The following is a 57,671-nucleotide window of genomic DNA, read 5'->3' as shown; positions in this document are numbered from 1 at the left end:
ACCCGTTCAGCCGCAAGCAGGGCATGCACACGCCGACGCCGAGCGACATCCCGCGTCCGCATCCGATGGCGCGTCCGACCGTCAACAACAACGAGAACCGTCGTGGCGGGCGTCCCGGCCAGCGTGGCGGCTTCCGTGGCCGTCCCGGCCAGGGCAACGGCGCACGCCCGGGCCAGTGGGGCCAGCACCGTCAGGGACAGGGTTCCGGCGGCAGCGGCGGCGCACGTCCGGGCGGCAACCGCTTCGGCGGCAACGGCGGCGGCTTCCAGAACAATGGTCCGAGCAATGGGCCGTCGCGTGGCGGCGGCCGTGGCCGCGGCGGCGCCGCGGGCGCGTTCGGCCGTCAGGGCGGCAAGTCGTCGAAGGCGCGCAAGAACCGTCTTGCGAAGCGCCATGAGTACGAAGAGCTGAAAGCACCGGTCATCGGCGGTGTGCGCATCCCGAAGGGCAACGGACAGACGATCCGTCTGCGTCAGGGCGCATCGCTCGCCGACCTCGCGGAGAAGATCAACGTCAACCCGGCGGCGCTCGTGACCGTGCTCTTCCACCTCGGTGAGATGGCGACGGCCACACAGTCGCTCGACGAGGCGACGTTCCAGATCCTCGGTGAGGAGATCGGCTGGAACATCAAGATCGTCTCCGCGGAGGAAGAGGACAAGGAGCTGCTCCAGCAGTTCGACATCGACCTCGAATCCGAGGAGCTCCAGGAGGACGAGGATTTGAAGCCGCGTCCGCCGGTCGTGACCGTCATGGGCCACGTCGACCACGGCAAGACGCGCCTGCTCGACACGATCCGCCGCACGAACGTCGTGTCGCGCGAGGCGGGCGGCATCACGCAGCGCATCGGCGCCTACCAGGTGACCGTCGACCTCGACGGTGAGGAACGCAAGATCACGTTCCTCGACACCCCGGGCCACGAGGCGTTCACGGCGATGCGTGCGCGCGGCGCCGAACTCACCGACGTCGCGATCCTCGTCGTCGCCGCCGATGACGGCGTCATGCCGCAGACCGTCGAGGCGATCAACCACGCCCAGTCGGCGCATGTGCCGATCGTCGTCGCCGTCAACAAGATCGACGTCGAAGGCGCGAACCCGGAGAAGGTGCGCGGCCAGCTCACCGAATTCGGTCTCATCCCGGAGGAATACGGCGGCAACACGATGTTCGTCGACATCTCCGCGAAGCAGGGCACGAACGTCGACAAGCTGCTCGAAGCCGTCCTGCTCACGGCCGACGCGGAACTCGACCTGCGCGCGAACCCGGACATGGACGCGCGTGGCGCGACCGTCGAAGCTCGACTCGACAAGGGCCGCGGCGCCGTCGCGACCGTCCTTGTGCAGTCCGGCACGCTCCACATCGGCGATTCGATCGTCGCGGGCACATCCTACGGCCGCGTCCGTGCGATGCTCGACGAGAACGGCAAGAACATGGAAGCCGCAGGCCCGTCGACGCCGGTCCAGGTGCTCGGCCTGACGTCGGTCCCGACGGCGGGCGACCTGTTCCTCGTCGCACCCGACGACCGCGCCGCACGCCAGATCGCCGAGAAGCGGCAGGCGACGGAACGCGCCGCACAGCTCGCGAAGCGCCGCAAGGTCGTCTCGCTCGAGGACTTCAAGAAGAAGCTCGCCGAATCCGAGATCGACATGCTCAACATCGTCATCAAGGGCGATTCGTCCGGCTCCGTCGAGGCGCTTGAGGATTCGCTCATGAAGATCGAGGTCTCCGACGAGGTCGGCATCCAGGTCATCCACCGCGGTGTCGGCGCGATCACGCAGAACGACGTCAACCTCGCGAGCGTCGACAAGGCCGTCATCATCGGCTTCAATGTGCGCCCGAACCGTCAGGTCGCGGACCTCGCCGAACGCGAAGGCGTCGAGATCAAGTACTACTCGGTCATCTACAAGGCGATCGAGGACATCGAGGCGTCGCTCAAGGGCATGCTCAAGCCGGAATACGAAGAGGTCACGACCTCGCATTCGGAGATCCGCGAGATCTTCCGTTCGTCGAAGTTCGGCAACATCGCGGGCGTCATGGTCCTCGACGGCGAAGTCAAGCGCGGCACGAAGGCACGCATCCTGCGCGACGGCGTCGCGACCGTCAACGACCTCGAGATCAGCTCGCTGCGTCGCTTCAAGGACGACGTCAAGTCGGTCACGGAAGGCTACGAAGCCGGCATCAACCTCGGTTCGTTCAACGACATCGAGATCGGCGACATCATCGAGACCTTCGAGATGCGCGAAATCGAACGCAAGTAACGCACGACGCGCGCACGACGAATGCGCGACGTGTATGCAAACGCCCATGGCCTTCGGCTGTGGGCGTTTGCATTGCGCGCCGCGCGAGCACCGCGCACACGCGCGATGTTTCGGGTACGCTGTTGCGGTAGAGGACACCGCCCCCGCACATGCCAATTTCAACCTAAGGAACACCCATGCAGTCAACGAATCCGCGCGCCGCGCGCATCGCGGCGCTCATCCAGCGCGTCATCGCGTCGAACATGGAATCGACGTTGCACGACAAACGACTCAAGAACGTGACGATCACCGACGTCCATGTCACGAACGACCTGCAGAACGCGAAGATCTATTGGACGACGCTTTCGCATACCGGCAACGACGAAGGCGAACGCAAACGCGCGCGCACCGCGCTCAACCAGGCGAAAGGGCGTCTGCGTTCGCTCGTCGGCGCGAAGGCCGGCCTGAGGCTCACGCCGCAGCTCGAGTTCGTCTTCGACGAAGTGCCCGGCGAGGCGCACGAGATCGAGGACATCCTCGTCACCGCGCGCAAACGAGACGAGGAGCTCGCGAAAATGCGCGCGAACGCGCAGTACGCGGGCGAAGCAGATCCGTACAGACACAACGATGAAGACGACGATATCGAGGAGGAGGACCTCGACGCGCCCAGTGGTCCCGATACCGACGAAACCGAACGTGAGCTCGACGACGAGGAGCATGAGGACAAGGACGACTACACCGAATACAACGGTGACGTCGTCGAGGTCGAGGAACTTGAGGACTTCGACGACGACGAGGACGATGTGCCGTCCGATGCCGCGCAGGAGCACGCCGACGTGCGCGCCGCGTCGACGGTCGTCGAAACGCAGGACTGAGTGCGCGTGGGTGCGGGCAATTGCGGCGTGCAGCCGCTCAACGGACTGTTCATCGTCGACAAACCGCAGGGTGTGACGAGCCATGACATCGTCGGCGCCGTGCGCGCGGCCGTGCATATGCGGCGCGTCGGGCATGCGGGCACGCTCGACCCGATGGCGACGGGTGTGCTCGTCGTCGGCGTCGGCCATGCGACGCGTCTGCTCAACGTCATCGTCGACCATACGAAGACCTATGCGGCGACGGTGCGTTTCGGGCAGCGTACGACGACCGACGACGCCGATGGCGCATTCGTCAGTTCCGGTCGTGCGGCGGCCGCGCTTCCGGATATCGACAACGTCCGCGATGTTGTTTCACGCGAGTTCCACGGTACGGTCATGCAGGTGCCGAACGCGTATTCGGCGATCAAAGTGCACGGCAAACGCGCGTACGACCTCGCACGCGCGGGCGAGGACGTCACGCTCGACGCGCGCGAAGTGACGATCAGCCGTTTCGATGTGCTCGACGCGCGCGACGTGACCGCTGAAGACGGCACACACGTACGCGACGTCGACATCGTCGTGACCTGTTCGGCCGGTACCTACATCCGCGCGATCGCACGCGACCTCGGCGAGCGGTTCGGCTGCGGCGCGCATCTGACACGGTTGCGCAGGCTCGCGGTCGGTGATGTTCGCGCCGACGACGCGCGCGTCGTGACCGCGCACGTCGAAACGCGTGAGTTCGCGAACCGCGAAGGCGAACAGGTGACGCGCAACCGCGCCGTGCTCGACGTCTCATCCGAGGACATGCCCGCGCATCTCATCGAGATGGCCGACGCGGTGCGCGAGGCGATGCCGACGATCGCCGTGAGCGCAGCCGACGCGCGCGATTTGCGGTACGGACGGCGGATCCCCGGACACGTCGACGGCAGGACGGCGGCGATCGTCGAGGACGATGCGGACGTCGTCGCCATCGTCGAACAGGCGGACGCGACGACGATCAAACCGACGGTCGTGTTCCCCGCGGAACACGATGCATGAGGACGCGTGTCACGGCACATATGTGGTGGACAACCAATGAGGAGTGAACATGAACATCATCCGGCTCGAGCCTGACGAAGGCGGCACCGTCGCATGGCCGACATTGAGCACATCAAGGAAATCGGTCGTCACGGTCGGCGTGTTCGACGGCGTGCACCGCGGCCACCAAGCCGTCATCGGACGGACCGTCGAACTCGCACGCGCGCAGGACTGCTTCGCCGTCGTCATCATGTTCGACCCACGGCCCGCGTTCGTGCACACGTATGCGAAGACCCACGCGGGCATCGCCGTGCCTGAAGGCCTGCATGACGCGCAGGCGCTCACCGGCGCCGACGAACGATTGCGCATGATGGACGAGCTCGGCGTCGACTACGTGCTCATCGTGCACTACGACCTCGCGTTCGCGGCGAAATCCTACCGGTTCTTCCTCGGACAGCTCGTCGGCAAGCTCGGCATGCGCACGCTCGTGCTCGGCGCCGACGCGCGCATGGGCGCGAACCGTGAAGGCGACATCGCGCACATCGACCGCCTCGCGCAGGCGACGGGCATGTTCGAACTCGACGTCGTCGACGACAACGGCGGCATGACGCGCGTGCCCGCCACATATTCGCCGACGGCGCCGCAACACGCGGGCGAACCCGTCGACCCGCTTGCGGCGATGAACAAGGCGCAGCGGCGCGCGTGGAGCAAACGCACGAACGCACGCGAAGTGCGCGAACTGAGCTCGACGAACATACGCTGGCTGCTGAGCCAAGGACGCATTGGCGACGCGAACCGCATCCTCGGGCACATGCACGGTGTCGAAGGCACCGTCGTCCATGGCGAGGAACGCGGACGGACGATCGGGTTCCCGACCGCGAACGTCGAAGAACCCATCGACGGCTATCTGCCCGTTGACGGCGTCTACGCGGGCTGGCTCATCGACCTCGGCGGCGATGAGGCATACGAGCAATCGCAACGCCCGTTCGGCGACGAACAGGACGGCGGTGTCGAATCGATCTCGCAACCCTACACGTCGGGCGGCGTCGAAAGCAGACTCGCCGCGCATTCCCCATACCGTTGGCCGGCGGCGATCTCAATCGGCACGAAACCGACGTTCAACGAGCAGACCGGACGTGACGAACGCGTGCTCGAAGCGTACGCGATCACCGACGGCTGGCTCGAACTGTACGGGCACCGTGTGCGCGTCGAATTCGCACGCTTCCTGCGCCCGCAGATCAAATTCGATTCGGCACAGGAACTCGTCGACGAACTCACACGCAACGCCGACGAGACCCTCACCATCGTCGGGGAATGAGCCCCGACCGGCGTCACTCAGCCACGTCGGCGTTCTGTGCGCGTGAACGCCCCGAGCCACGTTTCGTCAACGTGAGCGCGTCGAGCGCGTCACGCAGCGAACGCACCTCGACGATACGCAACCCCGGAATCGTAAGCGGCGCGCGCAACGGCGGCACAACAGCCGTCGTGAACCCAAGGCGCGCCGCCTCACGCAGACGGTGTTCGAGGCGCGGCACCGGCCGCACCTGCCCCGTGAGCGAAATCTCACCGATCGCGCACGTCGAACGCGCGATAGGCGTGTTCGTCGCGGCGCTCGCAAGCGCGGCGACGATCGCGAGGTCACAGCTCGGCTCCTTTGCGACACCGCCCGCGATCGTCGAGATATACAGGTCCTGGTTGAGCAATGCGAGGCCACCGTGGCGGTAGAGGACGGCGACGAGCATCGCGATACGGTTCGCGTCGACGCCATTGACGGCGCGACGCGGCGTCGGCAGGACCGAATTCGTCACAAGCGCCTGCACTTCCACCGGGAGCGACCGGTGTCCGTCGAGCGTGAACGTGACACACGTGCCGTCGACGGCCGTCTCACCCGACGAAAGGAACAGTCCGGCCGGATCGGCGACCTCCTCGATGCCGACACCACTCATATCAAAACAGCCGACCTCGTCGGTCGGTCCGAAGCGGTTCTTCACGGCGCGCAGCAGCCGCAGCGCCGTCTGCGGTTCGCCTTCGAACTGGCAGACGACGTCGACGAGATGCTCAAGCGTGCGCGGACCGGCGATCGAACCGTCCTTCGTGACATGGCCGACGAGCAGCACGGGCACGTCAAGCGTCTTCGCCGTGTCGATGAGCGCGCTCGCGACCTCACGCACCTGCGTCGAGCCTCCCGAGATGCCATCGACGTCCTGCGAGACGATCGTCTGCGCCGAATCGACGATCGCGAGCGCCGGTTTGTGCTGTTCGATGAGGCCGAGCGCCGTCGCGAGGTCGGTCGTCGACGCGAGCAGCAGGTTCCCCTCGACCGCGTGGATGCGTGACGCGCGCAACCGCACCTGCGCCTGCGACTCCTCACCGGAGATGTACAGGACGGTGCCCGATGGGGTGTCGCGTGCGATGTTGCCTGCGGTTTCGAGGAGCAACGTCGATTTGCCGATGCCTGGTTCGCCCGCGATGAGCACGACGGAGCCGGGCACGATGCCGCCGCCGAGGACGCGGTCGAATTCGCCGAATCCCGTCGTCACACGCGAGACCGACGCCGTGTCCACTTCGGTGATCGGTTGGGCGGCGCTCGCGGCGACGACCGTCGGCACCGTGCGCGATGTGCGCCCGGGCGCGGCCGTACGCTGCGCCGACGCACTCGGCCGCGCTTCGTGGAACTCCTCGATTGTGCCCCACTGGCCGCATTCGGGGCACCGTCCGAACCATTTCGCACCCGTCCAGCCGCATTCGGTGCACATATAACTGACATTGCTTTTCGCCATACCAGCAACCTAGCGGTCTTCGTGCGCGCGTGCAAGACCGCGCGCGGTTCCTGTGGGATTGGCCGCACGACGGTACGCTGAGGAGGCCGTGAGCGTACCGCCCTGCGGTCACAAGGATGTGCCAAGATGGCAGCTATGGCACTCAGTTCCGGGAAGACGTCGAACCAGCGGGCGCAGGCCGCGCAGACCTCGTCGACGGCGCGCAAGGCTCGCGTCGTCGTGTTCGTGGCCGCCGCCGTCATCGTGCTCGCGATCATCAGTGCGTTCGCATGGCCGGGATGGGCCGTGCGCACCGTGCCGCAGCCGATGGAGGTGCCGACGTCGGTCGCGTCGGCATCGCCGACGATCGACGCGAAGGCGCTGCCTGCGGACGCGTCGGAACTGCTCAAGGCGATGCCCGACGACGTGTCGAATTTCGCGCGCACGGACGCGCAGGCGACCGACACATGGGACGCCGCGTCGCCGCTCGAAGCGTACGCGCTCACCTATTCGACCGGTGACGCGAAGCGCGACGTGCACGTCACCGTCGGACAGTGGTCGAGCGAAGAGGAGGCGCTCACGCAATACAATGCGCTCACGAAGCACCTCGACGGCCATGAGCTCGCGTCAGGCAACGTCAAGGTCAACGGTGCGAACGCGGGCGCCTACGTCGTCGTCGACGATGCGGACGACGGCGGCGCGACGGCCGTATGGAGGAACGACACCGTGTGCGCGCGGATGACCGGTCCGAAGGCGTCCGTCGAGACGGTGTTCAAGCTGTTCCCGCTGTGAGCGGCACATGCGAATCGCAAAAGTCGGATGAACAGTGTAATGTTAGGCAAGTTGCAAACTTTCAAGTAAGGAACGGAGGCTGACGATGGGCTCGGTCATCAAGAAGCGCCGCAAGCGGATGAGCAAGAAGAAGCACCGCAAACTGCTGCGTAAGACTCGCCACCAGCGCAAGTAGTCTTACCGACGCATACACGCGTTTGTTCACGACCCGCGGCCACGCACATCAGTGCGGACCGCGGGTCTTCCTTTTGCGTGCGTTGCTATGCGCGCACGGGCATTGGCGACGGCCGTGCGCTACATTGGAGACCATGACGATCACAGTTTCGACAGACGGTTCCGCACTCGGCAACCCCAACGGTCCGATGGGATGGGCATGGGCGGACCATCCGACGCAAGGGACGCGCGGACATGCGCATACGGGCGACTGCGACGCGGGCGGCGCGACGAACGGCACGAACCAGATCGGTGAATTGTGCGCTGTGCTCGAAGCGTTGCGCGCGCATCCGGGAAACGAACCGCTCGTCATCGAAACGGATTCGCAATACGCGATCAACTGTTCGACGAAATGGGTGCACGGTTGGAAGAAGAACGGTTGGAAGAACTCGAAGAAGGAACCTGTCAAGAACGCGGAGCTCATCCGCGCCATCGACGACGAGATACGGCGGCGCGACGGTTCCGTCACATTCGTCTGGGTCAAAGGACACGCAGGCAACGCCGGCAATGAGCGAGTCGACGAGCTCGCGCGCACGTACGCGGGCGACTGCCGCGCGTCGGTGCGCGACGGGTATCTGCCGAAGGAGGGGTGGCAGTCGCTCCTCGCATCGGCGTACGCGGAAGGCGCCGATGTGCCGCTCGACGCGCGCATGCTCCTCGATGGCAAACTGTCCGCGCAGGACTACCGACGCGCGCGTTGCATCGGCGGACCGGAGGATGAGGATGGTCCGATCGCGCTCGCCGACGACACGCCGCATACGGCGATCGACGAGGACGGTGTCATCGATGACGGTCGTGTCGTCGATGACAGCGGCGACGTGCGCGACGACGGTGCACGCGGGGATACGGAATCGACGATGGCCACCGCGGATACAAACGATACGACCGATACGACGGATGCGGCGGCGACGCGCGCACCGCAGCCGATCCTGCGGCACAGCGGGCTCCATGTGCACGGCAACGTCACGTTCACGCCGCCGCCGGCGTCGAGCCCCCAGTACGACGGCCGTCCGCGCGCGGTGCGCGGGTACATCGAAATCGAAGGCGTCGTCAACGCAGACGGGACACTCACGATCGACGGGGCGCCGTTCCTCGTCTACCGTCCGCAATGACGGAACGCACGGCACAGCGCGCGTTCTCACGATGCGATTACACTGGGGTGCAGGCCGGGGCGACATCCCCGGAAGGACGAATACAGCTGAACGAACAAAGGAGCGCCATGGACAAGGCACAGCAGGACGCAATGAAGAAGGAAGCCGGCATCGAAGCCGCGAAGCTCGTCGAGAACGGCATGATCGTCGGACTCGGCACGGGGTCGACCGTCCGCTTCCTCGTCGACGAACTCGGCCGCCGCAAGCAGGAGGAGGGGCTCGAATTCACCGGCGTGACGACGTCGCGCCGCACGCAGGAGCAGGCGGAAGGCTACGGCATCAAGATCGTCAACATCGACGACGTCGACCACATCGACGTGTGCATCGACGGCGCGGACGAAGTGGACAAGAACTTCAACGGCATCAAGGGCGGCGGCGCCGCACTGCTGTGGGAGAAGATCGTCGCGATCAACTCGGACAAGATCGTCTGGATCGTCGACGCCTCGAAGCTCGTCGACGTCATCGGCAAGTTCCCGCTGCCGGTCGAGGTCATCCCGTTCGGCGCGATGCACGTCATCGAACGCATGAAGGAGCGCGGCTACAATCCGACGCTGCGCCTCGACGCCGAAGGCAAGCCGGTGCGCACCGATGAGAACAACTACGTCGTCGATTTGCATATGGAACGCATCGACGACCCGGCGGGCCTCAACGAGGACCTCATCAACATGGTCGGCGTCGTCGAGGACGGCCTGTTCCTCGACATGGTCAACGAAGTGGTCGTCGGCGACCCGGAAGGCCCGCGCACGCTCATCAACCCGAACAAGGCGTGAGTGCGGCGGCGCGGCCCCCGTCCACGGATGGCGCGCCGTTGACACCAACCGGATGCGGATATGGCGAAGGCCCCACGGCATCGTGCCGTGGGGCCTTCGCCATATCCGCAAGGGCGCGGCGGCCGTCAGGGCCGGCGGATCATTCGCCGAGCGCCTTGTCGACGACCTGCGTGGCCTCGTCGAGGACCGAGTCGAGCGTCTCGGGGGAGACGAAGGACTCCGCGTACACCTTGTAGATGTTCTCGGTGCCGGACGGGCGCGCCGCAAACCAGTTGTCCTCGGTGACGACCTTGATGCCGCCGATTGGCGCGTCGTTGCCGGGGGCCTTCGTCAGGATCGCGGTGATGTCCTCGCCGCCGAGCGTCGTCGCGGTCACGTCCTTCGCGTCGAGGTTCGCGAACTTCTGCTTCTGTTCGAGTGTCGTCGGCGTGTCGATGCGGCTGTACCAGCTTTCGCCGAAGCGCTCGACCTGCTCCTGGTGGAGCTGCGCCGGGTTCTTGCCGGTCTTCGCGGTGATCTCGGCCGCGAGCAGGTCGGGGATGAGGCCGTCCTTGTCGGTCGTCCAGACACGGCCGTTGAAGCGCAGGAAGCTCATGCCGGAGCTTTCCTCGCCGCCGAACGCGACCTCACCGGTGAAGAGCGGATCGACGAACCACTTGAAGCCGACCGGCACCTCGACGACATGCGCGTCGATCGCGGCCGCGACGCGGTCGATGAGCGACGACGAGACGAGCGTCTTGCCGACGCCGGCGCCCGCCGGCCAATCCGGACGGTTGCCGCCGAACAGGTATTCGACGCACACGGCGAGGTAGTGGTTCGGGTTCATGACGCCCCAGTTCGGGCAGACGATGCCGTGGCGGTCAGCGTCCGGGTCGGTGCCGCCGACGAGGTCGTACTTGTCCCACGCACCGGCGTTGAGCTCGTCGACGAGGCCCTTCATCGCGTACTGCGACGACGGGTCCATGCGGATCTTGCCGTCATGGTCGATCGTCATGAAGCGCCATGTCGGATCGACTTCCGGACGGATGACGCCGATGTTGAGGCCGTACTTCTCGTTGATGAGCGGCCAGTAGTTGACGGACGCGCCGCCGAGCGGATCGATGCCGAGGCGCACGCCGGATTCGCGGATGGCGTCGAAGTCGATGACGTTCTTGAGGTCGTCGACGTAATGCTCACGGAAATCGAAGCGTTCGACGAGGTCGGACTTGATCGCCTGCTCGAACGGGATGCGCTTGACGTTTCTGAAGTCGCCGAGCAGTTCGTTCGCGCGGTTCGCGATCGCGTTCGTCACTTCGGACGGCGCCGGGCCGCCGGTGACCGGATCGTACTTGAAGCCGCCATCGGTCGGCGGGTTGTGCGAAGGCGTCACGACGATGCCGTCGGCGAGGCCTTCGCCTTCGAAGCGCTGCGTGCCGTCGGTCGCGCGGTTGTGGGTGAGGATCGCCTGGGAGACGACGGGCGTCGGCGTGAAGTCGTCACGGGAGTCGACGCGCACGTGCACGCCGTTCGCGACGAGCACCTCGATTGCGGTCTTCCATGCCGGAAGGCTCAGCGCGTGCGTGTCACGGCCGATGTAGAGCGGACCGGTGACGCCGGCGGCCTTGCGGTATTCGGCGATCGCCTGCGTGATCGCGACGATGTGCGCCTCGTTGAACGAGGTCTTGAGCGATGAACCGCGGTGTCCGGACGTGCCGAAGATGACACGCTCCTCGGGGACCGACGGGTCGGGGACGACGTCGTAGTACTTGCCGATGACTTCGTCGACGTCGATGAGATCTGCTGGGGTGGCGGGCATGCCCGCGTTAGGTGCAACCATACTTCCTTCATTCTGCTGGGACAACAGTTACTGCTCCAGCCTACAGGGCGTGACCGCCTTGCAGACGTTGTCATAGTTTAGCCGGTGGCGAAGAGATGAAATCGATTGCATCGGTGGCATCGTTGGTATTCCGGACAAAATCGACGAAAAACCTCGTGCAGACACCGTCTGGACAAGTGTGAACGGCGGTATTCCAACCGTCGCGCGCGTTAAAATTTGAACGATTCGCCGGGACGGCAATGTTCGGCATATGGACGGGCGTGGGACGCCGCGCACGGCATGCGGGGAGCATGTGGCCGATGCGGTTCGGACGGGCGCGCGCCTATGTTCGCCGTCCGCACGCACCGTTGCGTGAGGGCGCCCGAGGCGCGGACAGGAAAGGAAACGCCCGTGTCGCGCCGCCGGACATATCGTGCGGGGAATCGACGAGGACAAGGAACAATGTGGGAATCCGAGGAGACCTCCCACGTGTTATGAGGAAAGGATGAACGATGGCTGACTCAACTGCCTCGCAGATCATCATTGCGATCGGTGGCCCGGACAACGTCAAAAGCCTGACGCACTGCGCCACCCGTCTTCGTTTCGAACTGGTCGACGCCGGCAAGGTGAACCAGAACGAACTCCAGCATATGAAGGGCGTCCTGGGCGCGGTGCCGCAAAGCGGCGACCGGTACCAGGTCGTCATCGGCGGCGGTGTCGCCGACATGTACCAGAAGATCATGGCGCTGCCCGAGATGCAGCGAGTCGCCGCGGGAGGCGCCGCGCCGGCCCAGTCCGGCGGCGGCGAAATGTCGAACGCCGACGTCAAGGCCGCGGCACGTTCGAAGGCGCGCGGCAAGGTCGCGTGGCTCGACTCGTTCTTCGAGTACCTTTCCGATTCGTTCCGCCCGATCCTCGGCGTCCTGCTTGGCGCGTCGCTCATCATCGCGATCGTCAATGTGTGCATCGCGTGCGGATGGATCCCGAACGACACCGCGAGCCCGTCATGGGTCTTCGTACAGGCGCTGTGGAAGGGCGTCTTCTACTTCCTGCCGATCATGATCGCCTACAACGCGTCGAAGAAGCTCGGCGTCGACCCGTGGCTCGGCGGCGCGATCATGGCCGCGCTCATGACGCCGTCGTTCATGAGCCTCATGGACACGAAGTGGGCGGAGACACATTGCGGCGAAAGCGCCGTCGGCACCCAGATGTGCACGACGACGGTCTTTGGCATGCCGATGCAGCTGAGCGATTACAGCGGCAACGTCTTCGTGCCGCTCCTGATGGCCGCCTTGCTCGCACTCGTCTACAAGGGGCTCAAGAAGATCATCCCGGATTCCGTCCAGCTCGTCTTCGTGCCGTTCCTGTGCATGATCATCGTCGGCGCGCTCACCGCGTTCCTCGTCGGCCCGCTTGGTGTGTGGGTCGGCAACGGCCTCGGCATCGGACTGGCATGGCTCAACAACCATGCGCCGTTCATCTTCGCGATCCTCATCCCGATGCTGTACCCGTTCCTCGTGCCGCTCGGCCTGCACTGGCCGCTCAACGCGCTCATGCTCATCAACATCCAGACGCTCGGCTACGACTTCATCCAAGGCCCGATGGGCACATGGAACTTCGCATGCTTCGGCGCGACCGCCGGTGTGCTCATCCTCGCGCTGCGCGACAAGGATTCCGAGATGCGCCAGACGGCGACGGGCGCGCTCGCCGCGGGCCTGCTCGGCGGCGTCTCCGAACCGTCGCTCTACGGCATCCATCTGCGGTTCAAGAAGCTCTACAGCCGCATGCTCGTCGGCTGCGCCGCCGGCGGCGTGACAATCGCCGTCCTCGGCTGGCTCTTCCCGTCCGTGACCCCTGACGGCCAGAGCGTCCACGGTGTCATCACGACCGCGTTCGCGTTCACATCGCTGCTGACAATCCCGGTGTTCAACCAGATGTGGGTCTACGCCGTCTCGATCGCCGTCGCGTTCTTCTCCGCGATGTTCATGATCATCGCGTTCGACTACCGCACGCCCGAGGAGAAGGCCGAAGTGCTCGCGCGCGTCCAAGCGGCGAACGCCTCCGAGGCGACCGAGACGCCGGCGACACGTGCAGCCGTCGTCAACGCCGAGAACCATGAGGACGACAACCTGCTGCCGGCCGACAAGACGTCCGCGGCGGCCGCCGCCGATGTCGCGACCGATGCGGCCCCGACGCCGACCGACCACGTGTTCGCGCCGCTCGCAGGCCATGTCATCCCGCTCGACGACACCGGCGACCCGGTCTTCGCGAGCCGCGCGCTCGGCGAAGGCGTCGGCATCCAGCCCGCCGCGTCCGACGTGTTCGCGCCGGTCTCCGGTGTGCTGAGCACCGTCGCCGAAACCGGCCACGCGTTCGGTATCAAGACCGATGACGGCGTCGAGATCCTCGTGCACGTCGGCATCGACACCGTCAAGATGAACGGTGATGGCTTCACCGTCGCCGTCAGGAAGGACCAGCGGGTGCAGGCGGGCGACAAGCTCGTGACCGTCGACTTCGACAAGGTCAAGGCGGCCGGCTACAGCACGACGACGCTCATGACCGTGCTCAACACGTCAGCGCTCAAGAAGGTCACCGTGCACACCGGCATCGACGTCAAGCCGGGCGACGTCGTCATCGATGTCGACCGCTGACGTTGCCGCGTCGATAGATGCAGGAAGGCCGTGTACATCCTCCGTCGAGGATGTACACGGCCTTCCTGTATCTATCGTGATCTCTTTTGTGCGGTCGCCTTATGCGGTCGCGTCCGTGATCGGCGCCTTGATCGGAGGGATCTGCGTCGTCGCGCTGATGTTCTCGTTCTCAAGCGGCACACGCACGATGAGCGCCTCGCGGTCGACGGTGAACAGGATGTGCTGCGTCTCGGGGAGCATATCGCCATCGACCTGCGCGGGGACCGGCTTGTCGAGCTTGACCTCGGCCTGGACACCCTGCATCTGGTCGATGTGTGAATGCGTCGAAAGCGGGCTCTGCGCGGCCTTGCCGGTGATCGTCTGATGGACGACGTCACCGAAGAGGTTCGCCCAACCGATGAGGCCACCGTTCGTGTCGATCATCTCGAAATCGAGCAGTCCATCGTTGAACGACGCGTCCGGCATGAGCGAGAACACCGGTATCTGCCCGCAATTGCCCGCCATGAACGTGCGGAATTCGGTGTCCTCATGCGTGAGCAGGTCACCGTCGGCGTCCTCGATCGTGATCGATGCGCGGTACTTCGGCGTGAACAGATGTTTTGCGCCCGAAATGAAATACGCGAGCCAACTGACGTTCTTCTTGAGCTTCGGGTCGGTATCGTCGATCATGACGGCGTCGAAGCCGACGCCCGCGATGATGAGGAACGCGTGCGCATGGTCCTCGGAAGGGACGTCGAGGATCCGCAGACGGCCGACGTCGACGCGGTGCGAACCATGGGAGACCGCGATCGTGAGCGCAGCCTCGATGTCGTCGATCGGGATGCCCATGTTGCGCGCGAACAGATTGCCGGTACCGATCGGGATGATGCCCATCGCATGCCCGCTGCCGCCGAGCGCCGACGCGACCGTGCGCACCGTGCCGTCGCCACCGACCGCGATGACGACGTCCGCGCCCTTGTCGAGCGCCTCCTGCGCGCATGCGCGGCCGTCCTTGTCCAGTTGGGTGTCGATGAACATGACCTCGGTGAGGCCTTTGCGCGCGCAATACTCCTTGATTTTGCCGCGCGTCGTCTCCGCTGTCGGCTTCGAGGGATTGATGATGAACGCGTAATGGACCTGGTCGTCGCGACGCTGCTCAAGTTTCTGCACACGTTTGCGGTGCATCGAGATGCGTATCGCGGCGATGACGGCGATGATCGCCGCGATGAGCGCGACCATCACCGCCAGTATGATCAGGGTCTGTTGGTTCATCGGTCGCCTCGCTTGTTCCTCGCATTGCACGGGCTGAGCCGCCGTCCGCGGCGCCCGTCCTGTTACCGGTTTCCCATCTTAGCAAGCCATCGGTTGCATCATGCGGCCCGTCTTGCCGGAACGGCGCCGATATGGTATCGGAAGGGACTGCAAACGATGCGGAAAAACAGTGCGCGGCCTGTCGGCTTCGCGCATTACGCTTAAGACCATGCTCGATATTCAATTCATCCGTGAACACCCTGAAATCGTCAAGGAATCCCAACGCAAGCGCGGCGAATCGGTCGAACTCGTCGACGAGGTCCTACGCAGCGACGAAGTGCGCCGCACGTCGCTCAAGCAGTTCGAGGAAGCGCGCGCGAAGCAGAAAGAAATCGGCAAGCAGGTCGCGAAGGCACCGGCCGACGAGAAGGCGGCGCTCATCGCGCAGACGAAGGAACTGGCCGAACAGGTCTCCGCATACAAAGCGGACGCGGACGCGGCGAACGAACAGTACACGACGGCGATGTGGCAGCTGTCGAACATCGTCGAACCCGAAGCGCCCGAAGGCGGCGAGGACGATTACGTCGTCGTCAAGAAGGTCGGCACGATCCGCGACTTCGCAGCCGAAGGATTCGAACCGAAAGACCACCTCACGCTCGGCGAAGGCGTCGCCGGCATCGACATGAAGCGTGGCGTCAAGGTCTCCGGATCGCGCTTCTACTTCCTGCGCGGCGACATCGCGCGCATGCAGATCGCGATGCTCACGATGGCCGTCGACCAGGCGCAGGAGCATGATTTCGTGCTCGCGATCACGCCGACGCTCGTGCGCCCCGAAGTGATGCGCGGCACCGGCTTCCTCAACTCGCACGCCGACGAGATCTACCGTCTGCGCGAACCGGACGAGGACTACCTCGTCGGCACGTCCGAAGTCGCGCTCGCGGGCATGCACGAGGACGAGATCCTCGACCTGAGCGACGGGCCGCTGCGCTACTGCGGCTGGAGCTCGTGCTACCGCCGTGAGGCGGGCGCCGCCGGCAAGGACACGAGTGGCATCATCCGCGTCCATCAGTTCGACAAGGTCGAGATGTTCGTGTACTGCAAGCCCGAGGATTCCTATGAGCAGCACAAGCACCTGCTCGCGATGGAAGAGGAGATGCTCGGCAAGGTCGAGGTGCCGTACCGCGTCATCGACACGGCCGCCGGCGACCTCGGCTCGTCGGCCGCGCGCAAGTTCGATTGCGAGGCATGGGTGCCGACGCAAGGACGCTACCGCGAGCTCACGTCGACGTCCAACTGCACGCAGTACCAGGCGCGCCGCCTCAACATCCGCGAACGCGTCGAGCACGGAACCGAGCCGGTCGCGACGCTCAACGGCACGCTCGCGACGACGCGTTGGCTCGTCGCGATCATGGAGAACCACCAGCAGCAGGACGGTTCGATCGTCGTGCCGAAGGCGATGCGTCCGTACATGGGTGGCAAGGAAGTCATCGAGCCGACGGCATGGGAGGCGTGACGCCTTCCGCGTCCGACGCTTCGCGCGGGCACGGCGGTCGCTGTGGATGTGGCCTGTCAGGGCACACGCCATGCTATACTGTTCGTTCGTGCACCGCGTGCACATTGGATAGGTGTCCGAGCGGTCTAAGGAGACGGTCTTGAAAACCGTTGATGGGCAACCATCCGCGAGTTCGAATCTCGCCCTATCCGCCTACAGGGTTTCCGGTTCCGGCCGGAAGCCCTTTTTTCATGCATGGCCGCCGTCAGATGCGCCGCCTGTCCGGTTCTGCAGCTGGGGTCTGCAGGTTGGGGCGCAAATAGAACTGCTGGCGTCCGGTTTGGCAGCTGGGTTACGAGCCGATGATGCCGAAGAAGTCGGCGAGTGTCAGGGCGAGCAGCACACACACGGACAGCATGCCGATGATCCATGAGTGTCCGCGCGACAGGCGGTATTCCTTGCGTGGCACGTCGGGGTCGGCGTCGCATGCGTCGATGTCGCCCGGCCCATAGAAGAAATACAGGCGCACCCATAGCCAACACAGCATGATGATCGCGATGAGCGCGGCGACGCGCAACGCGGTCCATCCTGCGTCGAGCGCGGCCGCATGGTCCTCCAGCTTGAGCGCCGCGCGTGCGACGAACACGAAGTAGGCGATGAAGCCGCATGTGATGAGTGGCGTGAGGATGATGTTGCCGATGATGAGCGTCTTCGTCTGTGGTGCGTAGCGGTGCACGAGCGTGCGGCCCTTGCGGCCGGGCGATTCGACGTCGCAACTGCCGCGCCGCGAGAACGCGATGCAGCAGCCGATGACGACGGCGAGCCACAGCAGCACGACGAGCACATCGACGATGATTATCTCAAGGAGCGAATGGACGCAGCCGGGTTTCACGTTCGCCGGGACCGCGAACTCCTGGAACGGCTGCGTGCCCGCGATCGGCGGCACCGCCCAATCCGTGGCCGTTGCGCCCGCGGCGACCGCGTTGATCCAATCCTCCAGATTGTGCGTGTAATGCTTGTCGAGTTGGAGGCCGGGAAGGGAGAGCGACGAACCGGTGCGCATCTGGTGGTTCGTCGGATAGTAGCGCACCGTCACGTTGTCGTTGCCGACGTCATGCGCGTCGTGGATGAGCTGCTGCGCGCCCTGTTCGCACGGCATCGCAGGATCCCTCGTACCGTAGTTGACGAGGAGCGGCATCGTCAGGTTGCGCCGGTAGGCGGCGGCGTCGAAGTTCGCGTATGCGGGGCCGAAGGGGGAGAAGTCGAGGCTGATGAGCTTCGGGATGATGCCGATGACGCCGCTTGGCGCGCCGATGATGTTGAGGTACTGCGTCGCCGCCATCGCCATCTGCTGGCGTGGTGCGAACACGGGGGCCGACGTCAGCACCGCGAACGCGATGTGCTTGTCCCGGTCCGCCATGAGCGTCGCGATCCATGTGCCTTCCGATTCCGCGTAGATGCCGGCTTTCGACGCGTCGACGCCGTTCCATGCGCGCAACGTGTTGAGGCCGGCGAGGTAGTCTTCGGCGTTCGATGCGTAGTCGCGCGACAGGGCCGTGTAGTTGTCGAGGCGTTTGTCCTGTACGAGCGTCGTGATGCCCGCTGACGCCATCGCGCCCGCGATGTCCCCGTAGACCTCCGAGGCTTTGCCGGTGCCCGCGCCGTGTATGAACGAGCATGCGGGGCGCCCTTCCGGTGCGCCAATCGGTTCGCGCACGATCGCGTTGACGGTCTTGCCGCCGCTTATGTTGAGGCGGATCTTCGTTTCCTTGACCTTGTAGGTGCCTTCCTGGGGTGTCGTGATGCCTTTCGCGGCGATCGCCGTGTCACTCGTCGAGACGGTGATATGCGCGCTGAGTGGCTCGATGCGCCATGGTGGCATCATCAACGCGCTCACACCGAGGAACAGTGCGAGCGTGAGCGCGGAGATGACGAGCGTCCATGCGAATTGCTTCCAGAAATGCTGCACGATTCCTCACTGTACCGTCAGCCTTGCCGATTCTTCGGCGCAAAGCGCAACGGTTCGTTCCGTCCATGGACTACCACGCCGCGCGTTCCGCTTCGTCACGTTCCGCTTCGTCGAGTGCATCGATGCCGATGAGGCGCATCGTGCACGCGACCGTCTCCTCGGCGATGTTGCCGCCGCGTCGTGCGGTGTCCTCGACGAACCGTTCGTACAGGTCGAGCGTATGCTGCCGGTACGTGCCGAGTTCGCCGCGCAGATATGTCTCGTACGATGTCTGCTCCGGTGTGTCCTGATCGGTCGTCAATACGCGCATGTTCGCGCCGATGTGGGGGTAGTGCTCCATGAATGTGCGCGCCCAGGCGACCTGCCGCGCGATGATGCGTTCCTGCTGCCTGACGCGTGCCTCGTCCAACGTCGGGATGTAGGGCGCGACGTCGCGTCCGTAGCGTTCCGGTTCGGTCGACGCCATCATGCGCGCGTATTTCTCCTCGACGAGGTTGCGTCCGTCATGTGCCGCGGCCTCAAGGTCTTGCAGATACGATGTGAGCAGCGCGTCGGGCCATGTCATGAACTGGCTTGTGCGCATGAGTGTGAACATCGGTTTGTTGCCTTGGCATGACGCACGGCCGCCTTCGTTCACCGTGTGCTGGAACATGTCCCATTCAGCCGCCACGATCTGCTCGATCGTGGCGCGTCGTGCATCGTCCATTGACTGGTCGTCCGTTGGTTGGTCGTTCATATGATGCTCCATCGTGTCCGTATCCGTGTGCTGTTGTGTGGGTGTCGATTGTCAGATGCTGTGCAGGCATTGTGCGGGATCGTGGATGTGCGATTCGATATAGGGGCGCTGCCATTCGAGGAAGTCGTCGTCCGAGTCGGTGAGTCCCTGCCGTTGGAGTTCGGTGACGATCTGCGCGCATATCGTGCCGATGAGGGATTCGGCCGCCTGCACATGTGGTGCGGCGCCGGCACCGCCTTCACCGAATCCGGCGCCGCCGAAGCATGCGGCGGACGCATGACGCAACAGTTCCTCAAGTTCGCCGCACACTTCGGTCAGCCGCATGCCCGCACGCCGGCTCAGCGCGCGCAATGCGGCGAAACGCCATTTGTAGTACGGTGCGTAGCCGACCGTCACCGGGTTGTTGAGCAGGAACACGAGCGACGAGACGGCCATCACATATTCGTCGATGCACAGCCATGCGGCGGCGCCGTCGCCGCGCGCGAGCATGCGCGGCACATTGTATTGGCCGGCTTGCGCGACCATGCCGAGCCCGCGTGAGATCCACGCGAGCCGCACATCGTCGGGCGGCGTGCGGAACGATCGGCGCGTCTTCGAGAACTCGCCGAGCGGATCTGCGAAGACGCGGCCGTTCGTCGCGTTCGCCAACGTCGCCTCGTCGAGCATCATCCACAGATGGGGCTCGTCGGCGTCGGGTGCGGTCGGATACCCGGTGAGCGACGTGAAGAACCCGTGTGTCGGGAACACGCCGTCACGTCTGCCGTCGCCTTGCGCGCGCGGTGATGTCGCGGAGCGCGAGACGCCGTCGAAATCGCGCGGGAGCGCTTCGTAGTCATGTTGCAGTGGTGCGCCGATGGCCGCATAGTCGTCGTCGGTGAGCCACAGGCAGAACCTCGCGCCGAAATCATGGTCCTCGGACGTCTCGTCGTCGAAGCCGAAGCATTCCGACCCGGGGCCGACGAGTCCCGCCGCGATACGGCCCGCATACCGCGGATAGCGTTCCTCGACCATCGGTTTGCCGTAGGCGAGCCAGAAGTCGCGCGCAAGCCGCATGCCGCTGCGGCGCTCCTTCGTGCGCGCGGTCGCTGCTGCGGCGTCCGTTGTGGTGGTGCCATCAACCGCCTCATTCGCCGTCTTCGTGCTCTTGGCCACGCCGTTCGTATGCGCATCATCCGCAGCCGCATGCCCCGCCCTGCCGAGCGCGTTGCGCGCCTCATCGAGATTGGCCGCGGTGATGCGGTAATAATCGGTGTCCTCGCCGTAGCAGATGCGGATGATGCCAAGTGCGCGTTCATAATAGTGCATGGCATCCGCGAAACGCCGCTGCGCGAACGCGACCTGTGCGGCCGCCGCGAGCGCGGACGCGTAATGGGCGCTGTCTTCGGCGTGCGCGTTCCGGTAGATCGCGAGCGCGCGTCCGGCGCATGCGGCGGCTTTGTCGAGCGTCGCGGCCGTGTCCGTATCCGCGGATTGTGCCGTGAGCAGCGCGAGCGCGAGGTTCGCGCATGTCGAGGCGATGTCGACGTCGGTTGCCGTGTCCACGCTGCCGTGTTCGAGGATCGCGAGTGCCGTGCGCAGTTCGTCGACCGCCTGTGCCGTGCGCCCCGTCTCGCTGTAGAGCATCGACAGGTTGTTGTGGAGCGCCGCGAGCCGTCGATCGTCAGGTCCGTAGACGTGTGCGGCGCATGCGAGCGCCTGCGTGTAGAGGTCTTCGGCCTGGGCGTAGTTGCCGGCCGCGCGTTGCGATGTCGCCGCGTTGATGAGCGTCGTCGCCCACGCTTCGGTGCCTTCGAATCCAAGGCGCAACGCGAGTTCGATCGCGCGTTGGATGATCCACTGGTTGTCCTGGTGCCGCGATTGCGAACGGTAGAATCCCATCGTCTCGTTGAGCACGGTGAGCAGGCCGGGTATGTCTCCGGCGTTCTCGGCGGCGTCCATCGCGTCAAGGAGGTACGGTTCCGCCTTCGTCGCCGCCTCGTGGCGCGCGAAGATGGCGTCAAGACCGTCGAGGAAACGGTCGACGTCGAATCCGTCGTCCTTGCCGTCGTCCGCGCCGTGCGCATCCGCGCCGCCGTACGCATCGTGCACGTCCGCGCCATGCATGTCCGTGCCATGCGCGTGCGCATCGGTCGCATGTCCTTGCGCGCCTGCGCTGAACATCGTCAGTTTCGCGAGCAGATCGTCCTCGTCATCGTGCGCCATCGCCGCTCCCGTCGTCCTTCGCGGGCGTCCGATGCGGCGTCCGCGTCACTGACCACCATCGTAGGGCATTCGCGCGCATACACGCCGTCCTTGCGATCGCCTTGTGCGAACAGATGTTCGAATATGCGGCGTGTCGGGCACGGAAACGGCACTGTCACACAATGTGGCGGTCGGCCGCCCACAAGGTCAGCTCGTTGCGGTTCGACAGCTGCAGTTTGCGCAGCACCGAACTCACATGGGTCTCGACCGTCTTGACCGATATGAACAGTTCGGCGGCGGCTTCCTTGTACGTATAGCCGCGCGCGATGAGCCGCATGACCTCCTGTTCGCGCGTCGACAGGCGGTCGAGTTCGTCGTCGTGCGCCTCCTCGTCCGCGCCGTTCGCGCCTGCGGGGGCGCCTTGGAACGCGGAGAGCACGAATCCCGCGAGTTTGGGGGAGAAGACCGCGTATCCGTCGGCGACCTGCTCGATCGAATGGATCAGTTCGTTGCCGGTGATCGTCTTCGTCACATACCCACGTGCGCCCGCGCGGATGACGGCGCCGACGTCCTGCGCGGAATCGGACACCGAGAGTGCGAGGAACGCCGACGATGGCGACAGCGGCTGCGATGTCGTGAGGATCTCGGCGCCGCCTCCGCCGTTGCCGCCGGGGACGTGCACGTCGAGCAGGACGACGTCCGGTTTCGTGTCCGCGATCATCATGACCGACGATTCGACGTCGGCCGCCTGCCCGACGATGTCGAAATACGGCGTGAGCGTCGCGATGACGCCCGCCCTGAACATCTCATGGTCGTCGACGACGGCGATCCTCGTGCGCGCCGTATGCTCCTCATCCTGCCCGCTCATACGCGTTCCTTTCCTGCTTCCTGTGCGTCCGTATGCGCGTTCGCGCGCGTCGCGTCCTGTGACGCGATCGGCATATGCATGCGCACTTCGGTGCCCCACTGCGGCCGCGATACGATTTCGACGCTGCCGCCGCGGCGTCTGATGCGTCCGATGATTGATTCGCGTATGCCAAGCCGTTCGGGTGGCACATCCTCCATGCGGAATCCATTGCCATGGTCGCGCACGAACACCTCGACGAGCGCATCCGACGCCTCACAGTACACCGATACGGGTTCGCCGCCATGGGTGACCGCGTTGACCATCGCCTGCGCGGCTGCGTCGAGCAACGCGTCCGTCTGCGCGCTTGGGCGCGCGTCGCCGACGGTGACGACCTCGATTGGTTTGCCGTGGCTGTCCTCGATTTGTGCGGCGATCTGCGTGAGCCCCGCGTTGACCGACCGGTCCGAGGTTTTGCGTTCCTGATACAGCCAGCTGCGCAGTTCGCGTTCCTGTGAACGCGCGAGCGTGAACACGGTCTGTGGTTCGTCCGCGTGCAGTTGGATGAGCGCGAGCGTTTGCAGCACGCCGTCGTGCAGATGTGCGGTCATGTCCGCGCGTTCCTCCTCGCGTTCCTTCAATGCGCGCTCGTTCGTGAAGCCGCGCATGAGCGCCATGATCCATGGGGTGAGGGTGCCGATGACGGCGAACACGAGGAGCAGTCCGCTGACGAGGCTGCGCGCGAGCGTGACTTCGCCGTTCGAGAACAATGGCTGTACGAGGAAGACGACGTATGCGACGAATTCGAGCGCGACGCCGATCGCCGTCGTCGCGATCTGCCCATGCGGCGCGTTGTAGCGCATCCATGCGATGCCGAGGCCGATGATCGCGAGCGCGGCGGGAAGGATGCCGCCTGCACGCGAGGATGCCATGTTGAACATGATCGCGCATGCGATGAGCGATACGCCGAGCGCCGCGAACAGTGCGGGCTTCGACGCCTCCTCGAAGAACTGTTTGAGGCTTTCGCCCGAAAGCGTGGGCGTCGATGCGTCAAGGCCCGTGTAATCGTCGATCCCGGCGATGGGCTGCGCCGTGGTGCCCGACCCCGCATTGCCTTTCGCGAGCGGCGCGTCGGCCGCATTGCGCCGTTCCGCGATGCGCTGCGCCTCGGCGACCGGGTCGCCTGCGGGTACGAGGAGCCACAGGGCCACATAGGCGGCGAGACCGACGCCGTACAGCACGCATGCCGCGATGAACGCGAGCCGCACCCAGGCCACATGGACGCCGAGATGCATGCTCACGCCGCGCGCGACGCCGGCGATCCAGCGCCCTTTGCGTGGGCGCATGAGCGGCAGCCGCGCCGGCAGCAATGGCCGTGCGGCCGTTTCGGGCATCAGTGCCCGCGGCACCGGTGTGGCCCATGTCTCGGAAACGTTCTGCATGCCTACCATTGTGCCGCCCTTCGGGGAGAAAACCGAGCCCTGACGACAAGAATCAGGGGTTTTTCAGGGTGTCCCCTGAGGTGTTTCCCGCGGACGGCCTGCTGTAATGGAGCCATGAGCAACACACAGTACAACCCGCAGTCGCCGCAGGGGCAAGACGGCGCACAGGGATATCAGGCACCGAACGCCCAGCCGCAACCGACCGGCATGAGGCCGGAGGCGAGCTTCTTCCGTTGGATCCGCGAAAGCCGCGTCGAACGCACGAACAACCGCGTCATCGCCGGTGTTTGCGGGGCGATCGCACGCGAACTCGGCTGGAACGTGACACTTGTCCGTGTCCTCATGGTCGTCGCGTTCTTCTGCGGCGGTTTCGGCGCCGTGCTCTACGGCATCAGCTGGCTGCTGCTTCCCGACGAGTTCGACCACAGGATCCTCCTTGAGGAGGCGATCGACGGACACTGGGACTGGTCGTTCGTCGGCGTCATCCTCTGCATCCTCATCGGCGGATTCAGCGGCTTCGGCTTCTTCTGGTGGGGGTCGTGGAGCGTCAACGTCGGCGCGTTCCTCTTCGCCGCGCTCGCGTTCTTCCTGCTCGTCGACAACGGCCGCAGGCGCTTCGCCGCACAGGCCGGCGCACCGGGCGGCCCAATGCCGGGCCCGGGCTCCGCGCCGATGACGCCTCCGGCGAACATGCCCTATGGCGGCGCGATGCCGGCGAACGGACCCGCACCAACGCCAGCCCCATCAGCCCCATCCACATCGCCGCAGAATGGCCATCCCTTTCCGGCCGACATGTATATGAGCGGCGGCGAACCCGTCGATACAGCGCCGGCGTACGCCGCGGCGGCTCCGCAGCCGTCCGCGCCACAGCGGCCGGTGCAGCCGTCCACGCCAGCGCCGGCGGCCGCCGTGCCGACCTACACGGCCCCGGCGCCCGCACCGCGCCCTGACCGGTTGAAGACCGCACGCCGCAAGCCTGCGGGACCGGCGCTCGTCCTGCTCGTCCTCGGGCTCATCATCGCGTCGATGTCGATCTGCTCGTTCGCCGTGCGCGGCCTGTCGTTCGCGAGCTCGCTCCAGCCGGGCGTCCTCTACGCGGGCGTCGTCTGCGCCGTGATCGGCGTCATCATCATCGTCCTCGGCTGCTCCGGACGCCGTACGGGCGGCCTGCATCCGTTCGCATGGATCGCGATGTTCGTCGCGTGCTGCATGATGGTCGTCGGCGGCGCATGGACCGCCGTGAACGTCTACAAGCACAGCATCGACCACGATTACACGCCGATAAGCCTCGCGGGCGGCAACGTCGAACTGACGTCGTCCGCCGACGACCTGCGCAAACTCGAACGCGGCATCGCCGTGACCGGCAACAGCTACCGCCACAACCAGCTCAGCGTCAACCTGTCCGAGACGAAGAAGCACACGGTGTGGCTCAACGACGGGCATCCGGGCACGAGCACCTGCCCGACGGGACGCATCCCGATGACGGTCACGAACGCGCGCGTCGTCGTGACGATCCCCGACGGATGCTCGTGGAAGATCGAAAGCGGCGGCGCGAACTACCACACCGATTCGATCGGCGGTCCGTACACGATCATGTCACGCGGCAGCCGCTTCGCCGACATCGACATCGTCGGATGGGACAACGACGACATCGTCGGCTACTCGCACGTGCGGATCCCCGGTATCGAAGTCGAAGTCGGCGGCACCGACGACGACATCGACGATGAAGACACCGACGAAGACACGAACGATGAAGACGCCGACGACGAAGACACGAACGACGACACATGGGTCGCGACCGATGACATGTACTTCACGTCGCGCAAGATGGCGGACCTGTGCACGGGCCTGAGCGTCCAGGGCGGCCACGTCGATCTCGCGTCCGACGCGAACGCGCAGATGAAGCGACTCATCGAACACGACAAATACTGGCCGTGCGCGGTGAGCGCGGACAAAGCGCCGAAGGAAGCCGAACTCATCCTCGAGCCGAACGTGCTCATCTCGGGCGGCGTGAGCGTACGGTACGCGTCGCAGCGCTGAGCGAACACCGAACGGACTCAAGAAATGGATACCGACATGAACAACGCAACAGACCGCACCCACGATGACGACACCGAAGTCATCGCACAGGTCGACGAAACGACACCGATCGACGAAACGACACAGGTCGAAGATACAGTGCTCGAACACACCGCGCAGACGACGGAGCTCGATGTGCCGTTGAGTGAACGGTTCGCGGACTTCGACGACGACGCGAACGCCATCCCCGACGACGGGGACACGCGCGAGATGCCTGCGCAGACGCGTGTGATGCCTGCGCAGACGCGCGCTGCCGACGACACGACCATCGTGATCGAACAGGTCGACGTCGCCGACGACACGCCGACTTCGGCGTTGCCGGTGAGCGACGACGCGACGCAGCCGCTCTCCGGATGGTCGTGGTCGTCGGACGCGGCGGACGACGTTACCGAAACGGTCACTGATGGGGACACAGTCGCCGAAGCGAACACGGTCGTCGATGACGATGCGACGGGCGACGGCGAAACGATGGACAGCGCGGCGCAGGATGCGGATACGCGGACCGCCGTGGACGATGCGGCCGCCTACACGGCGTCCGCGGACGTGCCGCCGACGCCGCCCGCGGACGGCGTGCCGATGTACAGCGCGCCGCAGCCGGACATCGTACCGAAGGATCCCGTCCGTCCAAGCGGACCGAGCGCGGCGACGATCGTCTTCGGCAGCATCGTCACACTCGTCGGCGTGATCACGATCGTCATCGCCGCCTGTATGAACACGAACACATTGCAGTTCGTCGATTGGCGGGAGACGATCAACTGGATCCTCATGGGACTCGGTGTGCTGCTGTCCGTCGTCGCGATCGTGTGGGGCGTCGTCGCACACGTGCGCAACCGCCGACGCGACACGGCGCCCCCACAACCGTGAACGACTTCAACCGACCTCATGGTGACGAAAGGAGACGATAGGGACACACCACTCAACCAGGACGCCGCGGGCACCTCGCTTTTCCAGTTACCCATATCGTGACCGCGGCCGACTCACACGGACGCCGTCCCCACCGCTTCGCCGCGCCACGCTCGCAGCGAAGCGATGGGGACGGCGTTCCGCTTGCTACAGTGGCACACGTGGCACGGGGACGCGAACGGCGCGGCAATCGCACCACGGAAGGAACGGTCATGGACACGGCGAAGGACACAGGACGGCATCTGTTCACGGCGCGCACGGTGACCGCCGTCATGCCGCGGCGCGGCGGCGGCGAGACGACGGTGTTCCGCGGACTCTCATTCGATGTGGACGGCGGTGAGGTCGTCGACGTGACGGGACCGTCCGGATCGGGCAAATCGACATTGCTGACCGCATTCGCGCGGCTCAACGTGCACACAAGCGGCACATTCGCGCTCGACGGCAGGGATTCGGACACGTTCACACCGCAGATGTGGCGCAGCGTCGTCGCCTACCTCCCGCAGACGCCGACGCTCATCGGGGACACGGTCGCCGACGCGATCCGGCTGCCATGGACGCTCAAAGTACGGCACAGCGAACGTGCGCACGAACCAAAGGATCTGCTCACCGACGCGCACATCCGCGCGACGCTCGACGACATGGGTTGCGCGGACATCGACCTCGACCGCGCGCCGCGCGACCTGTCCGGGGGGCAGGCGGCGCGCGTGAGCCTTGCGCGGACATTGCTGACGAAACCGCGCGTATTGCTCGCCGACGAAGTCGACGCGGGACTCGACGAGGAGAACGCCGACAAAGTCGCCGATCTGCTCAAGAAGGCGGCGGACAACGGGACCGCCGTCGTGCGCATACGGCACCGTGCGCCCGACGGACGTGCGACGCGCATGGTCGTGCTCAAGGACGGCGTATTGCGCGATGTGCCGCTGCCGACGGCCGCGCAGGTCGCGGCTGCGGCGCGCGACGACGACTTCGGCGGCGACGACGTGGCGGCTGCCGCGTCAGTGGATGGCGCTGACGGTGCGGACAGTGCTCTTCGGAAGGAACGGTGAACGGATGAACGGATATTTCGATATCGATATCTGGGGACTCGTCGCGGCCGTCGTCATGGTCCTCATCGCGGCGGGCATCTCGGCGTTGATGAAAACAGGCGTCGCGACATCGCTCGTATGGGCGACCGCGCGTTCGCTCGTGCAGCTGCTCGCGATGGGCTTCATCCTGCAGTACGTGATCCGTCAGGACAATGTGTGGCTCGTCATCGGACTCATCGCGCTCATGCTGCTCGCCGCGGTGCAGATCACGATGGGACGCGCGACGGGTGCGCCGAAAGGCCTCGTCGGCATCGTACTGCTCGCGCTCGTCGTCACGATGCTGCTCATGCTCGCGATCGTCGCGGAACTCATCGTGCGTCCGAAACCGTGGTATGCGCCGCAGCTCGTCGTGCCCCTCACCGGCATGCTCCTCGGCAACACCGTGAGCGCGCTCGCGCTTGGCCTGAGCAGGTTCTTCGAATCGATGCGCGAACGGTACGCGGAAGTGAACACGTTGCTTGCGCTCGGCGCGACGAAATGGGAGGCGGCGAAACCGTCGATGATCTCGTCGATACGCCTCGGGCTGCTTCCGTCGGTCGCGATGCTCGCGTCGAGCGGCATCGTGACGATCCCCGGCATGATGTCCGGGCAGATCATCGCGGGGAAGAGTCCCGTGAGCGCGGCGAAATACCAGTTCGTCATCCTCGCGGCCGTCGCGGCGCTTACGCTCGTCGCGGATTCGATCATCATCGCGCTCATCTACAAACGTTGTTTCATCTCGTATGACCGGTATTTCGTGCCGGAACCGGCGAAACAACTGAGCCTCAAGGACCTCATCCGGTTGCGCAAGGACGTCCATCCCGACGAAAGCGCGGCCGAACTCAAGCGTGCGGCCGCCGACGACCGGCGTATGTCGGCGCGGTAGCGGCGTGTGCGGGTGGGTTGGCAGGTCGGAACTGTGGAACGGGACGGAAATGGCCCTGTGTGCGGGTGGGTTGGCAGATGGCGTCTGCCAAGCGGGACGGAACGGGTGGGTTGGTTGGTCGGGACTGTGGAACGGGACGGAAACGGCCCCGTTTGCGGGTGGGTTGGTAGGTGGCGTCTGCCAAACGGGACGGAATGGGTGGGTTGGTTGGTCGGAACTGTGGAACGGGACGGCAACGGCCCCGTTTGCGGGTGTGTTGGTAGGTGGTGGCTGCCAAACGGGACGGAACGGTGGAGTTGTGTACCGGTCTGCGTGCTATTCCGTGGCGCGGTACGCTGACGGCTGCGTAAGCGTACCGGGGTGCGGAAACAAAAAACCTCACCCGGAGGTGAGGTTTCGTGGTCGGGCTGGCGAGATTTGAACTCGCGGCCTCTTCGTCCCGAACGAAGCGCGCTACCAAGCTGCGCCACAGCCCGATGTTGCATTTCGGCAACAGATGACAGTTTACGCATCTGTGAAGGAATTGCAACTTCGGCGTGTCGCAGATGTTGTGCAGCGGTGCCGACGCCGTACGTACGTAAGTGTGCGGTGCAGTGGTGCGATGATGTACGACGACGTGCGGCGGTGGATACAGGGGACACCATGAGGTGGCACAAGGAATCGCACATGTATCGTGAACAGGTATCTTGGGTAGTATCCAGCAACAGTATCTATCTATAGGTAGTGGCGGGTGGCTACACTGGTGCGCTATACCAAGTCCACGCCGCGGCGCCCGCACGCATACGCACGATTGGGCGATGGGGTACTCGAACCCCCGACATCCAGCGCATGCCGCGCACATGCGCACCGACGCCGCGAAGCACACGAAGAACGAGAACGAGGACATGAGCGAACACAACGTGAATACCGAGAACGAACCGACCACCGATGCGCCTGTCGACGAGACCGTCGTCGTCAAGGACGAGGAGGTCGCCGCGCCGTCGATGAGCACCGTCGAACGTGCCGAACTGCTGCTCAAGCAGGATGAGACGATCGCACGCCGCATCGACGAGGGTGCGACGCTTGACGAGGCCGTCGATCCGTCGAACAAAGAGTTCGGGCCGCTCGCGCACCCGGAGCAGGTGCAGATGCGCGTCGCGAAACGCGCGATGATGCTCAAGGACGGCCTCAACCCGTATCCGGTCTCGCTTGATGTGACGGACACGATCGAGGCGGTGCGCGCGAAATGGGACGGCAAGCTTGAGCCGGGCGCGGAGACGGGCGACACGGTCGGCATCGCGGGCCGTGTCCTGTTCATCCGCAACGCCGGCGGCCTGTGCTTCGTGCAGCTCGCGGCGGGCGACGGCACGACGATCCAGGCGATGCTTTCGAAGAAGCAGATCGGCGCCGATTCGCTCAAGCTCTTCAAGCAGCTCGTCGACCTTGGCGACCACCTGTTCGTCAAAGGCCGTGTGATCGCGTCGAAGACCGGCGAACTGTCCGTGTTCGCCGACGAATGGGCGATCGCGTCGAAGGCGCTCCAGCCGCTGCCGACATTGCACAAGGAGCTCAACGAGGACACGCGCACGCGCAAGCCGTACATCGGCATGATCGCGGACGAGAAGATCCGCAACATGGTGCGCAACCGTTCGAAGGCCGTCTCGTCGCTGCGCCACACGTTCGAGGAACACGACTTCCTCGAAGTCGAGACGCCGATGCTCCAGACGATCCACGGCGGCGCTGCCGCACGCCCGTTCACGACGCATATGAACGCGTTCGACCTCGACCTCTATCTGCGCATCGCGCCGGAACTCTTCCTCAAGCGCTGCCTTGTCGGCGGCATCGACCGCGTGTTCGAAATCAACCGCGACTTCCGCAACGAAGGCGTCGACGCGACGCACGCACCCGAGTTCACGATGGTCGAAGCCTACGAGGCGTACGGCAACTACGACACGATCGCGGCACTCGTCAAGGAACTCGTCCAGAAGACCGCGATCGACGTCTTCGGTTCGACGAAGGTCACGCTCCTCGACGGCACCGAATACGACTTCGGTGGCGAATGGAAGCAGATGAGCATGTACGATTCGCTCTCCGAAGCGCTCGGCAAGGAGATCACCCCGGACACGTCCGTCGAAGAACTCGGCAGCATAGCCGACAAACTCGGCGTCGAACGCGACGACGTCGAGAACCACGGCAAACTCGTCGAACACCTCTGGGAACACTTCTACGAGGACAAACTCTACGAGCCGACGTTCGTCCGTGATTTCCCCGTCGAGACGTCGCCGCTCGTCAAGGCGCACCGCAGCAAGCCCGGCGTCGTCGAGAAATGGGACCTCTACGTGCGCGGCTTCGAACTCGCGACCGGCTACTCCGAACTCAACGACCCGATCGTGCAGCGCGAACGCTTCGTCGCGCAGGCGAAGGACGCGTTGGCGGGCGACGAGGAGGCGTGTGACATCGACGAGGACTTCCTTGAGGCGCTCGGCGTCGGCATGCCGCCCGCGGGTGGCATGGGCATGGGCATCGACCGTCTGCTCATCGCGCTCACCGGCGCGACGATCCGCGAGACGATCACGTTCCCGCTCGTCAAACCACTCAACAGCTGACCGTCATTCCGCCGACCGTTGTCGGTGACGGTTGTCCGATCGTCCGACGCGGTCGCGCGGCGAGGTGTTCCACCCGCCGCGCGACCGCGTTCGTCGTTGTATTGCCGTCCTCAATCGTTTCGCGGTGGGGTGGAATGGCGGCATAATTGGACACCTCATGTAAAGTGAACACCGTAACCAATCTACGGATAGGAAGAAGAGGACTCATGGACCCGAATCAGCAGCCGGGCGCGCCGATGCCGCCTCAGGGCGCCCCGATGGCGCAGCCGTCAGCGCGGGGGTCGTTCACACCGCCACAGCCGCAGCGTCCGCCGCAGGTCGCACAGCCGCAGCAGGTGCCGGGTGCCCCGTATATGCCGCCTCAGGGCGCGCCGCGTCCGCAGGGTGCGGCGAACGGCGGCGACTTCATGAAGACGCTCGCGACGCGCATCCAGCTTGGCAACCTGCATATCATCTATGCCGACTTCATCACGTTCTTCGGTGCGCTTCTTGGCGTCATCGCCGTGTTCGTGCCGTTCTTCTCCTACTCGGGAGAAACTGTGGCGCTCATCGCGTCGGATTCCGGCGGTGTCTTCTTCGGTTGGCAGTTCCTCGTGCTCACCGTTGCGATTGCAGGCCTCGCGTTCATCAACAACAAGGCCGTCCCGCTCACGCTCGCAATCGTCTATGTGTTGCTCTTCATCGACAATCTCGCATGGGGCGGCTTAAAAACATACGGGGGATTGCATTACCACGTCGGCTTCTATCTGATGCTCTTCGCCGCTATCTTCATGCTTGCCGGCACGATCATTGCGATGTGGCTCGAATCGCAGCAGACGAAGCTCCTCAACGGCACCGCGCGCCCTGCACAGCCGGCGCCGACCGCCTATCCGGCGCCAACGAACGCCTATGTCAACAACGGTTGGCAGTCCGGCGTCCCGCCGCAGCAGCCCGTCGGCACGACCGACACGAGCAATTGGCAGTTCGGTGTGCCGAACCGGCCGCAGCAGGCGACCCCTGCGCCGGCCCAGCCCGCGCCGACCGGACAGTTCCCGGTCGCGCCGTCCGCCGCTCCGGCAGCCTCTGCCGCCCCGAACGCCGCCGCCGCCCCGAACGCCGCCGCCCCGAACGCCGCCGAGAGCCCACTCCCGCCGTATGCGGCCCCGCGCGGCCAGCACGCCGCGCCGAACGAGCCGCCGACGCCGGGCAATCCGCTCATCTGATCCGTCCCGGTGACGCGTCGTCGTCACCGATGCCGGTACCTCCACGAAGGCCTCCGTCACGCGCGGAGGCCTTCGCATAGGTGCGTATGTTCGCACGACCGACGATATAGTCGATGCCTTCGCTATCATATGTGCATTGATTGAGCACATCGAGCGGACAGGACAAGGCAACCCGTGACGATCGAACAATACATTTCCGGTATGCGTCTGCGTACGCTTCCGCTTGGCGTCGCACCCGTATGGATCGGCGCGGCGGCGGGCGTCGGCGTCGTGCGCGACCGCGCCGCCGCATCCGCGGCGCCGTCGTGCACGATGTTCCACGGTGGTACGTCGTGTGTGCCGGATACCGCGCGCACGGCGACCGTCATCGTATTGTGTCTGCTCGTCGCGGTGCTGCTGCAGATCGCCGCGAACTTCATCAACGATTACTCCGATGGCATGCGCGGCACCGACGCGCACCGCGACGCGCGTGTGATCAACGCGCACCTCGACGACCTTGAGACACCGATCGACCGGATCGAAGTGCCCCCAGCGCGCCTCGTCGCATCAGGCGTGCCGCCGAAGCATGTGCTCGCGGCGGCTGTCGTCAATGCGGCGCTCGCATGTGCATGCGGCGTCGGCGTCATCATCGTGACCGGCTACTGGTGGTTCGCCCTCGTAGGCCTCGCGTGCCTCGTGGCCGGATGGTCGTATGTGGGCGGCCGCCATCCTTACGGATACCGTGGATTCGGGGAACTCGCCGTCTTCGTGTTCTTCGGGCTTGTCGCGACACTCGGCACGACGTTCGCGGTCGCGGGCGCCGTGGACGCGGCCGCATGGGTCGGCGCCATCGCGATCGGCTTCGTCGCCGTGAGCGTATTGAGCACGAACAACCTGCGGGACATCGATGAGGACCGCGCCGCCGGCAAACGCACATGGGCCGTACGTCTCGGGCGTACTTGGTGCACCGTGTGCACGGTCGCGCTCATCGCGGCCGTCGCCATCGCCGCGCTCGCCGCATGGGCCGCGACGAGCATCACCGGGGAGCGGCTGCCGCATTTGTCGGTCCTCTACGTGTTCTTCGGCATCCTCGGCGCGGTGTGCGTCGCGCTCACCGGATGGTTCGCGTCCCTTGACATCATCAAACGCCACTATATGCGCGCGATGCGTTCGCTTGGGCTGCTCGCGCTCGCGGCCGCGCTCACGTTCAACGGATTCGCATTGATGTGGTGAGTGCCTCGACGATATCGACGATACAATCGACGATATCGTGGAACACTGTGTGAAACATACAGTTCCGTGGTGCGACCGTCGTCCTGACGATGTGAGCGCGCGCACCGACGCGACACCTGCGCCGCGTGCGCACGGAATTTTGGCAGCACGCACCGCTAGACTGAAACGTATGACATATAAATTGGTACTGCTCCGACATGGTCAGAGCGAATGGAACAAGACAAATCAGTTCACCGGCTGGGTTGACGTCCCGCTGACCGACAAGGGCCGCGAGGAAGCCAAGAACGGTGGCAAGCTCATGAAGGAGAAGGGTGTCCTCCCGGACATCGTCTTCACGTCGCTGCTGCGCCGCGCGATCAACACGGCGAACATCGCGCTCGACGAGGCCGACCGCCTGTGGATTCCGGTCAAGCGTGACTGGCGTCTCAACGAGCGTCACTACGGTGCGCTCCAGGGCAAGAACAAGACCGAGATCCGCGAGGAGTACGGCGACGAGAAGTTCATGCTGTGGCGCCGCTCCTATGGCACCCCGCCGCCTGAGATCGACCCGAACGACCAGTACGCGCAGAACAACGACCCGCGCTACGCCGGCGATCCGGTTCCGGAAGCCGAGTGCCTCGCCGACGTCGTCGCCCGCGTCGAGCCGTATTGGGAAGCCGAGATCATCCCGGAGCTCACGAGCGGCAAGACCGTGCTCATCGCCGCCCACGGCAATTCGCTGCGCGCGATCGTCAAGATGCTCGACGGTCTGACCGAAGAGGAGATCGCGAAGGTCAACATCCCGACCGCGATCCCGCTCGTCTACGAGCTCGACGAGAACTTCAAGCCGATCAAGAAGGGCGGCGAGTACCTCGATCCCGAAGCCGCCGCCGCCGGAGCCGCCGCCGTCGCCGCGCAGGGTCAGAAGTGATTCCCGCACTGGACGTCGTGCCGCGCTGATCAATCCTGATCAACGATGACGATGTGGCCGGTTCCATCAGCTGATGGAACCGGCCACATCGTCATTGGAGGGGAAACGCGTTCAGCGCGCCACGCACGCCGTGCGCGTATCGTAGTAGCGCGTCAGTTCCGTGTATGTCCTCGCATGTGCGCACGTCACCTCGGCCATCTCCCTGACGAACGGCTCCGGCCAGATCGCGAACGCGCCGTAGGACGCCGCGTGTTCGAGGAGCCACATGCGCATGTCCTCCTCGGCTGCGCTCAGCGTCACGATATGCCATGTGCGTGAATCGGACGAGTCGGTCGCCGGTTTGACGCGCTTGATCACATGTCCGTAGTCGTCGCGCAGCCGCCCGAGCATCGCGCCGTCGACGCGCAACCGCAGCGTATGCGCCGCTCCCATGACCATATGGGTGCGTTCGTTGATGAACGTGATCGGATCGAAGGGTGCGAGTCCCGTGTCGTCGCGCGATGCGCCGTTGATGTCCCAAGCGTCCATCGGGATGCGGATCGCGTCGTCCTTGATGCGCACGTCGCGCACATGGTCGAGTTCGTAGCAGTGCAATCCCATCAGCGGATCGTTGCCTGCGGCGCCCATCGGCATGCCGGTGTTGTGCAGATGGCCGATGAGATGGAACCGGTCGTTCTTGACGACGACCGCGTATGGGTCGACGAACCGCGTCGCCGCCGTCATCGCGTGCGTGTTGAGTTCGTCGATGTCGCTGAACTCACCGAAGATGTCGACCGTTTCGTACGTGAATGTGACCGCGCGGCCGGCGGTGATCGCCTCCGTCAGGTCGCGCACGACCGCCATCATCGAGACGTTCGCCTGTGCGACGTCGTCGGATTCGCGTTTCGTGAGCGTCGGCAGCGCGTCGTCGTCGTCGGTGAGGTTGCACAGCATGTCGAGGACTTCGCCGACGAGGCACGAGTTGAGGCGCGACGAACGCAACATTGTCGCGAGGAGTGTCGCGACGCCGCTGTCGACGATCGGGGTGATGTATGTGCCGGGACGGTAGTCGGTGACGCCCTGTGCCTTGAGTTCCTTGACGTCTATTCTGCGCGGCTGTGTGCCGAGGATGCGGTGTGTCTTGAGATAATCAAGGTAGTTGTAGATTGTGCGGATTCCGGGTTCCTTGAATGTCGGGTGGTCCGGATTGTCTTCGAATGTGCGCACGATTTCGTCGCGCATCTGCCTGACCGTCAATCCGTGGTGCGCGTCCGTGTGCTTGAGCAGCACGAGCCACAGGTCGAATGCCCCATAGTTGTGTCCGTCGTTCGATTTCTTGTGCGCCGTCATATCGATCCGTCCTTCCATATCGCGATCCATCCGTTGTGTGGTCGCGGTCCGTTCGTGTATCCGTACCGTCCATTCCACGCTACCGCCGCTATCATCAATGATGAAAAATATTGCATACGCAAGTTGTGAGTAAGTATCATGTGTGTCGCGTGCGTTGTGTGCAGGCACATGCCACGTCGCGCGCGTCCGTCGTCTATCATGGGGAACGATATGCCGCGCCGTGGTGTATCGGTCGGTTCGCCGGGAGGAAACATGGCACAGGAGTACGCGAGTGATGAGGCTGCCGCCGAAGAGGAAGCGTACCGTGTCGCCGCAGGCCTGCGCAATGGTGTATGTACCGATGCCGACGGCGGCGTCGAAGGCCTGTTCTGGGTCGATGCGGACACGACGCTCGCGCAATTGCAGCACGCGCTCGACATGTTCAGTGCGGCGGCCCCGACCGTGTTCACGTACGAAGCGGTCGAATGCCCGCAATTCACCGTCGACGACCTGCTCGACGACCACTACCATTTCCGTGACGATCCAAGTGCGTTCATCCCGAAACAGACGTATGCGGAGGATGGCGAACTCCACGTCGGCTACTATCTCGTCGCCGACGAGGGACCGTGGTTCCCGGGGCGTGCGGTCGACATCGAAGGGGACGGCCGTCTTGTGAGCGCAATCGAGACGAGCACAACGTATACCGAGGACGGTACTCCAAGTGCGCGATCGAGCATCGACTATATCAATGGTGTGTTCGATGCGGACTCCGTCGACCGCATCGTCGCATATTTCCACGATCGTCCGTCGTCGGGGGTCTTCCTCGTCAAGGAACTGCGTACAGGGCTCGCGTTCCCGGTGACGCCGCGTTCGGTGCTCGATTGGCGCACCGACCGCATCGAGGACGCGGGCGGTGCCGCGGTGCGCAAGGACTGCATCGATTGCATAAGCCACGCGCACTACATCGTCCACCATCCGCTTGGCCGCGCCGACATACACGAACACTGACATACGTGACCACTGACGCAACATATTTCCTGTCCGCTGACGATGGCCGACACTGGGGACGAACCCAAGTGCACAGCGAAGGAAAGGTACAACGATGGCCATGACGATAGGGAACAGGACATACGCGGGCGTCGACGTGACGTCGAACGCCGACGGCACACGAGTGAGCATGACGGTGCCGATGTCGCCGACGATGACGTACGGCGACGTGCGCGCGATCGTCGACGAGATCGCGCGCACGTCGCGCGGGACGATGCGGTTGCGCGTCATCAACGCACCGGACTACGACATCCCCGACCTCTACGACGATGACGGACGCCGCAAACAGCGCTACCAGCCGCCGATCCCGATGACGAACCAGTCCGGCGCACGCCAATACACCGTCTACGACACGCTCGGATTCTGGAATCCGTACGATGCGCGGCAATTCGACGCGCACGAGGGGTTCACGCCATACGTGAGCACCGTGTGCGAACGTGGCGACGACGGCCGCATCGTCTACGACGCCGACGAGTTGCGCTACAACGACGTGTTCGACAGGGCCGCGTTCGACACCCTCATCCCCGACTTCGGCGCGGGCGACGACATCGGCGTCTACATCCTCGAGGAATCCAACAGCGGCGTATGCGTGCCGCTCACCGAGGATTCGTGTGTGCTATGGAAATTCGACGACGACGGATGGAACATCGTCAACCGCCTCACCGTCATATCGGGTGCCGCGATGCGCCGCGAGCGGTGGCAGCATGCGCTCGTCAACGGCGACGCGTACGTGCATGACCTGGGCAGCGACGACACCGCGCACCGCGCACGCTACCGCGACATGTGCCTCGACGCGGAGATCGCGCGCGACGAGAACCTGCTCGCGCGCGCATTGCGTGGCGAGGACGTGCATGGCGAACTCGACGCGCTCGCGCGGCGCACGACGCCGCTCGTCGAACCGAAGTGAGCGCCGCGCACACGGATACGGATACGAATACGACTACGACTATGGATACAGACGGATACGGATACGAAAGGACGCGAGGAATCATGGGGACAGCGACATTGGTGCGGGGTATGACGGCGCACAAGACGGCGACACAGGAGACGTTCGAGACGAACGTCGCGTTCGAGGAGATCGTCGACGACCACGCATTCGACGACATCGACCTTCCACCGATCGACGATGACGACGATGGCGGCGGACGCGTCTGCGAATGGAGTGACGAGGCGTGCACGCAGACGCCGGGGTACTACGTCGTCGCGTTCTGCCAGGACCCGCAGTGCGACGCGCGTCACAGGACGTACCTGTGCAAGGAGCATTACGCGTACCGCCTCAACGATACGCTGCGCCACCTCGCCGTGTGTGGCGGCGTCGCGCATGCGGTCGGCGGTGTGGAACGTGCGCGTGCAGTCGCCGCGCACGTGTGCGGATTCGGCCGCATCGGACACGCGTGAGGTGCGGTGACGCGGCGTGACGGGTGGCGGCGGCGGACCTCACCGAACCCAAGGATGCGCGCACGAGCCCGGCCAATCCGGCATGCGCCCCACGCGTCGTTGCGATGCGCATGACGAACGGCAAGGGCCAGGGACTCCACTTCGCGCAGGACAGTGAGGGATTGAAGACGGTCTATCTTTCCGGAAGCTCGAATGGTGTGTTCCCGAACGATCCGATCCGCGCGCCGAGGGGCAGTGCGATGAAAGCCCCGGCGAAGAGTGATGCGGTCACGTTGCTTGCGTTGCCGGAGGACAAGCTTGCCGCATTTGTCGACGCATGGATCGATTTCAGTCTTGCCGCCAACGTCGAACGTGACGCGCAGGCTGTCCGGCGTGCAGATGGGGCGTCCGAGGAGTGACCATCCCATCTGATTGATCGTTGGCATCCACAGGCCCGCCAGGGGACGCAGTGCATCGCGTCTCCCGGCGGGCCTGTGGTCATAGGGGGGGGCGAGTATGCGTGCGGTCGGCGCGCGCACGCGTGGATTCGGGCGTAGCACGCACATGTGAGCTCGTCGTTTGACGGATTCGGCTGGGCAGGGCCCACGGTGGGAAGTCATCGTGGCCCCTCATGGTGAGTGATAGGGGATGCGTGTGGCTGTATTCACATGGAATATGCAATATTCTGCATGTTCTGGAAACGACTACCAGAATATTGCTTGTCAATAATCACCGGATCTGACGATTGCGGAAAACGCCAGCAATGGCACCCGCATGCGAGATCCCGCAACTCAAGGAAATGAGGTAGCAATGGGTTGGTTCAGCGATGATGAACGATACCGTGTGAAGGTCAAGCACATGTTCCAGCAGGATGAGGTGCTTGCATCCGGCGTATCAAAGGAAGAAGCGGAACGCATCCGACGTGACTACACCGGACCGGGCACCGTCATCGTCGAGCCCTGCTGAGCTGGGGTATGCGGACGATAGGTGAGGGCGATGATGTCTCTCCGCACGGCTGCGGATGGACATCATCCACTGTTCGGCCGCCGAAAAGCAACGGGCGAATTGTTGAGTTGGGGAGTGATGGACCACATGGATCGCGCTGATAGCTTGGGGCATCCGCATGCTGTCTACGAAGGTGTTCGCGAAGTACGGCCGGGAGAGTATTACGCCGAATTCTGGATGTCGCCGATCGTGGATGCCATGATGCTGCAATCAGCTTTTGACGACTTCCGCATGGACGGTGCGTGCGGGCTCAGCTTTACCGTCCATCGCATACGCTCCTTTGACCGTCCGTCCTCGATGCTGTTCCTCAAAGACGACGCGCAGGATTGGCCTTGGCGTACGTTGTTGCTGCCTTGGCGCACGGATGGCACCCACATTGAGCCGCGCATCCCCGCCGCAGCCGGGGAGTTATGGGACCCATCGCATGCGCGTGCACTCGAATCCGCAGGACGTGTCCTGCCGCGCATCAATTGGGGCAATGCCTATGAGAATGGCAAACTTGTGCGTAATACACGACGCCATGTCATGTGCGTCAACGATGTATGGCGGCCGCTCGATGATTTCATTGATCATACCTTCATCGGCAATGGCGAAGATCTCGTCCAAGGTGTCTTCATTGTCCACGAGCACACGACCGATGTGATGTTCCCTGTCACTGACGCTTCAGTGCTCCAGTGGCGCATGTTCATGTCACCGACATACCGTGAGACCTATTTCAACGTTGTCGGTCGTGCGATTGCGATTCGCCGGGCATTGGCGAAGGGGCTTATCGTACAGCGGTAACGTGGAGTGGCTTGAGTGTCATATAGGTGGGGATGAAGCTGTTGTGACATATTCTGCACTCCTCGTTTCGCCGTGACAAGATAATCGCATATCAGATTAATGCTATGTGAAAGGACCATTAATGCTTCAAAAGAAGAAGATGAGAAGAAGGTATTCATGATTGAGGGCAAACGGTGGGGGATTCCTCTGTATATATTTTTTCGAACAGATAGGAGATTGTTATTATGCAGGCGCATATCTAAAACACGCAAAAGAATATGTTGAATTAGATCAATTCTATAACGATGTTTCAAAGTTGATTATTACAACACTTCCATTGAAATATATTATTGATATCGATAATCGTGAATCCGTAGAGGAAAAGAGGTAGAGGAAATGGGACTGTTCGATTCGCAGCCGAAGGAGCAAACGCCCCTCATCGATACGCCGCAGATTCGTGAGGCATATGCGCGCTGTCAGCAGGGAGGTGCCGATGGTCAATTGGCACAGTCCCAGCTCACCGCATTGGTACTTGCCGAGGTCATACGCAAGATGACGGTTGTCGTGCATGTGCCGGATTCGTCATTGTATGACGATGATGTTGAATTCGAAAAAGCTGCGCGCAAGCGCGCAGCCGCGGAAGCGCGTGCTGCCGCAAAAGGGGAGACCCTTGGTGTCCTCACTGCCCAGCGGTTGAGCAATAAGGATCTTGAAGTTAAGAAACGCCATAACGATCGTATACGGTTCCAGCGCGCACAGGCGGCGTTGATCAAGAAGATATGCTCGAATGAGTGGCGGGGTGGTGGTCCGTGTTCGGTAAATGGTGAGACATTGTATTGCTATCAAGGCTCTTTGTCTCCCGAGGGCATGGATGATCTGGCAAAGCTCGCAGACATGCAATTGATGGATGCGGATGCGATGAACGATGAGGTTGCGGATTATCTGGCCCCCATTCCGGATGACAAGGGCCATGTCGGCATGCTTGTGGGGAACAGTATTGACGATCAGCGGCGTGCCATCAGGGAAGGGTATGCGTTGCTGCAGGGTGCCGGCGTCAATGTTGACCAACTTGATCCTGAGCTTCGGTATAACGTCAAGGCGCTGCAAAATCTGAATGATGACGCCGTCAAGGGGGATGAGGAAAAGGCCCAGCAAGTTGCGGCGGACAAGGCCAAGGCGCAAAAAGGCTGGCGTTTCAACGGAGTTTGCATTATTATTATCGGCACTCTTTGGGCGTTCTTCAACCTTCTGATGCTGATTGTGGGGGAGGGGTCGGCTGTGTCGGTCCTGTTGAATGTGGCGCTGCTCGCATTGGGTATTCTCCTTGTGCGGAAAAAGAAGGAGAAGGTGGCGGCTGTGCCGGCTGCGCAGACTGCGGGTGTGCCGATGCCGGCTGCGCCTGTGCCGATGCCTGCCGCGCAGACCACGCCTGTGCCGATGCCTGCCGCGCCGTCAATCCCGGTGCAGCAGAGCCCCGCGGCTCCGACGGCATATCCGATGCCTGCGCCTCCTGCGGCGCCTTCGGTTCCGTCATCTCCGCAATGGCCTAATAATAATGTATTGTAAATAACTTTTTGATTTAATCTAAAACAATACACATGGAGGTGGATGATATGTATGACATGTCCAGCATAGATGAAGCGAATGGTTTTGCGAATTTTATAGACTACTATGCCTTTTTGGGTGTTGGGGTCAACGCAACCGATGAGCAAATCGAACAAGCATGTAAGGAAAAAACCGACCATTTCAACAGTATGGATGCTTCCGATGCCCGATTCGAGGCATTGCGTGATTTGCGTGAGATTCGGAGCAAGCTTACGGTTCCAGTTTCCCGTAGGAGCTATGACGAGATATGGCGAGCGAGGCGGGAGAAGCTGAATCGGCGTTCGGGCCTTAAGTGGCAACCGGATCAGGGTGTCCGGGGCGACTATGAACGCGCTGTTGCTTTGTTCGACCATGGGGAGTACCGGCGCGCGCTGGCCTATTTGGAGGCGGCCGCACGCGCGGATGGTGGGCGTAGCCCGGAAATACCGTTCCTGATGGGGCGATGCTATGGCGAGCTGTCATTCAAGGAGTGGCCGCAGGCGTATGCGTGCATGGCGCAAGCGCTGCAATATGCGCAACGGAATCAAGACATGAAGCTGATTGCGCCGATCTATGCATGGATGGGCAACTTTTCGAATCAGAATCAGGAAGAGCGCATCCGTTGCTATACAGAGGCGGCGAATGCCGAACCCGACAGTCCGATATATGCTATATCGGTTGTGAACCGCACTGTGGAGCGCAAGCTTGAGCATGATGAGGATCTTGGGGCAGAGATGCGACTGATTGACGCATTGTACCGTAAATATCCCAACGCTCAATGCGTGAAAAATCAGTATGCATATCTTATTTATCTGTATATAACCAATACTATTGCAAATGAATGGCGTAATGGCACGTATGAATTCACGACGCAGGAATCGGTGGATGCTGCCAAGGCCTACTTCCCCTTCCTTGACAGTCTTGGCTCTGTACGGAGCATATCGCTTATGCCGTGTATGGGTGTGACAAACGAATACGTCAATCAGCAGATTGGCGAGATGCGGCAAAAAGTCGAGGAAGCAGATGCTCGACTCAACCGGCCGAGCCTATTCAAATCGTTGCGGTCAAGGTTCGGTCGCCACTGAACGAACCTGGGCTGCCGGATGGGGTTGATGGGGTGCGGTCTGGCGGTCCGATGATGTGCTACATCGCGGACCGCCAGACCACACCCCATCTGTGTGCAAGGCATGTGTGCATTTCCCGGGTGATCAGCTGGAACGGGGCAGCCTTTTGGTGAGCACCGCAGCCGAATCGGACATCTCTTGATGGGATGGGCCTGTAGCCGTCCCATAGCTTTCGGTGAGGAAGCGGCCTACGTCATAGAGTTTGTTGCGCAGTGAACGTGGTTCGATGATGTAGATGCTCCTGCTGTCGGAATACTGGGCTGTCCACCAGAGCATCGCCAGTTCGGGGCTCATGACCTGCACGAGGTAGTTGTCTTCACGTGTATCGAGGATTCTTGGTTTGTCGAACCATTCATAGAGGTTGGTGAGCATGTTCGCGCGGATCACCATGGTGACCGGAACCGCTTCGCCGGTGGTCATATAAGGTCGTTCGCGCATGAACCTGACCGGATCGAGCACGCCGAAACGTTCGGTGGAGACGCCGTTCCTATGGCTGCGCTTGAGTATGTCCATCTGTTGCAACGCCTCAGGCGTCGTGTCGCTTGCAGGACGCAGTGTGCCGTCCTCCTGCCACTGTTCCAATTCGATTTCCTGCGCCACATGTTCCAACACCCGCAGATTGCGGATGCGGTCGGTGATGAACGCAATGAGCCCGGTGCTGCCGCGAATATGCCCTATGACATAGTATTTCCCTGTTTTGTATATGGTCCGGTACGGGTCAAGTGCATAATGCCGCACTGTGCCATCATCATAGCGGCGAGGTATCAGGTTGCCTTCGACGTCATAATCACAGTATTCGAAATCGACGCACCATCCTTGTTCGATCGCCCGGTCAAGTCCTTCGATCGTGTGCAGGAAGTCGGTGTTGTAGTGGCCGAATGCCTCGATGTGGCCGAGCTTGCGCGGTAGGAGGTTGTGCCCTCCTGCGATATGTGCGATTTTTTCGCTGAGCTCGTCGAGCATATCATCATTGATGCGTGAAAGCATGAGCGAGTCGATGAGCAGCCGCATTTCGGCGATTGTCAGATACGCTGACATATACCATCCGGGGGTATAATCGGTGATGCCTTCGCGTGCGCATTCATCGGCGTCCACTTTATGGATTGGTCGGCCAAGCACCGTATTCACCGGATTGGAAAGCCATTTGAGCTGTTCCCGAATCGTACGCTCGCTCGGTGCCTGATAGCCAGGGTCACTGGCTTCTGCATGCCGTTCGATCAACCGTTGTCGAATCTGGGGAATCGTAAGCCCATGTTGGTAATCGGTCTCTTCCCACAACAGTCCGAATATTTCGACCACTGCGTTTTTCGAATAGGTGCTTCCCCGCCTTGATTGAACCATACCGCATAGTGTAGGAATCGTTTTCCGGAGTCTGCAAAATATGGCAGGCGGGCAAAGTTGGTGCAGATAATCCGCTTATTTCAACGACATTGCTATATTTTGCAGGTCTGGTTTCCGGGGCTGAGAATTAAGTGCGTAGACGCAGACGAGTGAGGGATGAAGGCCTTGGAGCAGACAAGAAGCGAAGCGTTTTGGCAGGCGGTGAAAAAGCCCACTGAGGCTGAGATCAACGCCGCATGGGCGCAGGCCATCGCTGCATATGATCTTACGACCGAGGCGCCGAACCAGCCGGTCATCAGCGCCGATTATCTGCCGAAAGTATCCAAAGAGACAAAGGATGCCTATATCGAAACACTCAGGCATGAGGTTCGCGGCGCCAGGATCTATGGTATCCCTGGTGCGGGCCTCGAAGACAGCAATTTCGGCAGGAATGAGCAGAAGAGCGGCGAACGCGGCGAGGAGGTGTTCGCCAAACTGCTGACGTGGGACGGCATCCTCGATCATTGCGTATCGTATTGGTCGGTGTACAGGCCGGAGCCTGACGGCACGCGCGGAGAAGGTGCCGATATCGACTGCATCCTGCAATTCGGCAACCATATCCTGCTCGTCGATGTGAAGAACTACCGGGCCGGACTCGAATACCACACGCTCATCAAGAACAAGGCGATGTTTTGCGCGTATCCGAAGTTGCGCGTCGTCGCGCACGCCCCGTACGTCCATAGTTCGAACATGGCTTTTGCGCAGGCTGATGTGCAGGGATATCTCGCCGCGCACGGCAGCGGATGTACGGTCGAATCATTCGTCGTGCTCGTACCTGGCACATCCGGTCTGCCTACGCTCGACGCTGACATCACATGGCCGAACGGCATCCCCGCGATGTCCTATGCCACGTTTGTCGGGATGCTCAAGCAGCGCGCGATGGCCGATCCGTCGTATCTCAATGTCGATCCGGGCATGACGCGCGAGCAACTGTGGCTCTCGACGCTCGTCAAACATGCCCACTTGGGTCCCGTGTCGCATATCGACAATCCGCTCCCGGAAACGATGTGGCCACGTCCGACCTATGACGCGTTCGCGGGCATCGACGCAAGGGACATGACGATGAAGGGCCACGAGCCGAAGAAGCCGGGGCGTCACCAGGAAGCGCGGCGTAGTGGCAGCCAACAGCGTACGCAGGCAAACCATCGTGCACATGCATCGCAGGACCAAGCGGACCGTATCATCGATGCATTGCCGGCGATGGGTCCTCAGGCGTCCTTCGCACTCATGAGGGACGCGGACGGTAATCCATTGCCGTTCGGGTTCGCCGATGTCTCAGGCATTTTTGTGACCGGTGCGGGCAAGAACGGCATGTCGGTATGCATGACGACGCTCGTCGCATCCGTGTTGCAATCGAAGGCTTTCGATGTGACGATCCTGGATTGCCAGGAGCGATCGACATTGTCAAAATACGCGCAGGCCGCCAAGATGTATCTGCAGGCTGATGACGGATTCGAATTGATGAACAGTGCGGCCGAAAGCCTGAACACGAGCATGCGGGCACGGGAGAAGGCCATCCGGGCGCATGGGGCTGAATCGTTCTGGCGGGATGAGGGCCATGCGGGCCTGCGTCCACAGCTTCTCATCGTCAATGGGGCGGGATCCCTCTATACGGATGAAGTCGATGCGCAGGATGAGCAGGATATGCGTGGCATCCGCAGATGCATCCAGCGCATCGTCAAACGCGGCGGGGCAAGCGGTACGTGTGTATTGCTCATCGCGCAGCAGAAGACCACGGACGGGGGAGTGCCCGCCGAACTCGCCGAATTGGCGCAGGAATGCCAGCTCAGGTTGTGCTTCCATCTACCATCCGACGAACGCGTGGCGCAAGTGCTCGGCACGACGGCCTCGCCGGCGTTCGGACCATCAGTCGAACTGGGGCAGGCGCTGTATGCCAAAGAGACCCAGGCACCACAGATGGTGCAGTTCCTCAACATGATGTCCGGCAAACTCAACGAGCTCTCATTGTAGGGCGACCAGAAAGAAGAAGCATCCATGGGCTATATACTCGCATTCTGTCTCGCTGCATTCTTCGCATTGTCATTTGCGGCGCTTGCGGCACCATTCCTCTTCATGGGACTCATCGTCGTCGTGATCGTCTCGTTCTGCATAGGCATCGTGAAGGGGTTCGGCAGGTATTACCAGGCGCTCGTATCGGTCTACGGCAAAGCAGTGGGCGTCACGCTCGGCGTTGTGCTCACGTTCGTATGGCTTCTGGCGCTTGCGGGCATTGTGGCATTGGTCACCATTGCGATGACCCACAGTGCCGGTGTCATGTATTGATGCCGGCGCACACAATGACGGCATCCATATTCCGATAGCGTTCACCGTATTCAACGATCAGGGGAGACCATGACATCAGCAGCAGCATCCGCCCCGGCACCCACCGGTTCCGCGGCGGCGTCCGGCACGCCGGCATCGAAAGGTAAGGAGCTGGCGAAGCTCTCGTACTTCTATGGTCCCGGCTTTGCCGATATGGTGCGGTTGGCGCGCACCGTGCTCGACAACATCCGTGAAGACTTGGCGATAACCGCCACGACTACGCGACGTTGGATACGCAACCAATGCGATGCCGGCGGCTGGATCCGCACGATCCTCGCATGGCTCATTGTCGCGGCCGAATTCCTCTATTGGATGTCGACCGCCGTCGCACAGCTGTTCGCGGGCGCCACGTTCTGCCTGTTCATGCTGCTGCCGCAGATGGTGCTTTTCTGCATCCTCGAAGCGGTCATGCTGCTGTTCGGCGCAATCGTCGCAGGCCTTGATTCGATCGTGACGCATGTGCGGCATATCTCGTATGTATGCGAAAGCTGCCATGCGCGTTTCACACTTCCGGTGTACGTATGCGCCGATTGCGGTGCCAAACACTGCGTGCTCAAGCCAAATCGGTATGGCGCGCTCCGACATGTATGCACATGCGGGAAGAAACTGTCGTCCACGGTATTGAGGCCGAGCCGAGCCAAACTTGAAGCCATATGCCCGAACTGTTGGGAGAGCGGCATCGAAACCCCACTGACGAACGCCGTCAATCGTACGATCGTGATCCCGGTCGTCGGCGGTGAGTCGAGTGGAAAAACGGCGCTCATCACGGCGTTCACAACCGATCTCATCAATACGAGGTCCGCTGCGCGTGGTCTTACCGCGACCCCGGATGGTGTTGACAAACAGACGATGTATGCGACGATGAGTGCCGATTACACGTCAGGAACAGTCGCGAAAACCGCCACGCAGCAGAATGCGGCCAACGCGAGCGCGTTCTCGATGAGTTTCTTCCTCTCGGGGCCGAAGCTCAATCCGGAACGTCGCATCCAGCTTGTCGACATCGCTGGTGAGACGTTTGTCAACAACGCCGAGAACGAACAGCAATTGCAGTACCGCGATGCTGACGCATTGGTCCTTGTGATCGACCCGATGTCGTTGCCGGCCGCCAGGTCGCGGTTCGGGGCGTCGCTTGATGCCGGTGATTCAGGCACGATCAGTTCCGCGCGTGCCGAGGATGTGCTCACGGCGCTCAACAACAACCTGCGCGCGGCCGCGCAACTCGACCGCCATGGCCGGCTTGACATGCCGATTGCCGTCGTGTTGAGCAAGATGGATGAATCGCAGCATCTGCTCGACCGGTTCGGCGATCCGGCGGTCAGCGCGATGAAAGGCCTCGATGCGCAACGGTATGGCGATTGGTTTGACGATATGGACTTCCTGTGCCGGCAGTACCTCTACGACATGGATATGGGCGACATCGTCGATTCGATCACGCAGACGTTCCCGAACAATCGTTTCTTCGCCGTGAGTGCGATAGGGCACACAGCCGGCGATGGCCGCGGGTTCAAGCCGAAGTACGTCGATGACGTGATCGATTGGATCCTACGGCACAAGGACCCGAGCCTTGCCGATGCCCTCGGGGCGCGGCGGTTCTCGAATGCGAAACTGCCGATTGTGGAACCCGCGGTCGGACTGTACGACACAATGTTCGCCCGGACATCGGTCGCCTCGGAGACGAACGCCGCAATCTGATTTTTATCCAGACAACGCCAACAACAAGAAAGGATCGTCATGGACGAACAACAGGAAAACCTGAACGAAGTGGTTCAGGACGCCGCCGCGGAAGATGGGGCCACCAACGAACCGGACGTGATGCCGGAGGAAGCCGCCGTACAACAGGACGAGCGGCGGGAACACTCGGCCACGCGAACCGAAGACGCCACCGACACCGTCGAGCGCGTCGCAGAATCCTGCGGAACCGAGTGGTATGAACAGATCATCGCACGCCTTGATGGCATTGATCAGCTGATTGCGCAACGTCTGCAGTACGACGACGTCAAGGAGAAAGTGATTGACCGCCAGCATGCGGAACTCGCCGAATTGCGCGAGGGTCTGAAACGTGACCTCATGCGGCCGATGCTCTATGACCTTGCGCAAACACTCGATGACATGCGCAAGGCGAAGGAATCCTACGCCACGCAAGGCGTTGATGCGGCTGTCGATGTGATTGACGACATCGAAGGCATGCTCGTCTATCTGCTTGAGAAGAACGATGTCGAGCAGGTGATGAGCGCTGAAGGCGATCCCTTCACGTCGAAGCAACGCATGCTCAAGACGGTGCCCACACCCGATGCCGCGAAAGCCAAGACGGTCGCCGCTTCGGTCGCGCCCGGCTATATGTGGGGTGAGGAGCCGCTGTTCAAAGAGAAGGTCCACGTATACAAGTTCGTGCCATCGGAACCGGCCGATGCACAGCTCGAAACCGAGACCACAAACGATGCTGCCGCGACGCCAGCCGATGTGCAGTCTTTCGGAGAGCCGCAGGGGATGACACCTCCGTCGAATCTGTGACGCTTATGGGACACGCCACGTTTTTGCAGTAACCAAACACAACCAACACAAGAAAGAGAACACCATGTCCAAATATGTATACGGCATCGATCTGGGCACGACATATTCGTGCATCGCCTATCAGGATGAGGATGGACGTCCGACTGTCGTGAAGAACCTCGATACGAATTCCGATACGACACCATCAGTCGTGCAGTTCGACGAGGACGGCAACGTCATCGTCGGTGAGGAGGCGAAGGATACATCGGTGCTTGCGCCGGACCGTACCGCGATGTTCGTCAAGCAGCTTATGGGCAAAAGCGACATCGCCATTGTCGTGGACGGCAAGAACTACTCGCCGATCGAGATCTCCTCGCTCATCCTCAAAGAGCTTGCACGTCAGGCCAAGGAGCAGCTCGATGATGATGTCCGCGACGTCATCATCACGTGCCCGGCGTATTTCGGCGAATCGGAACGCACTGCGACGAAGCAGGCCGGCCAGCTCGCGGGGCTCAATGTGCTCGCCGTCATCGAAGAACCGACGGCAGCCGCGATATGCTATGGCGTCACGCGCGCCGATGCCGCGAAAACCGTGATGGTCTACGACCTTGGCGGCGGCACGTTCGACATCACCGTGCTCAAGATCTCCGATGGCGAAGTGCGTGTCGTCACGACGGAAGGCGACCATGAGCTCGGCGGCAAGAAGTGGGATGAGCAGATGAGTCAGCTGCTCGTCGACAAATTCGTGGATGCGACCGGTTACGATGGCGATCCGTTCGATGAAGACGACAACGAGGAATTCCTGCAGGACCTCGCCGTCAAATCCGAGAAGGCGAAGCAGACTCTTTCGAACCGCGATACCGTCAAGCAGATGCTCAGCTACAACGGCGCGGGACCGGCCAAAGTGGAGGTGAGCCGGCAGGAATTTGAAGACGCGACGAAGTTCCTTGCCGACAGTGCGCTGTCCTTGGCTGACAAGGCGGTCGCGACCGCTGGCGGTATCGACAAGATCGACGAGATTCTGCTCGTCGGCGGTTCGACGAAGATGCCGCAGATCAAGGAAGGTGTCAAGGAGCACTTCGGCATTGAACCGAAGATGTTCGACCCTGACGAAGCCGTCGCGAAGGGCGCCGCGATCTTCGCGATGCTGCAGGCTGACGAACAGTCGAAGCTCGCCGCCAACGAAGAGAAACAGATTGACGAATCCGGACAGGAAGTCGCCGTGAACACCGAGACCGGTGAGAAACGTGTGCTTCCCACACTTTCCGGCGGCGGTTCGGCGATGCCAACGCTCGGTGGTGGTGCACCGAAGCTACGCGTCGTCTCCGTGTCGACGAAGAGCTTTGGTGTCAGGGCGACCGATGCCGAGGATATGCAAGAGAAGATCTTCAACATGATCAAGAAGGATGACGAGATCCCCGTCTCGGTCACACAGCAATACGGCACGCAAGAAGACAACCAGCCGTTGGTGGAGATTGGCATTTATCAGACTCCTGACAAGAAAGACAGCTATCCGGTCGACGAAGACCGCTTCCTTGGCACCGCCGAGCTCATACTCGAGCCGAATACGCCGGCTAATTCACCGATTTCCGTCACACTTGAACTCACATCGGAAGGCACAGTGAAGATGCACGCGAAGGACGAGCGCTCCGGCAAGGAGATCGACGCCCATTGGAAGCCGGAGAACGTGCTTGATGAAAAGCAGTTCGACGAGGCGAAGGCCCGCGTCGAAGCGACCGGATTGTCGGTCTGAGCGGAGCCGCTTGGCGGCATCTGGACAAGAGCAAAACACATGAGGAAAGGAACCTGTCATGGGCATCACGGTAGGCATTGATTTGGGCACGACGTATTCGGCAGTGGCGATGATCGATCAGCAGACGGGACGGGCACGTGTGATCCCGAACCGCGACGGCGGTTCGGTCACGCCGTCGGTCGTCGCCGTGATGCCCGATGGACAGGTGCTCATCGGAGATGAAGCGAAGGAGCAACAGGAGACCGGATACACCGAAACGGCCGCGTTCTTCAAACGCGCGATGGGGGATGAGTCCTTCGCATTGTCGTTGTGCGGCCGTACCTACAGCGCGACCGACCTCTCCGCAATGATGCTCCGCGGACTTGTCGAACAAGCGCAAGAGGTGTCTGGGAGCACAATCGACCATGCCATTGTGACGGTGCCCGCCTATTTCCGCAACGCCGAACGTGAAGCGACGTTGGAAGCTGCACGCCTCGCCGGCCTGGATGTGTATGGCGTGCTCAATGAGCCGACGGCTGCGACCTTCGCCTATGGCCTCAACGGATCGTCCAAACCGCAAACCATCCTCGTATATGATTTGGGTGGTGGCACGTTCGACGTGACACTCGCTCATGTCGATGGCGATGAGATCCGCGTGCTCGGTTCCGATGGCAACCACCAGCTTGGCGGCAAGGACTGGGATGATGCCGTTGTGCGGTGGGTCGCCGACAAGTTTGAGGACGAATTCGATGTGGACATCACCGAAGACGATGGGCAGCTCGCGCGTCTGGCCATTATGGCCGAAAACGCGAAGAAACGGCTCACACGTTCGGCATATGCCGACATCACCGTGGACTGCGCAGGTCATACAGCGAAATATCGACTGAGTCGTGACGAGTTCGACGACATCACCTCGTTCATGCTTGGTGAGACGGCCGATATCGTCGATCGTCTGTTCGCGAGTGTGGACCCTCCGATGAATTGGTCACGTGTTGATGGTGCGATCCTCGTGGGTGGCTCCACGCGCATGCCGCAAGTGCACGAGTACATCGAGCGCATGTCGGGCAAAAAGCCCCTTGGCGGCGTCAATGTCGATGAGGCGGTCGCGTTGGGCGCCGCGATTCGCGCGAATCAGGATACCGAGGGCCGTCCGCTGTTCACGATCGGAGGGGGAACCGTGACGCCGACGGCCACGATTGGAGGCGGGGCGTCCACTGACGCTCCCCGTATGGTACTCGGGGGCAAGAAGATCGTCGATGTGTGCACGCACGCAATGGGCATGATCGCCGAATCGGAGCATCGCACGCAGTATGTCAATACAGTCGTCATTCCAAAGAACACGCCGCTTCCGGCGAGCTATATGAAGACGCTTGGCATAGCTGTGCCACGTTCGGGCAATGGCCGTATGGAGATCTATGTGCTGCAGGGCGATGAGCGTGCGCCGCTCGAGAATGAGGTCGCTGGCAAATATGTGTTCGAAGGCATACCGTATGTTGACGGCGGCAAGTCGAACATCAACATCGCCTTCCGCTACAACGGGTCCGGCGTCATCGAGGTCTATGGCCAGCAGGCTGAGACCGGGCAGCAGTTCATCGGTGTACGTGAGCCGTTGCCGGAGGACATGAGTTGGGTATTGCGTAGCCCACTCGACATCGAGCGGGAGCGGATGGAGTTGGCAAAACAAAGCTGTATCACAGGTGAAATATATTTAATTATAGACATTTCTCTTAGTATGAATGGAGAACCAATTGAAAAAGCAATTGAGGCATGTCGTAGCTTTGTTAACATGATTGATGTGCAGAACTTGCATATCGGTATCGCAGATTTCGATGGTGGAGATTCTATAGTCGGAGAAACCTTGATGGCATCCGAAAAAGAAGAGGAAATACTAAGACGTATTAACAGGATTGGTAATTCTCCTATTTGTAACCAGCGTACTAGTTCTGTTCTAGCCGCGCTTCCACCTTTATTTTCTGATGATGCAGCGACAAAAATCGCCATCATTCTTACTGACGGAGAATGGGGTTGGGTTGGAAATTGGGAAAAAGTGCCAATTCGCGATGCACATTTTGACTGGGAACAAGGAATTCAAACGTTGGCCATCGGTTTTGGCGATGCACGAGAGGACTTCCTCAAGAAGATTTCATCCATCAGCGACCTCGCCGGTTTGACCGATCTCAACCATTTGAGTGAGACGTTCTCGAACATCGGACGTGAGATCAGCTCAGGCACCGGATTGTCGATCTGAAGGCGAAGGGAAGCATATGGCACAGGACAATCTGTATGTGATGCTGGACATCTTCGACTTCGATGACGACCTTGTGGGTACGGCTGACGACGATCCGCGTGTGCGTGGCATCATCGACAACGCATGGACCACAAAGGAAGCGCAATGGTCAAAGGACAAGACGAAGAACGCGAGGAAAGCGAGCAAAGCCAGCAATTATCTCGAACAGGCGCAGAAGCGGCGCAGTGAGCTGGATACGATGCAGGCGCGCCGGGACGCATGGGACGCCGCGAAGCGGTCGATTGACGCTGTCATCAACAAGCAGATCGGGCTGTTCTCGATGCGTGGCTATCTGCTCACCGAGGAACTGGGCAAGATCGCTGAAATCGCATCCAAGGCGACGGGTGTGAATGTGCCGGTTGGCGCCGTGCAATCGCTCGTACCTTCTGGCATTGAGGTGCGTGAGCATGAAGGGGCACAAGGCAAGGAATTGCCGGTGCCGAAGGATGCTTCGAAATACAGCAACACCGAATCTTTGCTCGAAACCTACCATTATGAGGACCTGTACGCCCTGCTGGATGCCCCACAGCAGCCGGAGGGCATGGGACGTGGCCTGGGTGGCAAAATCACGCATCAGCCGGCGGCGACACTCAAGGCATGGGCCGAAGCCGACAAACACAAGCTGCCCACCAAGAGCACGACGATTGTCGGCGACCACAACAAACTGTTCCAGAAATGCTGTGATGTATTCGCCGATGAGGACAGCAAGCGGGCATATGACGAATACCTTGCCTACCGCGCGCTCAGGAAGATCATTGATGAGGCCGCAATGGTGGCTTCAGTGTCGAAGAAGCTTGACAGTGCCACAGTCGCTGGATTCGTCAGGAAGATGCAGGAGAGCGCATCCCGTCTCGGCAGAACGTTATCCGCCGAGGACGCCGACGCCTATCTGCAGTACATGTGTTCGCAGAAGGGCATCACCTATGCATCGTCGGTTTCCGGGGGGACGAACACAGCCGCGGCCGTACAGTATGAAGTGTGCCCGTGGTGCGGCGCGTTCATGGATCCGGGGGTGAAATCCTGCACCGAATGCGGTGGCAGGATCTTCATCACATGCCCGAACTGCGGTAGTGAGAACCGTGCGGATGTGAAATACTGCGCGAAATGTGGATTCGACTACGGTAATCTGCGTCGTGCACAGCAGGTCGTCGATGAGGCCACAGGTTCGATCGAGGCATTGCGTTTCGATGAAGCCGAACAATTGCTCGACACGGCGGAGACGCTCTGGAAATCGATGCCCGAAATCGCGCAGCGGCGCACAGTGCTCGAAGCACGGCGTACGCAGATCGGGCCATTGTCCGATCAGTTGCATGACGCCATCGAACACCATGCGTTCCATACGGCCAAACAGCTGTATGAGGATATCGGCAGGCGGGCGCCCGACTTCACCGATGCGCAGCTGCTTGAACGGATCAACGCCGGCATCGCGGCGGCCGAGACGATCATGAAACAGGCGGGGCCGACTCCGGGTGTTGATGTGGCACTGCGCGTCTACGAGGCGTGTGCCGATTACCCTGGTCTGAGCGCGATCCTCGCGGCCAACCCACCGAAACCGGCAGGGGCGGTCCATGTGCGGGCCGACGGCGTCCGCCGCGCCAATGTGGTGTCATGGGATGCTTCCGCCACTGCTGATGCCGTCTACAAGGTCATCCGCAAAGCGGGATCGCGTCCCCTTGACGAGCATGACGGCGATGAAGTCGAACGCACTGCGGGCACATCGGCCACCGACACGACGATCGAACCCAACACCGTGTATTACTATGCGGTCATCGCCACGTTGGGACCGCTCTCGGCCGCGATGTCACTCGCCGAACCGGTCGTCAACTATTTCGATGTGAAAGATCCGCAGCTCGTTGCCGAGGATGGTGCGATCCGCATCGCATGGAGCGGTGTCCCGAAAAACGCCGATGTCGAAGTATGGCGTGCCACGGGCACGGACGCCCCTGCGCGGCGGCCCGGCGAAGGTGACCGTGTGTCGAACATCATCGGCGGCGGATTGCAGGACACCGGGCTGCGCAACGGCACCGCATACCAATACACGTTGTTCGCCGTGTACATGGATGCAGATGGCCAACGGCGGTATTCCCAGGGCGTATGCGTCGGCGGTATACCGCTTTCCCCGCCGGAGCCGATCGAGTTCGTGATCCCGCAGCTCATGCCGGACGATACGTTCACGTTGCAGTGGGATGCGCCGAACGACGGCGAAAGTCGTTTCTTCCTCGCCCGCGAGGACGTCGGATACAGTCTTGGCGATTCGGTGCCGCTGCGCGAGCTTGCGTCGTCATATGATGAGCTGCACGTCGTGTCGACCGGTCCGGATTCCGGCACCTTCACATTGCCTGATGATGCCGTCTACCATCTCATTCCGGCGACGGTCAAGGAAGACACGGCGTTCATCGGCGCGGTATCGACGGTGACGAAACGCAAAGTCGTGTCAATCGACAAGATAACCGATTCGAGTGGCGACGCGGTCATCATGTTCGATTGGCCACAAGCGGATTGTGTCCGTGTACTGCTCGCATGGCGCACCGACCATTATGCGTCCGGGCCGAACGAACGCGGATCAAGCCGCAAAATGGTCAACAAAAAGACCTACGACCTGCTCAAGGCGATCAAAGTGGAAGGCCTCGCCAATAAGACGACCTACTACTTCTCATTGTTCGCGCAACTCGGCGAAGGGGATGCCATATCCTATTCGGCGCCGAGCAATAGGAGCTTCTCATTCGGCAAGAGCGACACCGTGACCTATCGCGTCGAGACGAGCACGTTCCTGGGGCGTATCCGTTCCGCCAAACTCGTCGTCGAAAGCACGGGGGACGTGCCTCCAAGCGAATTGCGCGTGAGCAAGGATATGGTCCCGGCATTCGCGACACAGGGCGCATGTGTGCTCGAAGTGCCGCAACAGAGCGGCGCGGGACGCCATGAGTTCCCGCTACCGCCATCGGTGCTACGCAAAGGGCAATGCTACAAGCTGTTCTTCAAGGATGACGACGACTACAACCATGTGGATCTCATATTGCAAGCCGGCATCTCGCCGGAGATCGGATGAATCATGAAACTCAAATATGTATGCCCGTTCTGTTTCGAATCGCACGATATCGGCGATGTCGAATTCGCATGCGAAGCGAGGAAAATATGTGGCCCTGTCGATACGAACGGCAACATCACACAGCCCGGCGTCGGTGAAGAGGACCCGAAGCTCGCGAAATACAAAGGAGTGCCCTCGTGGAACGGTCCACATGTGTTCCGCGGGAAGAAATCACGGTTCTCGATGCCGTCCTCGGCCACATGTGATTGGTGCAAACGCGAAAGCCACAAGCGCATCTGCCCGAGCTGCCACAACGAATTGCCGTCCACAATCGACTCCGACGAACAGATCATCGTCGCGTTGATCGGCACACGAGGTTCGGGCAAGAGCACGTATATCGGCGTGCTCATCCACGAGATGATGAAACGGATCTTCCGCCCGTTCGGCGGCACGTTCCAGCTGTATGGCCCCGAGGACCAGAAACAGTACCGTGAACGCTTCGAGGAGGACCTCTATATCCGCAACAAGCCGATCGCGCAGACACAGTCGCATCTCGTCGGCTCGAACGTCACCGAGAACCGTCCGATCCTCGGCATGCTGCGCAAGGAATCCGGTGGCCTGTTCAAGAAGATGCAGGCGATGACGCTCGTGTTCTTCGATTCGGCCGGCGAGGATTGGGAGGACCCCGACACAATCAACGTCGTCGCGAACTATGTGGCCCATTCGTCGGGCATCATCTTCCTGCTCGATCCGCTCGCGAACCGCCAGGTGCGTTCGAAGATCGACAATGACGAAGCGATTCGGACGTCGGGTGTCGTCGAGGAGGACGAGGTATCAAGCCCTTCAGCCGTGCTGGACATGGTCGCGTCGCTCATCCGCAACGCCAACCACATCAAGGAGACCGAGAAGATCGCCATCCCGGTCGCCGCGGCGTTCTCGAAACTCGATGTGCTCGAGGACAACAACGTGCTGCCGCCGGGATCCGCATTGTCCCGACCGTCACCACATGTGGCCGCCGGTGCGTTCGACGACAACGACCGCAAAGCCGTCGACAGCGAGATGCACGCGTTGCTCGACACATGGGACCAAGGTGATTTCGTCGACCGCCTCAAGCAGCAGTACATGAAAGCCTCCTGCTTCGCGTTCTCGGCGATGGGCCGCGCGCCGCAGCACGATGGCACAATCGCGCCGCCCGCGCCGAAACGCATCGAAGACGCGATGCTGTGGATCCTCAACGAAAAAGGAATCCTGTAGGGG

44 protein-coding genes and 2 tRNA genes (1 of these 46 running past the window's edge) are annotated in these 57,671 nt (G+C 62.3%); 35 read left to right on the top strand and 11 right to left on the bottom strand.

Annotated features, from left to right (window positions below; genetic code table 11):
- The 4 genes from infB to ribF form a co-directional block, all read left to right on the top strand.
- On the top strand, positions 1 to 2,252 hold the 3' portion of the coding sequence (gene infB / locus B1526_RS03150) for a translation initiation factor IF-2 (protein WP_095614628.1). Its footprint begins 550 nt before the window's first position; only the last 2,252 of its 2,802 coding nucleotides appear in the window; its start codon lies off the left edge, out of view; it ends in the stop codon at positions 2,250 to 2,252.
- 176 nt (positions 2,253 to 2,428) lie between these two features.
- On the top strand, positions 2,429 to 3,106 hold the full coding sequence (gene rbfA / locus B1526_RS03145; protein WP_095614627.1) for a 30S ribosome-binding factor RbfA: 678 nt from the start codon (positions 2,429 to 2,431) through the stop codon (positions 3,104 to 3,106).
- A gap of 6 nt (positions 3,107 to 3,112) precedes the next feature.
- Positions 3,113 to 4,123 carry a tRNA pseudouridine(55) synthase TruB gene (gene truB / locus B1526_RS03140; RefSeq protein WP_235607003.1) on the top strand — a complete coding sequence of 337 codons (1,011 nt, stop codon included), beginning with the start codon at positions 3,113 to 3,115 and terminating at the stop codon, positions 4,121 to 4,123.
- Between the two features lie 49 nt (positions 4,124 to 4,172).
- A complete protein-coding gene (ribF, locus tag B1526_RS03135) occupies positions 4,173 to 5,420 on the top strand; it encodes a bifunctional riboflavin kinase/FMN adenylyltransferase (RefSeq protein WP_095614626.1) in 1,248 nt (415 codons plus the stop codon).
- A 13-nt stretch (positions 5,421 to 5,433) separates the two neighbouring features.
- Here ribF and radA read toward each other — a convergent pair whose 3' ends face one another.
- The gene (radA, locus tag B1526_RS03130; RefSeq protein WP_095614625.1) at positions 5,434 to 6,882 is read right to left on the bottom strand and encodes a DNA repair protein RadA; all 1,449 of its coding nucleotides are present in this window, start codon (positions 6,880 to 6,882) and stop codon (positions 5,434 to 5,436) included.
- Between the two features lie 126 nt (positions 6,883 to 7,008).
- Here radA and B1526_RS03125 point away from each other — a divergent pair, with 126 nt between their 5' ends.
- The 4 genes from B1526_RS03125 to rpiA all read left to right on the top strand — a co-directional run bounded on the left by B1526_RS03125 (position 7,009) and on the right by rpiA (position 9,787).
- Positions 7,009 to 7,653 carry a hypothetical protein gene (locus tag B1526_RS03125; RefSeq protein WP_407640984.1) on the top strand — a complete coding sequence of 215 codons (645 nt, stop codon included), beginning with the start codon at positions 7,009 to 7,011 and terminating at the stop codon, positions 7,651 to 7,653.
- 85 nt (positions 7,654 to 7,738) lie between these two features.
- On the top strand, positions 7,739 to 7,828 hold the full coding sequence (locus B1526_RS03120) for a 30S ribosomal protein bS22 (protein WP_004268639.1): 90 nt from the start codon (positions 7,739 to 7,741) through the stop codon (positions 7,826 to 7,828).
- A 133-nt stretch (positions 7,829 to 7,961) separates the two neighbouring features.
- Positions 7,962 to 8,978, top strand: a complete 1,017-nt coding sequence (locus tag B1526_RS03115; RefSeq protein WP_095614624.1) for a ribonuclease H family protein — start codon at positions 7,962 to 7,964, stop codon at positions 8,976 to 8,978.
- 107 nt (positions 8,979 to 9,085) lie between these two features.
- Positions 9,086 to 9,787, top strand: coding sequence for a ribose-5-phosphate isomerase RpiA (rpiA, locus tag B1526_RS03110; RefSeq protein ID WP_095614623.1), 702 nt, complete (start codon positions 9,086 to 9,088; stop codon positions 9,785 to 9,787).
- Positions 9,788 to 9,926: 139 nt separating this feature from the next.
- On the opposite strand, the gene pgm is transcribed toward rpiA, so the two are convergent.
- Complete coding sequence (gene pgm / locus B1526_RS03105; protein ID WP_095614622.1) at positions 9,927 to 11,603, bottom strand: phosphoglucomutase (alpha-D-glucose-1,6-bisphosphate-dependent); 1,677 nt, start codon at positions 11,601 to 11,603, stop codon at positions 9,927 to 9,929.
- Positions 11,604 to 12,094: 491 nt separating this feature from the next.
- Between pgm and B1526_RS03100 the strand changes: the two genes are divergently transcribed.
- Complete coding sequence (locus B1526_RS03100; protein ID WP_095614621.1) at positions 12,095 to 14,233, top strand: glucose PTS transporter subunit IIA; 2,139 nt, start codon at positions 12,095 to 12,097, stop codon at positions 14,231 to 14,233.
- Between the two features lie 99 nt (positions 14,234 to 14,332).
- Here the strand turns inward: B1526_RS03100 and B1526_RS03095 are convergent, their stop codons facing one another.
- Positions 14,333 to 15,484, bottom strand: coding sequence for a diacylglycerol/lipid kinase family protein (locus B1526_RS03095; RefSeq protein ID WP_095614620.1), 1,152 nt, complete (start codon positions 15,482 to 15,484; stop codon positions 14,333 to 14,335).
- Positions 15,485 to 15,692: 208 nt separating this feature from the next.
- On the opposite strand from B1526_RS03095, the gene serS reads away from it, so the two are divergent.
- Positions 15,693 to 16,976, top strand: a complete 1,284-nt coding sequence (gene serS, locus B1526_RS03090; protein WP_095614719.1) for a serine--tRNA ligase — start codon at positions 15,693 to 15,695, stop codon at positions 16,974 to 16,976.
- 106 nt (positions 16,977 to 17,082) lie between these two features.
- Positions 17,083 to 17,167: transfer RNA gene (locus tag B1526_RS03085), tRNA-Ser, on the top strand.
- Positions 17,168 to 17,307: 140 nt separating this feature from the next.
- On the opposite strand, the gene B1526_RS03080 is transcribed toward B1526_RS03085, so the two are convergent.
- The 5 genes from B1526_RS03080 to B1526_RS03060 all read right to left on the bottom strand — a co-directional run bounded on the left by B1526_RS03080 (position 17,308) and on the right by B1526_RS03060 (position 24,079).
- Positions 17,308 to 18,924 carry an alpha/beta hydrolase family protein gene (locus tag B1526_RS03080; protein ID WP_235607002.1) on the bottom strand — a complete coding sequence of 539 codons (1,617 nt, stop codon included), beginning with the start codon at positions 18,922 to 18,924 and terminating at the stop codon, positions 17,308 to 17,310.
- Between the two features lie 70 nt (positions 18,925 to 18,994).
- Positions 18,995 to 19,660 (bottom strand): DUF4125 family protein, encoded by a 666-nt coding sequence (locus tag B1526_RS03075; RefSeq protein ID WP_235607001.1) that lies wholly within the window; start codon positions 19,658 to 19,660, stop codon positions 18,995 to 18,997.
- Between the two features lie 51 nt (positions 19,661 to 19,711).
- Positions 19,712 to 21,820, bottom strand: coding sequence for a DUF4037 domain-containing protein (locus B1526_RS03070; protein ID WP_407640987.1), 2,109 nt, complete (start codon positions 21,818 to 21,820; stop codon positions 19,712 to 19,714).
- Between the two features lie 196 nt (positions 21,821 to 22,016).
- Entirely contained in the window at positions 22,017 to 22,709 is a 693-nt protein-coding gene (locus B1526_RS03065; protein ID WP_095614618.1) for a LuxR C-terminal-related transcriptional regulator, read from the bottom strand.
- Positions 22,706 to 24,079, bottom strand: a complete 1,374-nt coding sequence (locus tag B1526_RS03060; RefSeq protein ID WP_201260119.1) for an ATP-binding protein — start codon at positions 24,077 to 24,079, stop codon at positions 22,706 to 22,708. The genes B1526_RS03065 and B1526_RS03060 overlap by 4 nt, the downstream gene beginning before the upstream one ends.
- Before the next feature lie 162 nt (positions 24,080 to 24,241).
- Here B1526_RS03060 and B1526_RS03055 point away from each other — a divergent pair, with 162 nt between their 5' ends.
- The 4 genes from B1526_RS03055 (at position 24,242) to B1526_RS03040 (ending at position 29,059) form a co-directional block, all read left to right on the top strand.
- Entirely contained in the window at positions 24,242 to 26,167 is a 1,926-nt protein-coding gene (locus tag B1526_RS03055; RefSeq protein WP_162287925.1) for a PspC domain-containing protein, read from the top strand.
- A gap of 36 nt (positions 26,168 to 26,203) precedes the next feature.
- Complete coding sequence (locus tag B1526_RS03050) at positions 26,204 to 27,070, top strand: hypothetical protein (RefSeq protein ID WP_095614616.1); 867 nt, start codon at positions 26,204 to 26,206, stop codon at positions 27,068 to 27,070.
- Between the two features lie 251 nt (positions 27,071 to 27,321).
- The gene (locus B1526_RS03045; protein ID WP_095614615.1) at positions 27,322 to 28,155 is read left to right on the top strand and encodes an ABC transporter ATP-binding protein; all 834 of its coding nucleotides are present in this window, start codon (positions 27,322 to 27,324) and stop codon (positions 28,153 to 28,155) included.
- 4 nt (positions 28,156 to 28,159) lie between these two features.
- On the top strand, positions 28,160 to 29,059 hold the full coding sequence (locus B1526_RS03040; protein WP_095614614.1) for an ABC transporter permease: 900 nt from the start codon (positions 28,160 to 28,162) through the stop codon (positions 29,057 to 29,059).
- 399 nt (positions 29,060 to 29,458) lie between these two features.
- Here B1526_RS03040 and B1526_RS03035 read toward each other — a convergent pair.
- Positions 29,459 to 29,535, bottom strand: a tRNA-Pro gene (locus tag B1526_RS03035).
- A 507-nt stretch (positions 29,536 to 30,042) separates the two neighbouring features.
- On the opposite strand from B1526_RS03035, the gene lysS reads away from it, so the two are divergent.
- From lysS to B1526_RS03015, 4 genes are all read left to right on the top strand, one after another.
- Positions 30,043 to 31,644: a lysine--tRNA ligase gene (lysS, locus tag B1526_RS03030; protein ID WP_095614715.1), complete on the top strand. Its 1,602-nt coding sequence runs from the start codon at positions 30,043 to 30,045 to the stop codon at positions 31,642 to 31,644.
- Positions 31,645 to 31,850: 206 nt separating this feature from the next.
- A complete protein-coding gene (locus B1526_RS03025; RefSeq protein ID WP_095614613.1) occupies positions 31,851 to 32,846 on the top strand; it encodes a hypothetical protein in 996 nt (331 codons plus the stop codon).
- A gap of 174 nt (positions 32,847 to 33,020) precedes the next feature.
- Positions 33,021 to 34,058: a 1,4-dihydroxy-2-naphthoate octaprenyltransferase gene (gene menA / locus B1526_RS03020; RefSeq protein WP_235607000.1), complete on the top strand. Its 1,038-nt coding sequence runs from the start codon at positions 33,021 to 33,023 to the stop codon at positions 34,056 to 34,058.
- A gap of 169 nt (positions 34,059 to 34,227) precedes the next feature.
- Positions 34,228 to 34,968 (top strand): phosphoglyceromutase, encoded by a 741-nt coding sequence (locus tag B1526_RS03015; protein ID WP_095614612.1) that lies wholly within the window; start codon positions 34,228 to 34,230, stop codon positions 34,966 to 34,968.
- Positions 34,969 to 35,079: 111 nt separating this feature from the next.
- Here B1526_RS03015 and B1526_RS09095 read toward each other — a convergent pair whose 3' ends face one another.
- Complete coding sequence (locus tag B1526_RS09095) at positions 35,080 to 36,315, bottom strand: WYL domain-containing protein (RefSeq protein WP_157908687.1); 1,236 nt, start codon at positions 36,313 to 36,315, stop codon at positions 35,080 to 35,082.
- A gap of 234 nt (positions 36,316 to 36,549) precedes the next feature.
- On the opposite strand from B1526_RS09095, the gene B1526_RS09090 reads away from it, so the two are divergent.
- From B1526_RS09090 to B1526_RS02980, 8 genes are all read left to right on the top strand, one after another.
- Positions 36,550 to 37,284 (top strand): hypothetical protein, encoded by a 735-nt coding sequence (locus tag B1526_RS09090; protein ID WP_157908686.1) that lies wholly within the window; start codon positions 36,550 to 36,552, stop codon positions 37,282 to 37,284.
- 100 nt (positions 37,285 to 37,384) lie between these two features.
- Entirely contained in the window at positions 37,385 to 38,230 is an 846-nt protein-coding gene (locus B1526_RS03005) for a hypothetical protein (RefSeq protein ID WP_157908685.1), read from the top strand.
- A 110-nt stretch (positions 38,231 to 38,340) separates the two neighbouring features.
- Positions 38,341 to 38,721, top strand: a complete 381-nt coding sequence (locus tag B1526_RS03000; RefSeq protein WP_095614609.1) for a hypothetical protein — start codon at positions 38,341 to 38,343, stop codon at positions 38,719 to 38,721.
- A gap of 23 nt (positions 38,722 to 38,744) precedes the next feature.
- Complete coding sequence (locus B1526_RS02995; RefSeq protein ID WP_095614608.1) at positions 38,745 to 39,119, top strand: hypothetical protein; 375 nt, start codon at positions 38,745 to 38,747, stop codon at positions 39,117 to 39,119.
- Between the two features lie 391 nt (positions 39,120 to 39,510).
- Positions 39,511 to 39,666, top strand: coding sequence for a hypothetical protein (locus B1526_RS09085; protein WP_157908684.1), 156 nt, complete (start codon positions 39,511 to 39,513; stop codon positions 39,664 to 39,666).
- A gap of 30 nt (positions 39,667 to 39,696) precedes the next feature.
- Positions 39,697 to 40,488 (top strand): hypothetical protein, encoded by a 792-nt coding sequence (locus tag B1526_RS08960; protein ID WP_133088422.1) that lies wholly within the window; start codon positions 39,697 to 39,699, stop codon positions 40,486 to 40,488.
- Positions 40,489 to 40,863: 375 nt separating this feature from the next.
- Entirely contained in the window at positions 40,864 to 42,033 is a 1,170-nt protein-coding gene (locus B1526_RS02985; protein WP_095614606.1) for a hypothetical protein, read from the top strand.
- A gap of 32 nt (positions 42,034 to 42,065) precedes the next feature.
- Positions 42,066 to 43,136: a hypothetical protein gene (locus tag B1526_RS02980; protein ID WP_133088419.1), complete on the top strand. Its 1,071-nt coding sequence runs from the start codon at positions 42,066 to 42,068 to the stop codon at positions 43,134 to 43,136.
- Between the two features lie 123 nt (positions 43,137 to 43,259).
- On the opposite strand, the gene B1526_RS02975 is transcribed toward B1526_RS02980, so the two are convergent.
- Positions 43,260 to 44,516, bottom strand: coding sequence for a WYL domain-containing protein (locus tag B1526_RS02975; RefSeq protein ID WP_095614604.1), 1,257 nt, complete (start codon positions 44,514 to 44,516; stop codon positions 43,260 to 43,262).
- Between the two features lie 165 nt (positions 44,517 to 44,681).
- Here B1526_RS02975 and B1526_RS02970 point away from each other — a divergent pair, with 165 nt between their 5' ends.
- The 8 genes from B1526_RS02970 (at position 44,682) to B1526_RS02935 (ending at position 57,668) form a co-directional block, all read left to right on the top strand.
- Positions 44,682 to 46,526, top strand: coding sequence for a nuclease-related domain-containing protein (locus tag B1526_RS02970; RefSeq protein ID WP_157908683.1), 1,845 nt, complete (start codon positions 44,682 to 44,684; stop codon positions 46,524 to 46,526).
- A 24-nt stretch (positions 46,527 to 46,550) separates the two neighbouring features.
- Positions 46,551 to 46,838 carry a hypothetical protein gene (locus tag B1526_RS02965; RefSeq protein ID WP_095614602.1) on the top strand — a complete coding sequence of 96 codons (288 nt, stop codon included), beginning with the start codon at positions 46,551 to 46,553 and terminating at the stop codon, positions 46,836 to 46,838.
- A gap of 69 nt (positions 46,839 to 46,907) precedes the next feature.
- Positions 46,908 to 48,569, top strand: coding sequence for a TRAFAC clade GTPase domain-containing protein (locus B1526_RS02960; protein ID WP_095614601.1), 1,662 nt, complete (start codon positions 46,908 to 46,910; stop codon positions 48,567 to 48,569).
- Between the two features lie 39 nt (positions 48,570 to 48,608).
- Positions 48,609 to 49,388, top strand: a complete 780-nt coding sequence (grpE, locus tag B1526_RS02955) for a nucleotide exchange factor GrpE (RefSeq protein ID WP_095614600.1) — start codon at positions 48,609 to 48,611, stop codon at positions 49,386 to 49,388.
- 64 nt (positions 49,389 to 49,452) lie between these two features.
- Complete coding sequence (locus B1526_RS02950) at positions 49,453 to 51,120, top strand: Hsp70 family protein (protein WP_095614599.1); 1,668 nt, start codon at positions 49,453 to 49,455, stop codon at positions 51,118 to 51,120.
- 58 nt (positions 51,121 to 51,178) lie between these two features.
- Entirely contained in the window at positions 51,179 to 53,347 is a 2,169-nt protein-coding gene (locus B1526_RS02945) for an Hsp70 family protein (protein WP_095614598.1), read from the top strand.
- Positions 53,348 to 53,363: 16 nt separating this feature from the next.
- Complete coding sequence (locus tag B1526_RS02940) at positions 53,364 to 56,435, top strand: zinc ribbon domain-containing protein (protein ID WP_095614597.1); 3,072 nt, start codon at positions 53,364 to 53,366, stop codon at positions 56,433 to 56,435.
- Positions 56,436 to 56,438: 3 nt separating this feature from the next.
- Positions 56,439 to 57,668 (top strand): hypothetical protein, encoded by a 1,230-nt coding sequence (locus tag B1526_RS02935; protein WP_095614596.1) that lies wholly within the window; start codon positions 56,439 to 56,441, stop codon positions 57,666 to 57,668.
- The last annotated feature ends 3 nt before the right edge of the window (positions 57,669 to 57,671 follow it).

The sequence above is a fragment of the Bifidobacterium criceti genome (assembly GCF_002286935.1).
Lineage (GTDB): Bacteria > Actinomycetota > Actinomycetes > Actinomycetales > Bifidobacteriaceae > Bifidobacterium > Bifidobacterium criceti.
This window is presented reverse-complemented; position numbering and strand designations above follow the sequence as displayed.

Excerpts from the sequence above, each read along its gene's own strand:
- rbfA (WP_095614627.1), top strand. The coding sequence starts at position 2,429 with ATGCAGTCAACGAATCCGCGCGCCGCGCGCATCGCGGCGCTCATCCAG.
- ribF (WP_095614626.1), top strand. The coding sequence starts at position 4,173 with ATGAACATCATCCGGCTCGAGCCTGACGAAGGCGGCACCGTCGCATGG.
- radA (WP_095614625.1), bottom strand. The coding sequence starts at position 6,882 with ATGGCGAAAAGCAATGTCAGTTATATGTGCACCGAATGCGGCTGGACG.
- B1526_RS03125 (WP_407640984.1), top strand. The coding sequence starts at position 7,009 with ATGGCAGCTATGGCACTCAGTTCCGGGAAGACGTCGAACCAGCGGGCG.
- B1526_RS03120 (WP_004268639.1), top strand. The coding sequence starts at position 7,739 with ATGGGCTCGGTCATCAAGAAGCGCCGCAAGCGGATGAGCAAGAAGAAG.
- B1526_RS03115 (WP_095614624.1), top strand. The coding sequence starts at position 7,962 with ATGACGATCACAGTTTCGACAGACGGTTCCGCACTCGGCAACCCCAAC.
- rpiA (WP_095614623.1), top strand. The coding sequence starts at position 9,086 with ATGGACAAGGCACAGCAGGACGCAATGAAGAAGGAAGCCGGCATCGAA.
- pgm (WP_095614622.1), bottom strand. The coding sequence starts at position 11,603 with ATGGTTGCACCTAACGCGGGCATGCCCGCCACCCCAGCAGATCTCATC.
- B1526_RS03100 (WP_095614621.1), top strand. The coding sequence starts at position 12,095 with ATGGCTGACTCAACTGCCTCGCAGATCATCATTGCGATCGGTGGCCCG.
- B1526_RS03095 (WP_095614620.1), bottom strand. The coding sequence starts at position 15,484 with ATGAACCAACAGACCCTGATCATACTGGCGGTGATGGTCGCGCTCATC.
- serS (WP_095614719.1), top strand. The coding sequence starts at position 15,693 with ATGCTCGATATTCAATTCATCCGTGAACACCCTGAAATCGTCAAGGAA.
- B1526_RS03075 (WP_235607001.1), bottom strand. The coding sequence starts at position 19,660 with ATGAACGACCAACCAACGGACGACCAGTCAATGGACGATGCACGACGC.
- B1526_RS03070 (WP_407640987.1), bottom strand. The coding sequence starts at position 21,820 with ATGTTCAGCGCAGGCGCGCAAGGACATGCGACCGATGCGCACGCGCAT.
- B1526_RS03065 (WP_095614618.1), bottom strand. The coding sequence starts at position 22,709 with ATGAGCGGGCAGGATGAGGAGCATACGGCGCGCACGAGGATCGCCGTC.
- B1526_RS03060 (WP_201260119.1), bottom strand. The coding sequence starts at position 24,079 with ATGCCCGAAACGGCCGCACGGCCATTGCTGCCGGCGCGGCTGCCGCTC.
- B1526_RS03055 (WP_162287925.1), top strand. The coding sequence starts at position 24,242 with ATGAGCAACACACAGTACAACCCGCAGTCGCCGCAGGGGCAAGACGGC.
- B1526_RS03050 (WP_095614616.1), top strand. The coding sequence starts at position 26,204 with ATGAACAACGCAACAGACCGCACCCACGATGACGACACCGAAGTCATC.
- B1526_RS03045 (WP_095614615.1), top strand. The coding sequence starts at position 27,322 with ATGGACACGGCGAAGGACACAGGACGGCATCTGTTCACGGCGCGCACG.
- B1526_RS03040 (WP_095614614.1), top strand. The coding sequence starts at position 28,160 with ATGAACGGATATTTCGATATCGATATCTGGGGACTCGTCGCGGCCGTC.
- lysS (WP_095614715.1), top strand. The coding sequence starts at position 30,043 with ATGAGCACCGTCGAACGTGCCGAACTGCTGCTCAAGCAGGATGAGACG.
- B1526_RS03025 (WP_095614613.1), top strand. The coding sequence starts at position 31,851 with ATGGACCCGAATCAGCAGCCGGGCGCGCCGATGCCGCCTCAGGGCGCC.
- B1526_RS03015 (WP_095614612.1), top strand. The coding sequence starts at position 34,228 with ATGACATATAAATTGGTACTGCTCCGACATGGTCAGAGCGAATGGAAC.
- B1526_RS09095 (WP_157908687.1), bottom strand. The coding sequence starts at position 36,315 with ATGGAAGGACGGATCGATATGACGGCGCACAAGAAATCGAACGACGGA.
- B1526_RS09090 (WP_157908686.1), top strand. The coding sequence starts at position 36,550 with ATGGCACAGGAGTACGCGAGTGATGAGGCTGCCGCCGAAGAGGAAGCG.
- B1526_RS03005 (WP_157908685.1), top strand. The coding sequence starts at position 37,385 with ATGACGATAGGGAACAGGACATACGCGGGCGTCGACGTGACGTCGAAC.
- B1526_RS03000 (WP_095614609.1), top strand. The coding sequence starts at position 38,341 with ATGACGGCGCACAAGACGGCGACACAGGAGACGTTCGAGACGAACGTC.
- B1526_RS09085 (WP_157908684.1), top strand. The coding sequence starts at position 39,511 with ATGGGTTGGTTCAGCGATGATGAACGATACCGTGTGAAGGTCAAGCAC.
- B1526_RS08960 (WP_133088422.1), top strand. The coding sequence starts at position 39,697 with ATGATGTCTCTCCGCACGGCTGCGGATGGACATCATCCACTGTTCGGC.
- B1526_RS02985 (WP_095614606.1), top strand. The coding sequence starts at position 40,864 with ATGGGACTGTTCGATTCGCAGCCGAAGGAGCAAACGCCCCTCATCGAT.
- B1526_RS02980 (WP_133088419.1), top strand. The coding sequence starts at position 42,066 with ATGGAGGTGGATGATATGTATGACATGTCCAGCATAGATGAAGCGAAT.
- B1526_RS02975 (WP_095614604.1), bottom strand. The coding sequence starts at position 44,516 with ATGGTTCAATCAAGGCGGGGAAGCACCTATTCGAAAAACGCAGTGGTC.
- B1526_RS02965 (WP_095614602.1), top strand. The coding sequence starts at position 46,551 with ATGGGCTATATACTCGCATTCTGTCTCGCTGCATTCTTCGCATTGTCA.
- B1526_RS02960 (WP_095614601.1), top strand. The coding sequence starts at position 46,908 with ATGACATCAGCAGCAGCATCCGCCCCGGCACCCACCGGTTCCGCGGCG.
- grpE (WP_095614600.1), top strand. The coding sequence starts at position 48,609 with ATGGACGAACAACAGGAAAACCTGAACGAAGTGGTTCAGGACGCCGCC.
- B1526_RS02950 (WP_095614599.1), top strand. The coding sequence starts at position 49,453 with ATGTCCAAATATGTATACGGCATCGATCTGGGCACGACATATTCGTGC.
- B1526_RS02945 (WP_095614598.1), top strand. The coding sequence starts at position 51,179 with ATGGGCATCACGGTAGGCATTGATTTGGGCACGACGTATTCGGCAGTG.
- B1526_RS02940 (WP_095614597.1), top strand. The coding sequence starts at position 53,364 with ATGGCACAGGACAATCTGTATGTGATGCTGGACATCTTCGACTTCGAT.
- B1526_RS02935 (WP_095614596.1), top strand. The coding sequence starts at position 56,439 with ATGAAACTCAAATATGTATGCCCGTTCTGTTTCGAATCGCACGATATC.